The sequence below is a fragment of the Halopseudomonas formosensis genome (genome assembly GCF_900115905.1).
GTDB classification, from domain to species: Bacteria; Pseudomonadota; Gammaproteobacteria; order Pseudomonadales; family Pseudomonadaceae; genus Halopseudomonas; species Halopseudomonas formosensis.
Window position 1 is genome coordinate 1 of the sequence record NZ_FOYD01000016.1, and the last position, 55974, is coordinate 55974.

The 55974-nt window shown below is 63.6% G+C and carries 48 protein-coding genes, 1 tRNA gene and 2 pseudogenes; 19 read left to right on the top strand and 32 right to left on the bottom strand.

Annotated features, from left to right (window positions below; all coding sequences use genetic code 11):
* On the top strand, positions 1–352 hold a 352-nt coding region (locus tag BM046_RS15075), incomplete at its 5' end, for an integrase core domain-containing protein (RefSeq protein ID WP_143084210.1).
* A gap of 204 nt (positions 353–556) precedes the next feature.
* Complete coding sequence (locus tag BM046_RS15080) at positions 557–1024, top strand: AAA family ATPase (RefSeq protein WP_235818662.1); 468 nt, start codon at positions 557–559, stop codon at positions 1022–1024.
* On the opposite strand, the gene BM046_RS15085 is transcribed toward BM046_RS15080, so the two are convergent.
* The 4 genes and pseudogenes from BM046_RS15085 to guaB all read right to left on the bottom strand — a co-directional run bounded on the left by BM046_RS15085 (position 1002) and on the right by guaB (position 8138).
* Entirely contained in the window at positions 1002–4031 is a 3030-nt protein-coding gene (locus BM046_RS15085) for an autotransporter domain-containing protein (RefSeq protein ID WP_235818663.1), read from the bottom strand. The two genes, BM046_RS15080 and BM046_RS15085, sit on opposite strands and share 23 nt — an antisense overlap.
* A 48-nt stretch (positions 4032–4079) precedes the next feature.
* A pseudogene (locus BM046_RS16455) lies at positions 4080–4562 on the bottom strand (tyrosine-type recombinase/integrase); the annotation flags it as partial.
* Between the two features lie 419 nt (positions 4563–4981).
* On the bottom strand, positions 4982–6562 hold the full coding sequence (guaA, locus tag BM046_RS15090) for a glutamine-hydrolyzing GMP synthase (protein ID WP_090540944.1): 1581 nt from the start codon (positions 6560–6562) through the stop codon (positions 4982–4984).
* Positions 6563–6665: 103 nt separating this feature from the next.
* Positions 6666–8138, bottom strand: coding sequence for an IMP dehydrogenase (gene guaB, locus BM046_RS15095; RefSeq protein ID WP_090540946.1), 1473 nt, complete (start codon positions 8136–8138; stop codon positions 6666–6668).
* A gap of 124 nt (positions 8139–8262) precedes the next feature.
* Here guaB and xseA point away from each other — a divergent pair, with 124 nt between their 5' ends.
* The 3 genes from xseA (at position 8263) to leuA (ending at position 12991) form a co-directional block, all read left to right on the top strand.
* Entirely contained in the window at positions 8263–9642 is a 1380-nt protein-coding gene (gene xseA, locus BM046_RS15100; RefSeq protein ID WP_090540947.1) for an exodeoxyribonuclease VII large subunit, read from the top strand.
* 92 nt (positions 9643–9734) lie between these two features.
* Positions 9735–11009: a mechanosensitive ion channel family protein gene (locus BM046_RS15105; protein WP_090540949.1), complete on the top strand. Its 1275-nt coding sequence runs from the start codon at positions 9735–9737 to the stop codon at positions 11007–11009.
* A gap of 311 nt (positions 11010–11320) precedes the next feature.
* Positions 11321–12991: a 2-isopropylmalate synthase gene (gene leuA, locus BM046_RS15110; RefSeq protein ID WP_090540951.1), complete on the top strand. Its 1671-nt coding sequence runs from the start codon at positions 11321–11323 to the stop codon at positions 12989–12991.
* Between the two features lie 40 nt (positions 12992–13031).
* On the opposite strand, the gene BM046_RS15115 is transcribed toward leuA, so the two are convergent.
* Both BM046_RS15115 and BM046_RS15120 read right to left on the bottom strand, forming a co-directional pair.
* The gene (locus tag BM046_RS15115; protein WP_090540953.1) at positions 13032–13676 is read right to left on the bottom strand and encodes a cytochrome c oxidase assembly protein; all 645 of its coding nucleotides are present in this window, start codon (positions 13674–13676) and stop codon (positions 13032–13034) included.
* On the bottom strand, positions 13673–14272 hold the full coding sequence (locus BM046_RS15120; RefSeq protein ID WP_090540955.1) for an SCO family protein: 600 nt from the start codon (positions 14270–14272) through the stop codon (positions 13673–13675). The genes BM046_RS15115 and BM046_RS15120 overlap by 4 nt, the downstream gene beginning before the upstream one ends.
* A 137-nt stretch (positions 14273–14409) precedes the next feature.
* On the opposite strand from BM046_RS15120, the gene BM046_RS15125 reads away from it, so the two are divergent.
* Complete coding sequence (locus tag BM046_RS15125; protein WP_090540957.1) at positions 14410–14946, top strand: PadR family transcriptional regulator; 537 nt, start codon at positions 14410–14412, stop codon at positions 14944–14946.
* Positions 14947–14979: 33 nt separating this feature from the next.
* Here the strand turns inward: BM046_RS15125 and BM046_RS15130 are convergent, their stop codons facing one another.
* The gene (locus BM046_RS15130; protein WP_090540959.1) at positions 14980–15945 is read right to left on the bottom strand and encodes an NAD(P)H-dependent flavin oxidoreductase; all 966 of its coding nucleotides are present in this window, start codon (positions 15943–15945) and stop codon (positions 14980–14982) included.
* 78 nt (positions 15946–16023) lie between these two features.
* Complete coding sequence (locus tag BM046_RS15135) at positions 16024–18744, bottom strand: cation-transporting P-type ATPase (protein ID WP_090540961.1); 2721 nt, start codon at positions 18742–18744, stop codon at positions 16024–16026.
* Positions 18745–19385: 641 nt separating this feature from the next.
* Between BM046_RS15135 and BM046_RS15140 the strand changes: the two genes are divergently transcribed.
* Complete coding sequence (locus BM046_RS15140; RefSeq protein WP_090540963.1) at positions 19386–19835, top strand: bacteriohemerythrin; 450 nt, start codon at positions 19386–19388, stop codon at positions 19833–19835.
* A gap of 54 nt (positions 19836–19889) precedes the next feature.
* Here BM046_RS15140 and der read toward each other — a convergent pair whose 3' ends face one another.
* The 12 genes from der to trmJ all read right to left on the bottom strand — a co-directional run bounded on the left by der (position 19890) and on the right by trmJ (position 31919).
* Entirely contained in the window at positions 19890–21338 is a 1449-nt protein-coding gene (gene der / locus BM046_RS15145) for a ribosome biogenesis GTPase Der (protein WP_090540966.1), read from the bottom strand.
* Positions 21339–21430: 92 nt separating this feature from the next.
* Positions 21431–22570 (bottom strand): outer membrane protein assembly factor BamB, encoded by a 1140-nt coding sequence (bamB, locus tag BM046_RS15150; protein WP_090541051.1) that lies wholly within the window; start codon positions 22568–22570, stop codon positions 21431–21433.
* 2 nt (positions 22571–22572) lie between these two features.
* A complete protein-coding gene (locus BM046_RS15155) occupies positions 22573–23217 on the bottom strand; it encodes a YfgM family protein (RefSeq protein ID WP_177197888.1) in 645 nt (214 codons plus the stop codon).
* Between the two features lie 53 nt (positions 23218–23270).
* The gene (gene hisS, locus BM046_RS15160) at positions 23271–24551 is read right to left on the bottom strand and encodes a histidine--tRNA ligase (protein ID WP_090540969.1); all 1281 of its coding nucleotides are present in this window, start codon (positions 24549–24551) and stop codon (positions 23271–23273) included.
* 24 nt (positions 24552–24575) lie between these two features.
* Positions 24576–25688 (bottom strand): flavodoxin-dependent (E)-4-hydroxy-3-methylbut-2-enyl-diphosphate synthase, encoded by a 1113-nt coding sequence (gene ispG / locus BM046_RS15165; RefSeq protein WP_090540971.1) that lies wholly within the window; start codon positions 25686–25688, stop codon positions 24576–24578.
* A 9-nt stretch (positions 25689–25697) separates the two neighbouring features.
* Positions 25698–26645, bottom strand: a complete 948-nt coding sequence (locus BM046_RS15170; protein WP_090540973.1) for a RodZ domain-containing protein — start codon at positions 26643–26645, stop codon at positions 25698–25700.
* Positions 26645–27403 (bottom strand): type IV pilus biogenesis/stability protein PilW, encoded by a 759-nt coding sequence (gene pilW, locus BM046_RS15175; protein WP_090540975.1) that lies wholly within the window; start codon positions 27401–27403, stop codon positions 26645–26647. The genes BM046_RS15170 and pilW overlap by 1 nt, the downstream gene beginning before the upstream one ends.
* Positions 27404–27426: 23 nt before the next feature.
* Entirely contained in the window at positions 27427–28572 is a 1146-nt protein-coding gene (gene rlmN, locus BM046_RS15180; protein WP_090540978.1) for a dual-specificity RNA methyltransferase RlmN, read from the bottom strand.
* 37 nt (positions 28573–28609) lie between these two features.
* Positions 28610–29038 (bottom strand): nucleoside-diphosphate kinase, encoded by a 429-nt coding sequence (gene ndk, locus BM046_RS15185; protein ID WP_090540980.1) that lies wholly within the window; start codon positions 29036–29038, stop codon positions 28610–28612.
* Positions 29039–29158: 120 nt separating this feature from the next.
* Complete coding sequence (locus BM046_RS15190) at positions 29159–30313, bottom strand: IscS subfamily cysteine desulfurase (protein WP_090540983.1); 1155 nt, start codon at positions 30311–30313, stop codon at positions 29159–29161.
* Positions 30314–30322: 9 nt separating this feature from the next.
* Positions 30323–31147 carry a serine O-acetyltransferase gene (gene cysE / locus BM046_RS15195; protein ID WP_090540986.1) on the bottom strand — a complete coding sequence of 275 codons (825 nt, stop codon included), beginning with the start codon at positions 31145–31147 and terminating at the stop codon, positions 30323–30325.
* 1 nt (position 31148) lies between these two features.
* Complete coding sequence (trmJ, locus tag BM046_RS15200; protein WP_090540989.1) at positions 31149–31919, bottom strand: tRNA (cytosine(32)/uridine(32)-2'-O)-methyltransferase TrmJ; 771 nt, start codon at positions 31917–31919, stop codon at positions 31149–31151.
* 147 nt (positions 31920–32066) lie between these two features.
* On the opposite strand from trmJ, the gene suhB reads away from it, so the two are divergent.
* A complete protein-coding gene (gene suhB / locus BM046_RS15205; RefSeq protein ID WP_090540990.1) occupies positions 32067–32882 on the top strand; it encodes a type III secretion system regulator SuhB in 816 nt (271 codons plus the stop codon).
* Between the two features lie 166 nt (positions 32883–33048).
* Here suhB and secF read toward each other — a convergent pair whose 3' ends face one another.
* Genes secF through queA form a run of 5 tightly spaced genes read right to left on the bottom strand, consistent with a single transcriptional unit; the run spans position 33049 to position 38481 of the window.
* Positions 33049–33960, bottom strand: coding sequence for a protein translocase subunit SecF (gene secF / locus BM046_RS15210; protein WP_090540993.1), 912 nt, complete (start codon positions 33958–33960; stop codon positions 33049–33051).
* Between the two features lie 12 nt (positions 33961–33972).
* Positions 33973–35853 carry a protein translocase subunit SecD gene (gene secD / locus BM046_RS15215; RefSeq protein WP_090540996.1) on the bottom strand — a complete coding sequence of 627 codons (1881 nt, stop codon included), beginning with the start codon at positions 35851–35853 and terminating at the stop codon, positions 33973–33975.
* 56 nt (positions 35854–35909) lie between these two features.
* Positions 35910–36251, bottom strand: coding sequence for a preprotein translocase subunit YajC (gene yajC, locus BM046_RS15220; protein ID WP_090540999.1), 342 nt, complete (start codon positions 36249–36251; stop codon positions 35910–35912).
* A gap of 56 nt (positions 36252–36307) precedes the next feature.
* Positions 36308–37426: a tRNA guanosine(34) transglycosylase Tgt gene (tgt, locus tag BM046_RS15225; RefSeq protein WP_090541055.1), complete on the bottom strand. Its 1119-nt coding sequence runs from the start codon at positions 37424–37426 to the stop codon at positions 36308–36310.
* 5 nt (positions 37427–37431) lie between these two features.
* Positions 37432–38481, bottom strand: a complete 1050-nt coding sequence (gene queA, locus BM046_RS15230) for a tRNA preQ1(34) S-adenosylmethionine ribosyltransferase-isomerase QueA (protein ID WP_090541058.1) — start codon at positions 38479–38481, stop codon at positions 37432–37434.
* A gap of 120 nt (positions 38482–38601) precedes the next feature.
* On the opposite strand from queA, the gene BM046_RS15235 reads away from it, so the two are divergent.
* A tRNA-Leu gene (locus BM046_RS15235) sits at positions 38602–38688 on the top strand.
* Positions 38689–38817: 129 nt separating this feature from the next.
* Here BM046_RS15235 and trxB read toward each other — a convergent pair.
* Entirely contained in the window at positions 38818–39765 is a 948-nt protein-coding gene (gene trxB / locus BM046_RS15240; RefSeq protein ID WP_090541002.1) for a thioredoxin-disulfide reductase, read from the bottom strand.
* 139 nt (positions 39766–39904) lie between these two features.
* Here trxB and cysZ point away from each other — a divergent pair, with 139 nt between their 5' ends.
* On the top strand, positions 39905–40654 hold the full coding sequence (gene cysZ / locus BM046_RS15245) for a sulfate transporter CysZ (RefSeq protein ID WP_090541005.1): 750 nt from the start codon (positions 39905–39907) through the stop codon (positions 40652–40654).
* Between the two features lie 55 nt (positions 40655–40709).
* Here the strand turns inward: cysZ and BM046_RS15250 are convergent, their stop codons facing one another.
* Complete coding sequence (locus tag BM046_RS15250; RefSeq protein ID WP_090541008.1) at positions 40710–41822, bottom strand: NADH:flavin oxidoreductase; 1113 nt, start codon at positions 41820–41822, stop codon at positions 40710–40712.
* Between the two features lie 164 nt (positions 41823–41986).
* Positions 41987–42472 (bottom strand): FKBP-type peptidyl-prolyl cis-trans isomerase, encoded by a 486-nt coding sequence (locus BM046_RS15255; protein WP_090541010.1) that lies wholly within the window; start codon positions 42470–42472, stop codon positions 41987–41989.
* A gap of 170 nt (positions 42473–42642) precedes the next feature.
* On the opposite strand from BM046_RS15255, the gene BM046_RS15260 reads away from it, so the two are divergent.
* The 3 genes from BM046_RS15260 to BM046_RS15270 all read left to right on the top strand — a co-directional run bounded on the left by BM046_RS15260 (position 42643) and on the right by BM046_RS15270 (position 46975).
* Positions 42643–43860: an acetate kinase gene (locus BM046_RS15260; protein WP_090541013.1), complete on the top strand. Its 1218-nt coding sequence runs from the start codon at positions 42643–42645 to the stop codon at positions 43858–43860.
* Positions 43861–43863: 3 nt separating this feature from the next.
* Positions 43864–45996 carry a phosphate acetyltransferase gene (gene pta / locus BM046_RS15265; RefSeq protein ID WP_090541016.1) on the top strand — a complete coding sequence of 711 codons (2133 nt, stop codon included), beginning with the start codon at positions 43864–43866 and terminating at the stop codon, positions 45994–45996.
* Positions 45997–46066: 70 nt separating this feature from the next.
* A complete protein-coding gene (locus tag BM046_RS15270; protein WP_090541019.1) occupies positions 46067–46975 on the top strand; it encodes an acyltransferase in 909 nt (302 codons plus the stop codon).
* Between the two features lie 156 nt (positions 46976–47131).
* Here BM046_RS15270 and BM046_RS15275 read toward each other — a convergent pair whose 3' ends face one another.
* From BM046_RS15275 to selD, 4 genes are all read right to left on the bottom strand, one after another.
* Complete coding sequence (locus tag BM046_RS15275) at positions 47132–47785, bottom strand: YiaD family glycine zipper/OmpA-like lipoprotein (protein WP_090541021.1); 654 nt, start codon at positions 47783–47785, stop codon at positions 47132–47134.
* A gap of 119 nt (positions 47786–47904) precedes the next feature.
* A complete protein-coding gene (locus BM046_RS15280) occupies positions 47905–48543 on the bottom strand; it encodes an MBL fold metallo-hydrolase (protein ID WP_090541024.1) in 639 nt (212 codons plus the stop codon).
* Between the two features lie 83 nt (positions 48544–48626).
* A complete protein-coding gene (gene mnmH, locus BM046_RS15285) occupies positions 48627–49727 on the bottom strand; it encodes a tRNA 2-selenouridine(34) synthase MnmH (RefSeq protein ID WP_090541027.1) in 1101 nt (366 codons plus the stop codon).
* Entirely contained in the window at positions 49727–50761 is a 1035-nt protein-coding gene (selD, locus tag BM046_RS15290; RefSeq protein WP_090541030.1) for a selenide, water dikinase SelD, read from the bottom strand. The genes mnmH and selD overlap by 1 nt, the downstream gene beginning before the upstream one ends.
* Before the next feature lie 160 nt (positions 50762–50921).
* Between selD and BM046_RS15295 the strand changes: the two genes are divergently transcribed.
* The 6 genes and pseudogenes from BM046_RS15295 to BM046_RS15320 form a co-directional block, all read left to right on the top strand.
* Positions 50922–51773: a putative selenate ABC transporter substrate-binding protein gene (locus BM046_RS15295; protein WP_090541037.1), complete on the top strand. Its 852-nt coding sequence runs from the start codon at positions 50922–50924 to the stop codon at positions 51771–51773.
* Positions 51770–52567: a phosphonate ABC transporter ATP-binding protein gene (locus tag BM046_RS15300; protein WP_090541039.1), complete on the top strand. Its 798-nt coding sequence runs from the start codon at positions 51770–51772 to the stop codon at positions 52565–52567. Before BM046_RS15295 ends, BM046_RS15300 begins: the two co-directional genes overlap by 4 nt.
* On the top strand, positions 52561–53388 hold the full coding sequence (locus BM046_RS15305) for a PhnE/PtxC family ABC transporter permease (protein WP_090541042.1): 828 nt from the start codon (positions 52561–52563) through the stop codon (positions 53386–53388). Before BM046_RS15300 ends, BM046_RS15305 begins: the two co-directional genes overlap by 7 nt.
* The gene (gene phnE, locus BM046_RS15310; RefSeq protein WP_090541045.1) at positions 53385–54155 is read left to right on the top strand and encodes a phosphonate ABC transporter, permease protein PhnE; all 771 of its coding nucleotides are present in this window, start codon (positions 53385–53387) and stop codon (positions 54153–54155) included. The genes BM046_RS15305 and phnE overlap by 4 nt, the downstream gene beginning before the upstream one ends.
* Before the next feature lie 115 nt (positions 54156–54270).
* Positions 54271–55650 carry an amino acid permease gene (locus BM046_RS15315; protein WP_090541048.1) on the top strand — a complete coding sequence of 460 codons (1380 nt, stop codon included), beginning with the start codon at positions 54271–54273 and terminating at the stop codon, positions 55648–55650.
* Between the two features lie 126 nt (positions 55651–55776).
* Positions 55777–55974, top strand: a pseudogene (locus tag BM046_RS15320) (IS110 family transposase); the annotation flags it as partial.

The following is a 55974-nucleotide window of genomic DNA, read 5'->3' on the forward strand; positions in this document are numbered from 1 at the left end:
ACTGGAGGAGGCGCTCATTACCCGGTACGGCACGCTGGGCAGGGCTCAGGATCCGATCACGCTGCGTAGTGACAACGGCCTGGTATTTACCTCTCGGCATTACACTCGGACGGTGTACCAATACGGTCTGAAACAGGAGTTCATCCGTCCCCACACCCCGCAGCAGAACGGGATGGTTGAGCGACTGATCCGAACTGTGAAAGAGCAGTGTCTCTGGCTTCATAACTTCCAGACACTGGATGAAGCCAGGCAAACCTTGAGGGCGTGGTTCAAGTACTACAACGAGCAGCGCCCTCATCAGGCGCTGGGGATGAAAACACCCAGTACGATTTACCAACAATTAGCGGCTTGAGTGTGCAAATTCCGCTGGGTCATTACATGCTTGAGGATCGAGACGATCTGGGTCTCGGTGAAACGGGACTTCTTCATGGAACCTCCTGGCTGGGGAAAACATGCCAGAAAGTTCTACTTATGGGGTGTCTGCGGATCGGGGAAGCTTACGATTGCGTCCCGCACCATCGCCAGCATGGAACACGGCTAGAAGAACGGACGCGACATGCTCACCAGCCGTGACGTGCTTGTCATAGATGAGGCGGGCATGGTCGGCACGCGCCAGTTGGAGCGCGTGCTGTCCCATGCCGCCGAGGCTGGCGCAAAGGTGGTGCTGGTCGGCGATCCGCAGCAGTTGCAATCCATCGAAGCAGGTGCGGCGTTCCGCTCAATTCATGACCGGCACGGCGGAGTGGAAATCCATGAAGTGCGCCGCCAGCGCGAGGACTGGCAGCGCGATGCCACCCGCGACCGGATGCGTGAGGCTGGCGATCTGGGCGAGGACATGCGCGTCACCGTTGAACGCGGAGAAAGAAGCTTCGCCGCCGGGGATCGCGTCATGTTCCTGCCAGATGGCACTTCCAGCATAAATCGATCACCGTGCCCGTCTAACCAGCGAAGTGACGAAACCGATTTCCATTTCCCCTTCGACCCGCCGTTAGGTCGTCACTTCAAAACTGCACCCCGAGCTTGACCCCGAACGTGTGATCCTGGCTGTCGCCATCGGTGCCGAAGGCGGTGCGGTAGTCGAAGCCGAGGTTCCAGCTTTCGCCCAACTGGGCATCGAAACCGAGGTCGATTGTCAGGTGGTCGCGCGAGAAGCCGTCCACATTGAGCGTATAGGGCAGCGTACCGAGATCGGCGTAGCCGAGGCTGACGCGGCTCGCCCCCTCGAAATCATGGGTGTATTCGAGCCGCCCACGCGGTGTGAGCACACCCCATTCCATGGGGATCGCGTATTGGAAACGCAAACCAAGCGTGCCAGAGAGTGTGTCGATGGTCTGTTGGCCATAGATGAGGTTCCACATGCCCGCGCCCGTCTCGGTGAAGGCGTCGAGCGTGGAGTGCGAGCCGGAAAGCCGACCATAGGGCGAGATCAGCAGGCCCTCATTGCGGAACTCGTAGCCGGCCGAGAGCGAGGCGAACAGTTGATCGCCGCCGCGGGAGCCGGTGGCGAATTCGCCGGTCGTCGTCACATAGCGCACGCTGTCAAAGGTCATGGTGCTGTAGCCGGCCAGGCCGTCGAGGAAGAAGCCGGGAACAGGACGGTAGCTGCCATAGGCTGCCAGCGAGAAGGCTTCGGCGCGGCTTTCCGTGTCGTTGCTACCAGCCTCCGTGACATCGCGCCCATAGCCGACGCCGAAGCCGGCGGTGAGCTGTGGTGTGAAGCGATAATCGACACCGGCGCTCACGCCGACCAGCGTATGGTCGAGATTGATCGCGCCATCGTCATTGGTGCCGAAACTAACAAAGCCGCCGCTCCAGAAGGCCAGATCGCCGAACAGATTCTCGACCGGGGTGGCTTGGGAAGCGCTACCGCTATCGGCTGCAGAGGATACGACCTGTCCGATGGCGTCAACGGCTGGATCATGCGGCGTGTCCTCATTCGGCGCGTAGGCGTTGGCGTTGTCGGTTGGCTGCTGGAGGGAGAGATTGACGCCGATGGAGTTGTTTCGCCGTTCACCCTCATTGTGAAGCTGTTCGAGCCTCCGGTTGAAATTGGTGATCTGGGTATTGGCGAAGCGTTTTGCCGTCTGCGTCTGCGCCCGCATCAGGCCGATGACTTCCGGATCAAGAGAAGGGTCGGGGCGGGCACTCACGGTGATGGTGACAGTCGCCGGTTCAGACGCGCCATCTGCATTAGACAGGGTGTAGGTAAGGCTGGCAGTTCCGGCAAAAGTGCCCGCAGCGGCAAAATGCAGGATATAGGCTCCGTTCTCGCGTTCGACCCAGGCGTCGCCGGCCTCGCTGGCAGGATGGGTGGCGATGGCAGCGCTGGTAAATGGACCTCCTGCCGCGCCTCGCGTCAGATCGAGCGTACCGCTGGTTCCGGCCATAACCTCAAGCGTGTGGTTTTGGGCGACGGGCAGGTTCTCCGCTTCGACTTTGAGCGTGACCCTGGCGCTACCTTCGAATCCGTAAGCATCCGTCGCCCTGACGGCGAAAGCGAACTCGCCGCCTTCCGCGGGCGTGCCCGACAGGGTTCCATCGGCGGCGAGCGTCATGCCGTCCGGCAGGTCACCCGAGGCCAGATTGAAGGCATAGGGCTCGCTGCCGCCCGAGGCGGACAGCCGCACAGGTTCATATTCCATGTTCACCCTGCCGTCGGGCAGGCTCGGCACGGTGACGACGATTTCGGGGGCATCGACGGTGAGCGTGTATTCCCGTTCGCCAGTGAAGTCGTTGGCGTCAATTGCCGTCACCGTGAAGGTGAAGCTTCCGGCCTCCGTCGGTGTGCCGTACAGTTCGCCGCTCGCGTCGAGCGACAACCCTTCGGGCAGCGCACCGGCTGTCATCGCGAAACTATAGGGCGCTTTCCCGCCCTCGGCGGTGAAGGTCACTTCCTCATAAGGGGTACCAGCCGTGCCGCCTGGCAGGCTCGCAGGTCCCACGGCAATCTCGGGCGCAGCCTCGACCGTCAGAGTATAGGATTTGGTCCGAGAGTGACCGCGTTCGTTTCTGGCTTCCAAGGTGAAGCTGAAATCGCCCGTCTCGGTCGGGGCGCCTGCGAGAGTACCGTTTTCGTGCAGTTCGAGACCACTCGGCAGCGCACCGCTCACTATGGCAAACGCGAAATCCCAAAGCCCGCCTATCGCGGTGATTGTTTCTTCGTAGGATGTGTCCTCGCTCGCATTGGGCAAGGCGTCAGGGGATAAAGTGATTTCCTCAAAGATGAAGGACACCGCGCAGTCTGCCGTGACGGGATCGGTGTACCAGGCACTGCCCACGGGATGGATGCCGCATCCACTGGGTTGGCGATACGTCGCGCCGGGATCGGGAATGGGGTCCCAGAAGGATATTATTCGACCCTCGGAAACTTCCACGGGGCTGCTGATCGCTGTTTCCGGATCGTCATTGAAGGTGACCGATCCAATCTCGCCCCGACCGCTGGATGACCAGGACACCGTGTAGGTTGCGGCTTGGACATTGATTGACGCCGTTGCCGGGGCACTGGTGCCGGCGGCGTTGGTCGCAGTGTAGGTGATCTTGTCCAGGCCTGAAAATCCGGCATCTGGTGTGTAAATGATTCCTGTGCCTGAAGCCGAGATAGTGGCACTGCCGTTGGACGGGCCAGAGACAACCTCCACAAACTGGACCTCGTAACCGTCAATGTCGAGGTTGACGAGATTGTTCGAGCTGTTGGCATCAACGGTCGTGGTCGTGTCGCCGACCGTCGGCGGCTCGGTTACCTTGACCGTGATGTTCAGCGTCGCGGTTGCGCAGGCGGGATCGCTTGTCTCGGCCGTTATGGTCGCGATCCCCGAACGATGGGTTGTCGCATCGCCGCCCACGGTGCTCAAGGAGAATATCTCCACGACGTCGGGATTGCTGCTGGAAATGCTTGTGACCTTAAAGGGAAAAAGCCGCACATAGATGGTCTCGCCTACTGGCCACTCAACACTTCCTCCCGGAAGCGTCGGGCCACCATGCTCTTGAAGAAGGTGCCACTCACAGTCAGGGACCTGAGCCTTTGCCGGCATGGATAAGCCGAGACAGGCAAACAGGCCGAAAACCCCAATAAGCGCCCAAGCCCTGATCGCAGCAAACTGCTCGACGATGGCGTCGGTCAGGGCCCGCAGGTCTTCGTGGGTGATCTCGGTCAGCTTGAGGTTGCCGAACTTAACCTTCAGGTCGCGCTCATAGACCGAGCGCCGCATGTCGCGGGTGGAATCGGCCATCGGGTAGCTTCGAAGCCACTTTTCCGCCCAGGCACCAAACGTCTCGGCGTCGCGCACCCGGGCCTTCTCCCTGGCTTTTTCCCGGGCCGGAGACTTCCCCGCCGCGATCATCTTCTTGGCTTCGGCCAAGCGTTCCCGGGCCTCGGCCAGCGTGATCCCGCCCGGCCCGTACCGGCCGAAGGTGATGGTCTCCTGGCGCCCGTTGAGGGCGTAGTTGTAGCGGAACGAAATGGTCCCGGAGGGTGTGACGGCCACATACAGGCCGTCCCTGTCCGCCACCTTGTACAGCTTGCCCGTCGGCTTGAGGTTCCGCAGCTTGGTATCGGTCAACATGGCACACACGCTCCCTTGCAACACCATGCGTCGTGCGCCCTGCTTGGACGAGAGGGAATCCCCTTATAAGTCAACAACTTACAGAGGCAAACCCATGGCACAGCCATCGTGACGCACACGCTTCACCGGCCATCAATACCATGCCTGGAAAACCCCACTCGGAACGGAAAAAATTCGTTTTACAGCAACTACTTACACGATTCCGATACCATGACCACCCGGAAACGAGGCGCATGGCATCGGCGGCGAGGCATGGCACAGGGCCGGTTTCCTGCCATCGACTATGCCATGAAAAATTCGTGCTTGGCCATACCCCAGGCTGCCAGTCCGTGCCAGGTGGAAAACACAAAAAAGCCCGCAGTGACGCGGGCTTAGGTGTGTCTGGTGCCGGATCCTGCCGGCCGCTGCCGGACGCGGAATCACTCCCACTCGATGGTGGCCGGTGGCTTGCTGGAAATATCGTAGGTGACCCGGGAGACACCGCTGATTTCATTGATGATCCTGTTGGACACCTTCTCCAGGAACTCGTAGGGCAGATGCGCCCAGCGAGCGGTCATGAAGTCGATGGTTTCCACTGCACGCAGGGCGATCACCCATTCGTAGCGACGGGCATCGCCAACCACGCCCACCGACTTGATCGGCAGGAACACGGCAAAGGCCTGACTGGTCTTGTGATACAGGTCGGCCTTGCGCAGCTCCTCGATGAAGATGTGGTCGGCGTGGCGCAGGATGTCGGCGTACTCCTTGCGTACCTCGGCGAGGATGCGCACACCCAGCCCCGGACCCGGGAAGGGGTGACGGTAGACCATGTCATAGGGCAGGCCCAGTTCCAGACCGATCTTGCGTACCTCGTCCTTGAACAGTTCGCGCAGCGGCTCGACCAGTTCGAAGGCCATGTCTTCGGGCAGACCACCGACGTTGTGGTGGGACTTGATCACATGGGCCTTGCCGTTCTTGGTGGCGGCAGACTCGATCACGTCGGGGTAGATGGTGCCCTGGGCAAGGAACTTGATGCCTTCGAGTTTGGTGGCTTCCTCATCGAACACCTCGATGAAGGTGCGGCCGATGATCTTGCGCTTGGCCTCCGGATCGGTCACGCCCAGCAGGCGGGACAGGAACTTGTCCTGGGCATTGGCGCGGATCACCTTGACGCCCATGTTCTCGGCGAACATGGCCATGACCTGGTCCCCTTCGTGCAGACGCAGCAGACCGTTGTCCACGAATACGCAGGTCAGCTGATCACCGATGGCCTTGTGCAGCAGCGCGGCAACCACCGAGGAGTCCACGCCACCGGACAGGCCCAGCAGCACCTTGGCATCGCCCACCTGGGCGCGAACCCGGGCAATGGCGTCCTCGACGATATGCGCCGGCGTCCAGAGTGCCTCGCAGGCGCAGATGTCCAGCAGGAAGCGCGACAGGATGCGCAGGCCCTGCTTGGTGTGGGTCACTTCCGGATGGAACTGCACGCCGTAGAAACGACGGCTCTCGTCGGCCATGGCGGCAATGGCACAGCTCGGCGTGCTGGCGATCACCTTGAAGCCCTCGGGGAGCTCGATCACCTTGTCGCCGTGGCTCATCCATACATCCAGTGTCAGTACGCCGTCATCGGCCACCGCGTCTTCGATGCCATCGAGGAAGGCGCTCTTGCCGACCAGATCCACGCAGGCATAGCCGAATTCACGGACATCGCTGCCCTCGACCCGACCGCCCAGCTGGGTAGCCATGGTCTGCATGCCGTAGCAGATACCCAGCACGGGCACGCCCAGCTCGAACACCAGCTCGGGCGCCCGCGGGCTGCCCTCGGCGGTGACCGACTCGGGGCCGCCGGCGAGAATGATGCCCTTGGGCGCGAAGGCGCGGATGGCCTCGGCCTCCATGTCCCAGGGATGAATCTCGCAGTAGACGCCTATCTCCCGCACCCGCCGGGCAATCAGTTGGGTGTACTGGGAACCGAAATCCAGAATCAGGATGCGGTGTGCGTGAATATCATGTTGAGCCATGGTATGCCTTCAAGAGCTGGATACTGAAAGCCGGAACCGGCAGCCCCCATCCCCTCGGGATGGAAGACTGCCGGTTGCGGCGCCGGTGTTTCGGAGGCCCGGATCAGCCGACCCGATAGTTGGGCGCCTCTTTGGTGATCTGCACGTCATGTACGTGGGACTCGGTCATGCCGGCACCGGTGATGCGGACGAACTCGGGCTTGGTGCGCATCTCCTCGATGGTGGCACAACCGGTGTAACCCATGGCCGCACGCAGGCCGCCCATCAGCTGATGGATGATGGCCGACAGGGCTCCCTTGTAAGGCACACGGCCTTCGATCCCTTCGGGCACCAGCTTCTCGGCACCGCTGGAGGTGTCCTGGAAGTAACGGTCGGCGGAACCCCCGTTGGCATTGGCCATGGCACCCAGCGACCCCATGCCGCGATAAGCCTTGTAGGAGCGGCCCTGGAACAGCTCGATCTCCCCGGGCGACTCTTCGGTCCCGGCAAACATGGAACCCATCATTACCACCGAGGCACCGGCGGCGATGGCCTTGGCCAGGTCACCGGAGAAGCGGATGCCACCATCGGCGATCAGCGGTACACCGGTGTCCTTCAGCGCGGCTGCCACATCGGCGATCGCGGTGATCTGCGGCACACCGACGCCAGCAACGATACGGGTGGTGCAGATGGAGCCCGGGCCGATGCCGACCTTGACCGCATCTGCGCCAGCGGCCACCAGGGCCAGCGCCGCAGCGCCGGTCGCGATATTGCCGCCTACCACCTGAATTTCCGGGAAGGTCTGCTTGACCCAGCGCACCCGGTCCAGCACGCCCTTGGAGTGGCCGTGGGCGGTGTCGACGATGATCACGTCCACGCCGGCCTTGACCAGCGCGGTGACCCGCTCCTCGGTTTCGGCGCCGGTGCCGACAGCGGCACCCACACGCAGCCGGCCGTATTCGTCCTTGCTAGCCAGCGGGTAGGCCTTGGCCTTCTCGATGTCGTTGACAGTCATCATGCCCTTGAGGCGGAAAGCATCATCAACCACCAGCACCCGCTCGATACGGTGCTTGTGCAGCAGCTTGCGCACTTCACTGGTGGAGGAACCTTCCTTGACGGTCACCAGGCGTTCCTTGGGGGTCATGACGTCGCGTACGCGGGCGTCCAGACGGGTTTCGAAGCGGATGTCCCGGGAGGTGACTATGCCTACCAGGTCACCGTTGTAGAGCACCGGCACACCGGAGATGTTGTTCTGGTGGGTCAGCTCGAACAGCTGCGCCACGGTGGCGTCGGCGTCAATGGTGATCGGGTCCTTGACCACACCGGACTCGAACTTCTTGACCTTGCGCACCTCGTTGGCCTGCTGCTCGATGGTCATGTTCTTGTGGATGATGCCGATGCCGCCTTCCTGGGCCATGGCAATGGCCAGGCGGGCTTCGGTAACGGTGTCCATGGCGGCGGACACCAGCGGCATGCTCAGCTCGATCCCGCGAGTCAGATGTGTCTTAAGACACACGTCCTTGGGCAACACCTCGGAATATCCGGGCACCAGGAGAATGTCATCAAAGGTAAGGGCTTCTTGGCGAATACGCAGCATAGCGGGAGCTCCCGAGCGGGAAAAATGGAAGCGCGCCATTATACCCTCGCGGCGCCAGGTACTCAATTGCATTGAGCCGATTTCAGGCATTAAGCTGGCGTCGCCGAACTGCTAACATGCGCGCATGAACAATGATGACGCCATATTCCGCCAACTGGGCACAGAACGCGAGGTGCTGACCGTCAGTCAGCTCAACGCCCGCGCGCGGCGACTGCTTGAAGAAGTCTTCCCCGCGGTCTGGGTCGAGGGCGAACTGTCGAACCTGGCCCGCCCGTCCTCCGGCCACCTGTATTTCACCCTCAAGGACAGCGGCGCCCAGGTGCGCTGTGCCCTGTTCCGGCAGAACGCGGCCCGGGTGCGCATGGACCTGCGTGACGGCCTGCTGGTACGCGCCCGCGGCCGGGTCAGCCTCTATGAGGGGCGCGGCGACTACCAGATGATCCTCGATGCGGTGGAGCCCGCCGGCGACGGCGCACTGCGCCAGGCCTTCGAGGCGCTCAAGGCCCGACTGCAGGCCGAGGGCCTGTTCGCCGCCGAGCGCAAGCGCCCGCTGCCCTCGCACCCGACCCGGATCGGCGTCATCACCTCGCCCAGCGGCGCGGCGGTGCGTGACATCATCAGCGTGTTCGGCAGGCGCGCGCCCTTCATTGAACTGGTGATCAGTCCCACGGCCGTCCAGGGCCGGGAGGCGGCGCCGCAGATAGTGCAGGCGCTGGAGCGGGCCGACCGGGGCGGCTTCGACGCCCTGATCCTGGCCCGGGGCGGTGGTTCGCTGGAGGATCTCTGGCCGTTCAACGAGGAAATGGTCGCCCGGGCCGTGGCCGCCTGCCGCACCCCGGTGATCAGTGCCGTCGGGCACGAGACCGATGTATCCATCAGCGACTTCGTTGCCGACGTACGCGCCCCCACCCCCTCGGCGGCCGCCGAACTGCTCAGCCCCGACACCCGGGCCATGTTGCAGCAACTGCAGCGCAGTCATCGCCAGCTGCAGCAATGCATGAAGGTCCGCCTGGAGCGGGAACGGCTGCGACTGGACGCCTTGCGCCGTCGCCTGCGGCACCCGGGAGAGCGGCTGGCCCAGCAGAGCCAGCGCCTGGATGAGCTGGAACTGCGCCTGCGCCGCGTCTGGCAGCAACGCATGGATCTGCGCCGCCAGCAGCTGGCCAGCCTGCATGGACGATTGCAGCAACAGCATCCCGAGCGGCTGCTGCGTCTGCTGGAGGAAAGACTGGAGCAGATGCGCCAACGTCTGCCCCGTGCCATGCAGCTGCGCCTGGCGCAGCACCGCCAGCAACTGGAGAGCGCCGCCCAGAGTCTGCACCTGATCAGCCCGCTGGCCACCCTCGGGCGCGGCTACAGCATACTGCTCGACTCCCAGGGGCATGCCGTACGCCGCCCCCAGGACACCCAACCCGGGCAGCGCCTGCAGGCTCGCCTGGCCGAGGGCAGTCTGAATCTCAGGGTCGAGGCCGAGGAACCGCACACCCTGCCCCTGCTCGACTGAGTCCCACCATGAAGGCGCAGGCGGCATTTTCTTGCTAGCATGTCCCGCGCCTCGTTTGGGGCACATCCATTCACCAACCATTACGGAAAGTCATGGAAGCCCAATACCACCAAGCCATCGACTGGCTGGAACAGTACCCCCAGCTCTACACCCTGATCAGTCTGACCCTTCTGATTCTGGCCGCCTGGCTGGCCAACTGGGTCGTTAAACGCATCCTGGTACGCGGCCTGGTACGCCTGCTCAAGGCCAGCCCGATAGGTCACGAACAGTCACTGGAAAACGCCAGATTCATCTCCCGGCTGGCCAACATAGTGCCCGCCATAGTGCTGTCGGCCGGTATCGTGCTGATTCCCGGCCTGCCCGAGGCGCTGATCACCGTGGTGCGCAATGTCTGCGGAGCCTTCATCATCCTGACCATCGCCCTGGCCATCACCAACGTGATGACAGTGGTCAACGGCATCTATGAACGCCGTCCACAGGCACGCAGCAAGCCGATCAAGGGCTACATCCAGCTGATCAATATCGTCATCTACTCGATCGCCACCATCCTGATCATTGCCACCCTGATCGATCGCTCGCCGCTGATCCTGTTGTCCGGCCTGGGTGCCATGGCGGCGGTATTGATGTTGATCTTCCAGGACACCCTGCTGTCGCTGGTGGCCAGCGTGCAGATCAATTCCAATGACATAGTGCGTGTGGGCGACTGGATCGAGATGCCTGCCCTGAACGCCGACGGTGACGTGATCGACATCTCCCTGCACACGGTCAAGGTGCAGAACTGGGACAAGACCATCACCACCATTCCTACCAAGCGCCTGATCAGTGATCCCTTCAAGAACTGGCGTGGCATGCAGGAGTCCGGCGGGCGCCGTATCAAGCGCGCCCTCATGCTGGATCAGCAGAGCGTGCATTTCCTGGATGACCGCGAGCGTGCCCACCTGCACCGCTTCCGCCTGCTGGATGAATATCTGAACGCCAAGGAAGCGGAAATCGCGGAGTGGAACCGTCAACTGAAGGAGAGCGGACAAGAGCCGGTCAACACCCGACGCATCACCAACATCGGCACCTTCCGCGCCTACGTGGAGCGCTACCTGCGCAGCCACCCGGGCATCCATCAGAACATGACGCTGATCGTCCGCCAGCTGAGCCCCACGGCCGAAGGCCTGCCCATCGAACTCTACTGTTTCACCAATACCGTGGCCTGGGTCGAGTACGAAGGTATCCAGTCGGACATCTTCGACCATCTGCTGGCCATACTGCCGGAGTTCGGGCTGCGGGTGTATCAGGCTCCCAGCGGCCAGGACATGCGGGAAATGGGTACTGCCGGACGCACCAATCCGGACGCCGGGGTTTCCTCCCTCGGCTGAGTATCGTCGGCGCACCTGCGGGTGCGCCGAATTATGGCGGCAGCGGGGGAAAATCCGCCATCCAGCGCAACGCAACCTCGCCATAGCGATAAAAACAAGCAGTTTATTGCTATTTCCCTCATTCGATTGCCACAAAAACCATCCCGCCCTAGAATTTACGGCATGAAAACGCCAAGCACCCTCATTCTTCTCCGGCAGCATGCCTGCCTCTGTCTGGTCAGCCGCCGACTGCGGGGCTGAGACCATCGACTCGCCCATTCGACCGTCGGCCCTCCGGCCATAGAACACAGTTACCGAACAGGATTTTCGCCATGAGCATGCTCCCTGACCCGTCCAGCAAATACCGCGCCTTCGCGCCCATCAGCCTGCCCGACCGCACCTGGCCGAACAAGGTGCTGGACAAGGCCCCGATCTGGCTGTCCACCGACCTGCGCGACGGCAACCAGTCGCTGATCGAGCCCATGGACGCCGAGAAGAAGATGCGCTTCTTCAAGTGCCTGGTCGCCATCGGCCTGAAGGAGATCGAGGTGGGTTTCCCCTCGGCGTCCCAGACCGATTTCGATTTCGTGCGCGAACTGATCGAGGGCGGGCATATTCCCGATGACGTCACCATCCAGGTGCTGACCCAGGCCCGGGATGACCTGATCGAACGCACCTTCGAATCGCTCAAGGGCGCCAAGCGGGCCATAGTGCATTACTACAATGCCTGCGCGCCGAGCTTCCGCCGCATTGTCTTCAATCAGGACCAGGCCGGGGTGAAAGCCATCGCTGTGGCGGCGGGCAAGACCATCCGCCGTCTGGCCGAGGCGGCGCCGGAAACCCAGTGGAGCTTCGAGTACTCCCCCGAGGTGTTCAGCTCCACCGAAACCGACTTTGCGGTGGAGGTCTGCAACGCGGTCATCGAGGTATTCGATCCGACTCCGCAGAACCCGCTGATTCTCAACCTGCCGGCCACCATCGAATGCTGCATGCCGAACCAGTATGCGGACCAGATAGAGTGGTTCGGTCGCCACATCCAGCGCCGCGACAGCGTGCTGATCAGTGTGCACACCCACAACGACCGAGGCACCGGCGTGGCCGCCTCGGAGATGGCCGTGCTGGCCGGGGCCGACCGGGTCGAGGGTTGTCTGTTCGGCAATGGTGAACGTACCGGCAACGTCTGTCTGGTGACCCTGGCGCTGAACCTCTATACCCAGGGCGTGCATCCGGGTCTGGATTTCTCCGATATCGACGGCGTACGCAAGGTTGTGGAGGAGTGCAACCAGCTGCCGGTGCATCCGCGCCACCCCTACGTCGGAGATCTGGTACATACCGCCTTCTCCGGCTCGCACCAGGATGCGATCCGCAAGGGCTTCGCCCAGCAGGATCCGAACGGTATCTGGGAGGTCCCCTACCTGCCGATCGACCCAGCGGATATCGGTCGCAGCTACGAGGCGGTCATCCGCGTCAACAGCCAGTCCGGCAAGGGCGGCATCACCTACCTGCTGGAGCAGGAGTACGGCATCAGCCTGCCGCGGCGCATGCAGATCGAGTTCAGCCAGGTGGTTCAGGGCGAAACCGACCGGCTGGGTCTGGAGATGACCGCCCAGCAGATCCATGACCTGCTCGAGCGCGAATACCTGCAGGCCAGCGAGCCCTACAGCCTGATCCGCCACCGTCTGCAGGAGGAGAACGGCACCAGTGCAGTGGATGTCGAGGTCCAGGAACAGGGCCGGAATCACCACTGGCGCGGCACCGGCAAGGGCCCGCTGGAGGCGCTGGTCAATGCGCTGCCGGTGAAGGTCGAGATCATGGATTACAACGAGCACGCCATCGGCTCGGGGACCAACGCCAGAGCCGCGGCCTATATCGAGATCCGCATGGATAATGGCCGCTCGCTGCACGGCATCGGTATTGACGAGAATCTGACCACGGCCAGCTTCCGGGCCCTGTTCAGCGCAGTGAACCGCGCCCAGCGCCAGAGCCGCGCCAAGGCCGCCTGAGCCGCTGCCTGCCCATGTGCCCCAGGGGCCATGGGCAGGCTCATTCGGTGGGCTCTGCTGCGCGGCCCGGCGAGATCAGCCGCCATCCCAGCGCCAGCCCGCCCAGAAGATAGGCCGCTCCTCCCCAGGCCGCCATCAGCCCCCCACCCAGCCGCTGATCGTCCAGCTCGGTGAAACCGAACAACCCCATGCACAGCTCCGCCGGATAAAGCAGCCGCGGCGCCAGCAGCAACAGCACCCCAAGCATGGTCATGTGCATCAGGGTCAGGGCAAAGCCGAGCAGGGTCACCACCAGCTCGCTGCGCCGCCGGACCGATAATGCCAGCCACCAGACCGCCGCCCCGACCACCACGAAGCTCAACTGCTGCAGCACGAAGATGCCCACCTGCCGCGCCGCGGCCTCGTGCAATGCGGGCAGATGCCAGCCCCAGACCACCAGCATCTCGAGGGAGAAGATCAGCACCGCTGCGGTGGCGAAGCGCTCTCCGGTGCGCAGACGACGCCCGCTACGCACCAGCCCCAGCGCCAACACCGGAGCAGCCAGTGCCACCACCCCCAGGTGCAGCAACATGTGCGCGGAGAAGGCGGTGCGGCTCAGCGCCGGCAATGGGCCGAGCCAGAGCAATGCCAGTATCAGGATACCGGCCCATACCCAGCGATTGACCCTGTCCGCAGCCACTGTCACCCCCCGTCCATCAGCAGCCGGATCCGACGGGCCAGCTCGGCTGCCTCCAGTTGACCGGACAGTACCCCGAGCAACTCGCCCCGGTTATCCAGCAGAAACAGCGCCGTGGTGTGATCGAGCAGGTATGTGTTATCGAAGTCGACCCTGTGTGCATACAGACCCCAGGTTTCCACAACCTGGCCAACCTGCTGCGAGGTGCCGGTCAGCCCCCGGATACGGGGATCGAAGAATCCCAGATAGGCCTCGAGCCGATCCATGGTATCGCGTTCCGGGTCCAGGGTGATGAAGGTCGGCGTCGGTTGCCTGCCACTGTCCTCCAGCTGGTTCAGGGCATCACGCACCCGGATCAGCGTCGTGGGACAGATGTCGGCGCAGTGGGTGAAACCGAAGAACACCAGAGCCCCATTCTCGGTTGGCCAATTCTCGGCCACCGGGGCGCCCTGGTGATCCCGCAGGACACGGACACTCTCGATCGCCGTGGCCGAGAGGCTCGCAGGCGGGGGCGTTGGTGCCGGCCAGGCCAGGTAGGCGACTGGCAGCCCCACCACCAGCAGCAGGACCGCCGCGATGAATACCGGCGGCAGGGGAAGTTTCATGGCTTGCCCGTGATCAGTTACCTTCCAGTTATGGCAAGGCGAAAAGCCCAACGGTTCCCCGGTCGGGTCATTTTGTCTTTGCAACGGGTTTGATAAGGTCGGGGGCAGACACTGCAACCGGCGCACCACAGAGAACCATGTCCATTCAACACGCCCTGCTTACCTCCCTGCTGGAAAGACCCTCCTCCGGCTACGGGCTGGCCAACCGCTTCGATCATTCCATGGGGTACTTCTGGCACGCGAGTCATCAGCAGATCTACCGTGAACTCGGACGCATGGCGCAGCATGGCTGGCTGGCTGTGGAGGAGCAGGAAAGCGGCGGGGGGAGGCGCAGGAAGATCTACCGGGTACTGGAGGCCGGAAGACAGGAACTGTTGCGCTGGGTGGCCGAACCCGGTGGCAGCGGCAATGCCGACCAGGCGCTGCTGATCCGCCTGCGTGCCGAAGCCGTGCTGGGCACCCGGGTCGCCGGCCGGGAGTTGCAACGCCTGATCGACCAGCATCGGACGCGGCTGGAACTCTACAGGGAAATAGAACAGCGGGACTTTTCAGCCGCCGATCTGACCCACGCCCAGCGCCTGCAGCATGCGGTGCTGCGGCGCGGGATTCTGGCCGAGGAGAGCTGGCTGCGGTGGGCCAGGGAAACCCAGCTGCTGCTGGTTGAGCAGGGCTGAGCGCATCGCTCAACCCCTCCCACCGGCCGCCGTCTAGAGCGCGGCCACCCGCGCCCGGGCCGCTTCGTACTCGGCCTTCAGACGTTCGATCAGCGCCGCCGCAGGCACCACCTGCTTGACTGCGCCGACGCCCTGCCCGGCACCCCAGATGTCCCGCCAGGCCTTGGCCTTGCTGCTGCCACCGGAGCCGAAGTTCATCTTTGACGGGTCGGATTCGGGCAGCGCCTCCGGGTCCAGACCGCTGTTGACGATGCTCTGGCGCAGATAGTTGCCGTGCACGCCGGTGAACAGGTTCGAATAGACGATATCCGAGGCAGTACTTTCGACGATCATGTCCTTGTAGGCCTGCGCGGCGTTGGCTTCCTCGGTGGCAATGAAGGCCGAGCCGATATAGGCCAGATCGGCGCCGGCAGCCTGGGCGGCCAGAATCGCGTTGCCATTGGAGATGGCGCCGGACAGCAGCAGTGGGCCATCGAACCACTCACGGATCTCATGGATCAGGGCAAAGGGCGACAGCGTCCCGGCATGACCACCGGCACCGGCCGCCACGGCGATGAGGCCATCCGCGCCCTTCTCGATCGCCTTTCTGGCGTAGAAATTGTTGATCACATCATGCAGCACTATGCCGCCATAGGAATGCACCGCCTCGTTGACATCCTCCCGGGCGCCCAGGGAGGTAATGACGATGGGCACCTTGTATTTGACGCACAACTCCAGGTCCTGCTGCAGCCGGTCGTTGGACTTGTGCACGATCTGGTTGACCGCAAACGGCGCTGCCGGCTTGTCCGGATTGGCCTGATTGTATTCATCCAGCTCGCGGGTAATGCGCTGCAGCCACTGCTCGAACACTTCCACCGGACGGGCGTTGAGCGAGGGGAAGGAGCCGACCACACCGGCCTTGCACTGTGCCAGCACCAGATCGGGATTGGAAATGATGAACAGCGGCGAGCCGACCACGGGAATGGACAGGCGTCCCTTGAGCAGATCAGGCAGAGACATGCGTACTCCAGAATCAGAAGGGGGAACAGGATATGCAATCAGTTGCATAAACTAGCAAACACGGCGGTTTGATTGCAATCAGGCGCCCTGCCCTGCACGGCACCCCGATCGACGAAGCCCGCGCATGACCGCCTTCTCCAGTTCCGCAGCGACGAATATCAGTAATCCGGCCCCCAGTATCCGCAGCCATTGGGCCCCGGTCAGTGCCGCCGAACCGAACAGGGTCTGCAATGCGGGCAGGTAGGTGTAGAGCAGTTGCAGCAGGACACAAGCCGTCACCGCCAGCAGCACATGGGGATTGCCCAGCAGGCCTTCGCGGCCGAGCACCGGGCCGAGGACATGCCGGCTGTTGAACAGGTAGAACATCTCCGCCACCACCACCATGTTGACCGCCACCGTACGGGCCGTGGCGACATCCACCCCCTGCTCCAGCTCCCAGAGAAACAGCCCCAGGGCGCCCGCCATCATCAGCACCGAGATGAACAATACCCGCCAGATGAAGAAGGGGCTGAGCAGCGCCTGACCCGGTGGTCGCGGCAGCCGTCGCATGATGCCCGGCTCCGCCGGCTCGAAGGCCAGTGCCAGCCCCAGAGCACCGGCGGTGACCATGTTGATCCACAGCACCTGCGCCGGCGTCATCGGCAGGGTCAGGCCAAAGAGGATGGCCGCCAGCACCACCAGGGACTCGCCGCCGTTGGTCGGCAGCATGAACAGGATGAATTTCCTCAGGTTGTCGTAAACCCCACGCCCCTCGCGCACGGCCCGGGCTATGGTCGAGAAGTTGTCATCGGTGAGCACCATGTCCGCCGCCTCACGGGCAACCTCCGTGCCCTTGCGACCCATGGCGATGCCGACATCGGCTCGTTTGAGCGCCGGGGCGTCGTTGACGCCGTCCCCGGTCATCGCCACTACCTCGCCCAGTTCCTGCAGGGCCTGGACCAGACGCAGTTTCTGTTCCGGGCTGGCCCGGGCGAAGACGTCCACTTCCCGCACCACCCGGCGCAGCTCGGTCTCGTCCATCAGCGCCAGTTCGGCGCCGGTCACGGCCGGCTTGCCGACCCCGATATTCAGCAACGCCCCCACTGCCCGCGCCGTCTCGGCATGGTCGCCGGTGATCATCTTCACGTGGATGCCGGCGCCCTGACAGTCGGCCACGGCCTGGATCGCCTCCTCCCGGGGCGGATCCATGATGCCGACCAAGGCCAGCATGGCGAAGCCGCCCTGCACATCAGCCAAACCCAGTTGCCCACCCGCGGGTTCGCCCTGCCTGCCGGCCATCGCCAGCAGGCGCAGGCCACGGGCAGCCAGATCGTTGGACATGCGCCGCCAGTAATCCGGATCCAGCGGTTGCCTGCCGTCGGCCGCCAGCTGCGCGTCACACATCTCCAGAATGCGCTCGGGTGCGCCCTTGACGAAGATCCAGGGCGAACCGTCGGGATCGCGATGCCAGGTTGCCATGAACCTGTGCTGCGACTCGAACGGAATGCAGCCCAGCCGCGGCCATTGCTGCTGCAGCTGCTGATGCTCGTACCCGGCCTTGGCGCCCAGCGCCAGCAGGGCTCCCTCGGTGGGGTCACCCTCGATCTGCCAGCTGTCCTGCTGCTGAAACAGACGGGCATCATTGCACAGCACCGCCGCCCGCAGCGCCATCACCAGCTCCGGGCGCGCGGCGGGCTCCAGTGTCTGTCCATCCATCCTGAACCCACCATGGGGTTGGTAGCCCGAGCCATCGACCTCGATCACCTGATCACTGCATATCACCCGCTGGACCGTCATCTCGTTGCGGGTCAGGGTACCGGTCTTGTCGGAGCAGATCACGGTCACCGAGCCCAGGGTCTCGACCGCAGGCAGATGTCGCACTATGGCATGGCGCCGGGCCATGCGCTGCACGCCCAGCGCCAGGGTTACTGTGAGAATCGCCGGGAGTCCCTCGGGGATGGCGGAGGCGGCCAGGGCGACCACCATCATGAACATGTCGGCGGCGGCATAACCACGCATCAGGGTGCCGAACAGGAAGGTCACCAGGCAGAAACCGAGAATCGCCAGTGCCAGCATACGGGCGAAATGATCGACCTGGCGCATCAGCGGGGTACGCAGCTGGTCGATACCGGACAGCATGCGATTGATTCGGCCCAGTTCAGTGGTCGCCCCTGTGGCCACCACCCAGCCCCGGGCCTGCCCATACACCACCAGGGTGCCGGAATAGGCCATACCGAATCGGTCGCCCAATGGCGCATCCCGGCCTACCGTCTCAGCGGACTTGTCCACCGGCACCGACTCCCCGGTCAACGCCGCTTCATCCACCCTGAGGTCGTTGACCTGGAACAACCGCAGATCCGCCGGCACCCGGTCTCCGGAGGTCAGCAGTACCACATCCCCGGGCACCAGTTCGGCGGCATCCAGCTCCTGCCGCCGACCATCGCGCAGTACCGTGGCCCGGCTGGACAGCAGGGAGCGGATGGAATCCAGCGCCGATTCGGCACGACCTTCCTGAATGAAGCCGATGATCCCGTTGATCAGTACGGCGGCCAGCAGAACCGCCGTGTCCAGCCAGTGCCCGAGCACCGCGGTGATGAGTGCAGCGGCCAGCATCACGTAGATCAGCAGATTATGGAACTGCAGGGCGAACCGCAGCAGCGGGCCGCGGCGCCGCGGCGGGGCCAGACGGTTCGGCCCGTACCTTTCCAGGCGCCGGGCGGCCTCTTCACTGCTCAGTCCGCTGCTGTCGGAGGCCAGCTGCTGCCCGACCACCTCCGGGGTGGAGGCATGCCATGAAGCCTGTTGCTTGGTATCGGACATATCTGCGTCCCTGGCTGGTGGAGTACAAGTAGAGGATATCCCATCGCTCGGAACAATTCGCACCCGGGGCGGGTGCTCCTACCGAGGACGCGGCGGCACGTTCAATGTAGGAGCACCGCCCCCCGGTGCGAAGGCCCGAGCACGAAATGCCCCCATGCGGGCAACCCTACCAAAGCGGCGACAACCCCATTCGACGTAGGCACCCGCCCCGGGTGCGAAGGACCGGGCACGACATTACCCCCGTAGGAGCAACCCTACCAACGTGGCGGCACCGTTCAATGTAGGAGCACCGTCCCGGTGCGAAAGGCCGGGGCACGACATGACCCTCGTAGGAGCAATCCCCAATGAGGCAGCACCCCGTTCAATGTACGAGCACCGCCCCCGGTGCGAAGGACCGCACGACATTACCGCCGAACGGGCAACCCTACCAAAGAGGCAGCCCCCCATTCGATGTAGGAGCACCCGCCCCGGGTGCGAAGGGGTCCGGCACCAAATCCCCCCAGCGGCGTCCAATATCCCTGCCCGATTGACCTGGATCAATTCCATTCAATTTGTATGGTTATATAACCCTAGCACAAGCCATAACAAGAACGTAACCCCGGGACAGGGTTACGCCAGGACAGGGATATCAGGAGCCTCTCATGACACTTTCATTGGTCTGGTCTCCGGAGTTCGAGACCGGGATAGACATCATCGATTCGCAGCACCGCCAGCTGTTCGATTATCTGGAGCAGGTGGAGGAAGCCATACAGGCCGAGGATCCCTCCCGGGTCGAGGAGGTGGCCCGGGGGCTGGTTCATTACGCCATATCCCACAACACCTTCGAGGAATCACTGATGGCCAAGGCCGGCTACCCGATGCTCGAGGCCCATTCCCAGATACACGAATCCTTCAAGGAGAGGGCCCACAGCTATCTCAAGCAGATTGATGACGGCGCCGACCCCATGCGGGTAGCTCGGGAGATGCGGGTTTATCTCGGACTGTGGCTGATCAATCACATCAAGCGGGAGGACAGGCACTACGTTCCCTATGTGAAGAAAAGCCTGGATCGAGGCTTTGCCGCGAGAATGATCAGCAAGCTGTTCGGCTGAGCCCCGTGCCCCGGTGGCGCACGCACCGGGGCTGTGGCTGCCGGGTGATGCGGGTCAGCGCTTCTTGTCGCGACGCTTCTTCTCGGCCTTCTTGTGGTGGCTCATCAGCCGCCGTTTCTTGTTCACCTGACGCTCCGACAGCTTGTTCTTCTTCTCCGCATAAGGGTTGTCACTGCCCTTGTATTCAACCCGCACCGGCGTACCGGCCAGCTTGAACACCTTGCGATAGACGTTCTCCAGATAACGGGTATAGGAGCGCGGTACCGAATCGACCTGATTGCCGTGGATGATGATGATCGGCGGATTGGAGCCCCCCAGGTGCGCGTAGCGCAGCTTGATGCGACGGCCGTTGACCAGGGGCGGCTGGTGTTCGGCCACCGCCGCTTCCAGCACCTCGGTCATGCGCTTGGTGGGGATCTTCATCATGGCGCTTTCATAGGCCTTGTCCACCGACTTGTAGAGCAGGCCCACACCACTGCCATGCAGCGCGGAGATGAAGTGCTGGTCGGCAAACTGGGTGAAGCTCAGGCGCCGCTCCAGCTCGGTCTTGACGTATTCCTTCTCGCCCGGCTCCATGCCATCCCACTTGTTGATGGCAATGACCAGTGCACGGCCGGCGTCCAGCACGAAGCCCAGCAGATGCAGATCCTGCTCGACTATGCCTTCCCGGGCGTCAACCACGAAGATCACCACGTTGGCGTCCTGAATCGCCTGCAGGGTCTTGATCACCGAGAACTTCTCGATGGCCTCGAACACCTTGCCGCGGCGGCGCACCCCGGCGGTGTCGATCAGGGTATAGGGCTTGCCGTGGCGTTCGTAGGGAATGTAGATGCTGTCCCGGGTGGTGCCCGCCTGATCGAATACCACCACCCGCTCCTCGCCGAGCATGCGGTTGACCAGGGTCGACTTGCCCACGTTCGGCCGGCCGATGACCGCGATCTTGGTGCCGATCGGCGTAACCGGCAGGCGCTCGACGGGATTGCCCTCCTCATCCAGCTCGGGCTGAGCCTGTATATCCCCCTCGACCAGCACAGCTTCGAGCATGGGGTTGATATTGCGCCCGTGGGCGGCGGCAATGCCGATGGGTGCGCCCAGCCCCAGGGGGGCGAACTCGCCGATGATGGAGTCCGGATCAGCCCCGTCAATCTTGTTGGCGATCAGAAACGTATGCTTGTCACGCTTGCGCAGGTGTTCGGCGATCATCTCGTCACCGGCGGTGCGACCGGCACGGGCATCCACCAGAAACAGCACGGCATCCGCCTCCTCGATGGCCTGCAGCGACTGACCGGCCATCAGGGTGTCGATACCGTTCTCGTCACCGGTCAGACCGCCGGTATCCACCACGATAAAGGGCCTGCCCTGCCAGACGGCTTCGCCGTACTGACGGTCCCGGGTCAATCCGGGCATGTCGGCCACAATCGCGTCCCGACTTCTGGTCAGACGGTTGAAGAGTGTGGACTTGCCGACGTTCGGCCGCCCCACCAGGGCAATAACAGGAACCATGCTTACTCCGCGCACCACGGGTGCGTAACAAAAACAAAAAGGCCGCTGCTCCTGGATTGAACAGCGGCCGCAAATTATAACCTGTTTCGGGCTCAGCGCAGCTGGTAGGCCGCCAGATCGCCGCTATTCCCGTAAACATACAGGGTACCGCTGCGGGAGATCGGTGTCGCCCGCACGCCCTTGCTGTCCACCCGCACCCGGCCGACCAGTCGTCCATCGGTCTGCGCCAGCAGGTGCAGATACCCCTCGAAGTCAGCCACGGCGACATAGCTGCTGAACACCACAGGCGCGGTCAGTTGACGACGCAGCAGCTGCTCGTTGGTCCACAGCGGGGTAGCACGATTCTGATCGTAGGCCTGGACACCGCCGTCGGCGCGGCTCAGATAGACACTGCCGAAGCCGACCGCCGGGCCGCCATGGCTGGAGGCCGGACGCTGCCAGCGGATGCCACCGGACTCCGCGTCGATCGCCACCAGACTGCCCTGGTAGGTAGCGGCGTAGAGGGTATCGTCATCCAGCAGCAGCTGACCATCGATGTCCACCATGCGCTCGAGTTCAGAGCGGCCCTGGGGCTGCGCGATCCGCTGCTCCCATACCGGCAGGCCGTTGCGCGCATCCAGCGCCACCACCCGACCGCTGGCCAGACCGGCGTAGACCCGGTGCAGAGTGACCACCGGAGTGCTGTGACCGCGCACTGTCAGCACCGGCAGGCTGGACTCGTAGATCCAGCGCTGCTCTCCGGTACCGATATCCAGGGCCACCAGCTTGTCATCCTGGCTCTGCACCACGACGATATCGCCGTTGGTCTGCGGCGGTGCCAGCACCTCACTGGAGACCTGGGTACGCCACAGCTCACTGCCGTCATTCTCATCCAGGGTGATCATGGCGCCGTTGAGGGTACCGACCATGACCCGGCCGCCACCAGCACCTACCGCGCCGGACAGGGGCTCCTTGAGTTTGACCTGCCAGTTGACCTTGCCGGTATCCCGATCCATGGACACGACCCGCCCATTGGCATCGGCGGCGTAGAGCGTCAGGCCATCCAGTGCCGGCTGCAGGTTGGTATACAGCTCGCCCTGACCGACTCCGATATTGCGTTTCCAGACCCGCTCCAGTTCCACTTCGGCGGTGATCTTTTCCAGTTCGGCCGGCGGCAGCTCCTTCTTCGAGGAGCCCCCGCATCCGACCAGCAGCAGCGCGGCCAGGCCGACGGCGAAGGTTTGGGTAATCAGCTTCAAGAGGCTTCCTCCGCCAGATCATCAAGTTTGAGCTGCAGCTGCGGGCGATTGCGGCGGTCACCGGTCGCCTCCAGGGCTGCCTGGTAGGCCTGCCGCGCATCCGCGGTGCGCCCCAGACTCTGCAGCAGGTCGCCACGTACTTCCTCGCGACCGGCCAGCAGTTCACCGGATACGCTGCCGGAGAACAGCTCGAGCGCCTCCTCGGCACGATCCAGCTGCCCCAGGACCCGGGCCAGACGCTGACGGGCGATTTCCTGCAGTGCCTTGTCATCGGCCTGCTCGACCACTTCGCGCAAGAGCGACTCGGCGGCGGCGAAATCCTCCGCCTCGACCGCCAGGCGCGCCTGCATCAGTGCAGCAAAGGCTGCGTAGGTAGTACCGGCGTAATCGTTGCGCAGTTGCTCTGCCAGTTCGGCGCCGCGGGCGCGGTTGGCCTCGCTGTCATCCTGCAGCACGCTTTCGAGCATGCTCTGGTAGATGGCGGAGGCATTCAGGGCCTTGTTCTCCTGGTGGTTGTTCCAGGCATTCCAACCGAACACCCCGGCCAGTGCCAGCACCACACCGGTCAATACCGGCGCACCATGGCGCTGCCAGACGTCCTTGATGCGTTCAATCTGTTCTTCTTCCGTCTGGTAACTCACCCTGCTCTCCTTTCTACCGCGTTCTTGGCGCGTCAGCTGTTGTTCGTTGTCATTTATAACAGGTTGGCCAGGTGCTGCGGCACCTCGGACCAGGCCAGATTCAGTTGCTCGCCATCCTCACGCAGCGGCTTGAGCCCCACCTGACCGGCGGCGGCTTCGGCTTCGCCGAGGATCAGCGCATACAGGGCGCCCGACTTGTCGGCCTTCTTGAACTGGCTCTTGAAACTGCCGCCGCCACAATGCACTACCAGACGCAGGTCAGGCAAGGCATCACGCAACTGTTCCGCCAGCCGGAGCGCGGCCTGCTGGGTACCCTCGCCCAGGGTGACCAGATAGACATCCACCTGGCGGGCCAGTTCGGCGGGCACCTTGCCAAGGGTCTCGATCAGCAGCAGCAGACGCTCCATGCCCATGGCGAAACCCACCGCGGGCGCAGGCTTGCCGCCCAGTTGCTGGACCAGCCCATCATAGCGGCCGCCGGCGCAGACGGTACCCTGGGCGCCGAGACGATCGGTAACCCATTCGAAAACCGTCAGGCCGTAGTAGTCCAGCCCGCGCACCAGACGCGGGTTGATCACGTAGGGAACACCGGCAGCATCCAGCAGGGCGCGCAGGCCCTCGAAGTGGGTGCGGGCATCGTCGCTCAGGTAATCGGCCAGTTTAGGCGCATCCACCAGCAGCGCCTGGGTATCCGGGTTCTTGCTGTCGAGTACCCGCAACGGATTGGTTTCCAGTCGGCGCTGGCTGTCCTCGTCGAGCTGGTCGAAGCGGGCCCGCAGATAGGCCACCAGCTCCTCGCGGTAGCGTGCACGATCCTCGCTGGTGCCCAGACTGTTCAGCTCCAGAGTCACCGCCTCGGCCAGGCCCAGACGCTGCCACAGACGCCAGCTGAGCACGATGAGCTCGGCGTCGATGTCCGGCCCGGTCAGGTTGAAGGCTTCCACCCCGATCTGGTGGAACTGGCGGTAACGCCCCTTCTGCGGACGCTCATGGCGGAACATCGGCCCGGTGTACCAGACCTTGTGGCTGACGCCACCGCCGAGCAGGCCGTGCTCGAGCATGGCCCGCACGCAACCGGCGGTGCCCTCGGGGCGCAGGGTCAGCGAATCGCCATTGCGATCGGCAAAGGTGTACATCTCCTTCTCGACGATATCCGTCACCTCACCGATGGAACGCTTGAACAGCTCGGTGGGCTCGACGATCGGCAGACGGATCTGCTGGTAGCCATAGCCGGCCAGCAGGTGCGCCACGGTGGACTCCAGGTACTGCCACAGTGCGCTGTCGCCCGGCAGGATATCGTTCATGCCGCGCACGGCTTGCAGGTTCTTCAAAATTGCACTTCCTTCGAATTCAGGCTGTCAGCCCCGGGCTATGGTGTTGTCGTCCAGGGCCTTCTTCGCGGCAACCTTGTCGCGGATCAGCCGCTCGAGCCGATCCACCAGATTGTCATTGGTCACTTTCTCGCTGGGCGCACCATCCACATAGACCAGATTGTTCGGCGAGCCGCCGGCCAGACCGATATCGGCTTCCTTGGCTTCGCCCGGTCCGTTGACCACGCAGCCGATGACGGCCACGTCCATGGGTACCAGTACGTCCTCCAGGCGCGACTCCAGCTCGTTCATGGTCTTGACCACATCGAAGTTCTGCCGGGAGCAACTGGGACAGGCGATGAAGTTGATGCCGCGCGAGCGCAGACGCAGGGACTTGAGAATGTCGAAGCCGACGCGGATCTCTTCCACCGGGTCCGCCGCCAGGGAGATGCGGATGGTGTCACCGATGCCCTCGGCCAGCAGCATGCCCAGGCCCACCGCGGATTTGACTGTACCGGACCGCAGGCCGCCGGCTTCGGTGATGCCCAGGTGCAGGGGCTGCTCGATCTGCTGGGCCAGCAGGCGGTAGGCGCCGACGGCCATGAACACGTCGGAGGCCTTGACGCTGACCTTGAAGTCCTGGAAATCGAGCCGGTCGAAATGCTCGACATGGCGCAGGGCCGATTCCAGCAGGGCCTCGGGGGTCGGCTCGCCGTATTTCTTCTGCAGGTCCTTTTCCAGGGAGCCGGCGTTGACGCCGATGCGGATCGGGATCCCGTGATGCCGCGCCGCATCCACCACCTGACGGATCCGGTCCTCGCGACCTATGTTGCCGGGATTGATACGCAGGCAGTCGACACCCAGGTCGGCGACGCGCAGGGCAATCTTGTAGTCGAAGTGGATATCGGCCACCAGCGGGATCTTCACCTGCTGACGGATCTGGCCGAAGGCTTCGGCAGCCTCCATGGTCGGCACCGATACCCGCACGATATCCGCTCCCACCGCCTCCAGCTGACGAATCTGCCCCACGGTGGCGGCGACGTCACAGGTGTCGGTGTTAGTCATGCTCTGCACCGAGATGGGCGCATCGCCGCCAACCAGAACCGAGCCGACGCGGATCTGGCGGGATTTTCTTCGTTTCACCGGGGATTCGTGATGCATGTATACCTCTTACTGGCCCAGGCGCAGGCGTGCCACACCCGATTGACGGTTGGCATTGAGCTGCACCGGCTGGCCCTTGTATTCAATGGTCGATACCGCATCCGCTGCGCCTATGACCAGATCCAGCGGACCGGACTGATCGATGTTGAGAGTCTGCCCGGGACCCATCTGCCCGCTGTGCAGGATGCGGCCGCCGGGGACGCTGACCTGGACCCAGCAGTTGGCCGAGAAAGTGATGACCAGGCCGTTGCCCGATGCTGCGGCCGATTGCTCCGCCGGCTGAGGAGCCGCGGCGGATGTCTCAGGCTCAGCGGTGACGGGCTCGGCCGGCACGCCGGCTGGCGCGGCTGCGGCCACCGGCTCGGCGGCAGTCTGGTCCGCTGACTGCTCCTGCTCGGTGATCTGCGCCGGAGCATCCTCGGACTGCAGCTGGCTGCTGTCGTCGGCTTCATTGTCAACCTGCTCCCTGAAGCTCTCCGGCAGCACCATGGAGTCTACCTGCACATCTTCGAGCAGGTCCTGCACTGTGTTCGAGTCTGCGGGCAGTGACGCCTCACGGCTGTCGCTCCACCACCACAGCCCCAAGGCCAGCATGCCGGCTACGATGACCAGGGTGCTGACACCCATGATCAGCCGGCCGGTACGCCGCGGGGTTTCGATTCGGTTGATACTGGTAACCCGGGTATCGCGCCCTTCGCTACCGGTGTAGCGGTCGTAGTGTCGGGCCAGAGTGCCGGGATCCAGCTTCAGCAGCCTGGCATAGGACCGTATGTAGCCGCGGGTAAAGGTGTCCCCTGGCAGACGATCGAAACGGCCGGCTTCCAGGTAACCCAGAGTGGTTTTTGACAGATGCAGGTGGGCGGCGACTTCTTCGGCAGTGAAGCCGACCCGCTCACGCTCGCGTCGCAGCAATTCTCCGGGGTTGCTGATCCCCTGTTCCAGCTCTTCCACGGTCATCAGGAAGACTCCGACTCGGCCAGCGCCCGCGCTTCCGGCGTTGCCGGGTACAGGCGCCGCAGCTGAAGCGCGTAGCTGGCCGCACGATTGTGATCATTGAAACGCCGGGCCAGCTGCACGCCCAGCCACAGGCTGGAGGCATTCTGTGCCGACAACTGGGTGAAGCTAAGGTAGTAATTCCAGGCAGGCACGTAGTTCTCGCTCTCGAATTCGATGCGAGCCATCTCGAGCAGGGCCAGGGGCTGACGGCTGTTCAGGCGCAGGGCCCGCTCGAAGCTCGCGCGCGCCTCCTCCGGCCGGTCCAGTTTCTGATAGGTCAGACCCAGGTTCTCGAACACCCGAGAGCGCTCGCCATAGAAGGTGTCTTCCGACGCCTTGGTAAAATAGGTCAGCGCCTCGCTGTAACGCTGCTGTTCCAGGAGGAAGGCGCCGTAGTTGTTCAGGATCCGCGCATTATTCGGCGCGACGGCCAGAGCGGAGCGGAAGTGCTGCTCGGCGGACTTGATCTCCCCTTCCTGCTGAAAGACCAGCGCCAGCGCGACGTGGGCAGCCTCGGAGCGGGAGTCCAGTTTCAGGGCTTCGCGCAGGGGCGCCTTGGCCCGTTCGGTTTCGCCCTTCTGCAGATAGCCCAGGCCCAGCTGTATATAGGCATCCCTTGCTTCAACAGGATCAGCCTGGCGGCGCGGCTGGTCGGTGGTGGTCACACAGCCGACCAGCAACAGGCTGAGTAGTCCAATGGCGACAAAATGCTTTCTCATCACGCTCGTTCCTCGATTGGATGTCAATTGCGACTTGTCGGCTGCACCACCCCAGGCTGCTCGTCAGCAAGCTGGCGTACTGCGATGTAGCGTTCACTGCGCCGGGTTCTGTCCATAACCTGGCCGACCAGCTGTCCGCAGGCTGCATCGATATCATCCCCCCGGGTGGTACGCACGGTCACGTTGTAGCCGGCGTTATGCAGCATGTCCTGGAAGCGGCGGATGGCATTGTTGCTTGGCCGCTCGTACCCGGAATAGGGGAAGGGATTGAAGGGTATCAGGTTGATCTTGCAGGGTGTTTCGCGCAGCAGCTCGATCAGCTGCTGTGCATGTTCCGGCTGGTCGTTCACATCCTTGAGCAGGGTGTACTCGATGGTCAGGTAGCGCTTTTCGCCCAGCCCGGCGATGTATCTGTTGCACGCCGGCAGCAGCACGGCGAGCGGGTATTTCTTGTTCAGCGGCACCAGCTGATTGCGCAGCTCGTCGTTGGGCGCGTGCAGCGACAGGGCCAGGGCCACGTCGGTCACCTCACCCAGCTTCTCGATCATGGGGACCACACCCGAGGTCGAGAGCGTCACCTTGCGCTTGGAAATGCCATAGCCCAGATCGTCCATCATCAGCGTCATGGCATCGACCACGTTGTCGAAGTTGAGCAGGGGCTCGCCCATGCCCATCATCACCACGTTGGTGATCGCCCGGTCGATCTTGGCCGGTACGGTGCCGAAGGATTTGTTGGCGATCCACACCTGGCCGATGATCTCGGCGGCGGTCAGGTCGCTGTTGAAGCCCTGCTTGCCGGTGGAGCAGAAACTGCAGTCCAGCGCGCAGCCGGCCTGGGAGGATACACAGAGGGTGCCCCGCCCGTTCTGCGGAATATACACGGTTTCCACGCAGCTGCCGGACGCGACACGCACCACCCACTTGCGGGTGCCGTCCTTGGAAATGTCCTCACTGACCACCTCGGGACCGCGAATCTCGGCACGGGCCTTGAGCTTTTCCCTCAGTGCCTTGCCGAGATTGGTCATGTCGTCGAAGTTGTCGACACCGAAGTGATGTATCCACTTCATGACCTGTCCGGCACGGAAACGCTTTTCTCCGAGCTCCTCGAAGAACGCTTCCAGCTTGGCCTGGGTCAGGCCGAGCAGATTTACCTTTGCAGCATCAGTCATTGCGATACATCACTCATCTGGTGTCTGTGGCCGGGCCTCAGGCGCGGGGGCACAGCTCGGTTTCGGCGAAGAAGTAGCCGATTTCACGGGCAGCCGAAGTGGTGGAGTCGGAACCGTGGACGGCGTTGGCGTCGATGGACTCGGCGAAGTCGGCACGGATGGTACCGGCAGCAGCTTCCTTGGGGTTGGTGGCGCCCATCAGCTCGCGGTTCTTCAGTACGGCACCTTCACCTTCCAGAACCTGGACCACAACCGGACCGGAAGTCATGAAGCTGACCAGATCCTTGAAGAAGGGGCGTTCCTTGTGCTCGGCGTAGAAGCCTTCGGCGTCGGCCTGGGACAGTTGAACCATCTTGGCAGCGACGATGCGCAGACCGGCCTGCTCGAAACGGGTCAGGATCTGGCCGATCACGTTCTTGGCAACGGCGTCGGGCTTGATGATGGACAGGGTGCGTTCTACGGCCATGAAACTCTCCAGAGTTTGAAAAAATGGATGGACAGATAACAGGAATTGTTAACCCGCAGATTATACGCAGGTTGACCCCAAATGCGTAACAGGCCCGGCCATCGAGTTTGCTACGCGGTCTTACCGGCTCTGGCGCAGCCGTTCCACGGCGGTGCACAGCACCTCGGCGGCATGCTGCACCTCCTCGGCGGTGGTGAAACGCCCGAGTGACAGGCGGATGGAGCTGTGCGCCAGTGCATCGGGCAGACCTATGCCCCGCAGCACATAGGACGGCTCCACCGAGGCAGAGGTACAGGCCGACCCGGTGGACAGCGCCAGGTCGCGCAGGGCCAGCAGCAGCAGCTCGCCATCCACCCCGTCAAAGGCCAGGTTCAGGTTGTGCGGGACCCGATGTTCGGCCGACCCGTTCAGCGAGACACCCTCGAGACCACTGAGCCCGTCCAGCAGTTGCCAGTGCAGCCCGGCGATGCGCTGGGTCTCGGCCTTCATCTCTGCCCCGGCCAGGGCAAAGGCCTCGCCCATCCCCACCAGCTGATGGGTAGCCAGGGTTCCCGAGCGCATGCCCCGCTCGTGCCCGCCACCGTGAATCTGCGCCTCGATACGCACATCCGGAGCGCGCCGCACGTAGAGCGCGCCGACCCCCTTGGGTCCGTAGCTCTTGTGGGCGCTGAAGGACATGAGATCCACCGGCAGCTGCTTGAGATTGATCGGCAGCTTGCCGGTGGACTGGGCCGCATCCACGTGAAACAGGATGCCCCGCTCCCGCGCCACCGCGCCCAGGGCCGCGATATCGTTGATCACGCCGATCTCGTTGTTGACGTGCATGAGCGACACCAGGATGGTGTCCTCGCGCAGCGCTTCGGCCAGCTGCTGCGGGGTAATCCGCCCATCCGGTCCGGGCTTGAGCCAGGTGACTTCAAAACCCTCGCGCTCCAGCTGATGGCAGGGGTCTATCACCGCCTTGTGCTCGATCATGGAGGTGACGATATGTCGTCCGCGTTCGGCCCGGGCATGGGCTGCGCCCTTTATCGCCAGGTTGTCGGACTCGGTCGCGCCGGAGGTCCAGACGATCTCTCTGGGATCGGCCCCGACCAGATCGGCCACCTGACGGCGCGCCAGCTCGACCGCCTCCTCCGCCTGCCAGCCATACTGGTGTGAGCGGGACGCAGGATTGGCGAAGATGCCATCCATGGTCAGGCAGCCGCACATCTTCTGCGCCACCCGCGGATCAACCGGGGTGGTCGCGGCATAGTCCAGGTAGACGGGCAGTTTCATCATCACTCCTCAGGGCCGACCGGCCGCTTCGTCACCCTGCTCCGGCGCAGGCTGCTGCGGTTCCTCGATCAGCGCTTCAAATTGTTCACTATCCAGTTTGGGCAGATCCCGGGCGCAATAGTCGCTGCCCAGGTCGTTCAGCGCCTTGCACATGCCCTCGATGCGGCTGTCGACCGCGTGCATGTGATCCAGCATCTGACCGATGGCACGGGCCACCGGGTCCGGCATGTCCCGCGTCACGCCATAAGCGTCGAAGCCGATCTTCTCCGCCATGGCCTGGCGCTGACTGTGGATCGGATCCTGCTCGTCGACTCCGCTCTCGTCGCGGACGATGATGCGCCCCGGGATACCTACCACGGTCGCCCCCGCCGGCACGGCCTTGGTCACCACGGCGTTGGAGCCCACCTTGGCGCCCTTGCCTACGGTAAAGGGTCCGAGTACCTTGGCGCCGGCGCCGACCACCACTCCGTCCTCCAGGGTCGGATGGCGCTTGCCCTTGTTCCAGCTGGTACCACCCAGGGTAACCCCCTGATAGAGCGTGACGTCATCGCCGATTTCGGCCGTCTCGCCGATCACCACACCCATGCCATGGTCGATGAAGAAGCGGCGACCGACCCGGGCGCCGGGATGGATCTCGATTCCCGTCAGCCAGCGACCCAGGTTGGATACCATGCGCGCCAGCAGGCGCGCATCGCGCAGCCACAGCCAGTGGGCGATGCGGTGCAGCCACACCGCGTGCAGTCCGGGATAGCAGAGCAGCACTTCCCACCGGCTGCGCGCCGCAGGATCCCGATGGAATACGCTGGCAATATCTTCCTTCACACCTTCGAACATATCAGCCTCTCCGCGCACCGGCCGCCTTGACGCCGATGGCCTTCTGGGTTTCTGTCAGTATGCCGCGCAGGATGTTCATCTCCACCTGATTGGGCTGGCCGCGCTCGTATAGCCGGCGCAGACGCGACATCAGCTTCTTCGGCTGCTGGGGATCAAGGAAGCCGATCTCCACCATCACCTGCTGCAGATGCTGGTAGAACAGCTCCATCTGTTCGGCGGTTACCGGGGGTTCCTCCTCGGCCGCCGGCTTGGCAAAGGTGGTCGACAGCCCCTGGCGCCCGAGACTCTGCATGCGCAGCTCGTAGCTCAGCACCTGCACCGCCGCCGCCAGATTCAGCGAACTGAAGTCGGGGTCGGACGGGATATGCACATGGTAGCGGCAACGCTGCAGCTCCTCACTGGTAAGCCCGGAGTGCTCGCGGCCGAATACCAGCGCGACCGGGCCGCCGGCCGGCGACTCCAGCTGATCCAGCACCTTGTCCGCCGCCTCCCGCGGATCCACCACTGGCCAGGGGATGCGGCGATCCCGGGCACTGGTGCCCAGAACCAGCAGGCAATCGGCCAGCGCCTCCTCCAGCGTCGCGACCACCCGGGCATTGGCCAGAATGTCGTCGGCACCCGAGGCGCGGGAGCTGGCTTCAGCGTCAGGGAAGCGCTCGGGGTCGACCAGCACCAGCTGGCTCAACCCCATGTTTTTCATCGCCCTGGCAGCGCCACCAATGTTGCCGGGATGGCTGGTGTTCACCAGGACCACGCGAATATCATCGAACAAGGGACACTCCAGAGCTGCAGCGAGGCAAAGGGAAAGGCAGACATCTTACTAAAATCTGCCGATGACTGACTACGATGCATTTGTGCAACTGAGCCGGCAACTCTGCTATAATTTCCGGCTTTTCGTACCCTACCAGAGATACCCCCTATGCAGCCCATGTTGAACATCGCCCTGCGCGCCGCCCGCAGTGCCGGAGAATTGATCTATCGCTCCATGGAGAGGCTGGACATCCTGACCGTCAACGAGAAGGAAGCGAACGACTACGTCAGCGAAATCGACCGGGCTGCAGAACAGACCATCATCAATCATCTGCGCAAGACCTACCCGGATCACGGCTTTCACGCCGAAGAGTCCGGCTTCCAGCCCGGCCAGGGTGAAGGCGCGGATATCGTCTGGATCATCGACCCGCTGGATGGCACCACCAACTTCCTGCGCGGCGTACCGCACTTTGCCGTGAGCATCGCCTGCCGCATCAAGGGTCGCATCGAGCATGCGGTCATTCTCGATCCGGTACGCCAGGAAGAATTCACCGCCAGCCGCGGTCGGGGTGCAGCACTCAACGGCAAGCGCCTGCGGGTAAGCAACCGCAAGAGCCTGGACGGCGCCCTGCTGGGTACCGGCTTCCCGTTCAAGCAGGACCAGATCGATGACCTGGACAACTATCTGGGCATGTTCCGAAGCCTGGTCGGCCAGACCGCTGGCATCCGCCGTTGCGGCGCCGCCAGCCTGGATCTGGCCTACGTCGCCGCCGGGCGCTATGACGCCTTCTGGGAATTCGGTCTGGCCGAATGGGACATGGCCGCCGGTGGCCTGCTCATTCAGGAAGCGGGCGGCCTGATCAGCGACTTCACCGGTGGCCACCAGTTCCTGGAAAAGGGCCAGGTCGTTGCCGGCAATCCGAAGTGCTTCAAGGCCGTGCTGACCGCCATCCAGCCGCACCTGACACCGGCGATGAAGCGCTGAGGCAGAGGCGGAGGCAAGCTTCAAGCGGTAAGCGGTAAGCGGTAAGCCACAAGCCACAAGCCACAAGCCACAAGCCACAAGCCACAAGTGTGACAAGCAAGAAAAACCCCGGTACAGCATTGCTGTCCGGGGTTTTTGCTTACTGCCTCAGCTCGACGTGCTGCCCTCAGGGGCGGTCGTCGACCTCTTCCAGCTGTTTGGGAATCAGATCCTCGCGGGTCAGATTCTGGGTCATCAGCAGACCGTTCGCCACGTAGATGGACGAGTAGGTGCCGATGATCACACCGACGATCAGCGTCAGGGCAAAACCGTACAGTGACTCGCCGCCGACCAGTAGCAGTGACATCAGCACCACGATAGTGGACACCGAGGTTGCCAGGGTACGGGCCAGGGTCTGGGTGGTGGAGACGTTGATCACTTCGGCCAGATCGGAGTTGCGCATCAGTCGCATGTTCTCCCGCACCCGGTCGAATACCACGATAGTGTCGTTCAGCGAGTAGCCCACCCCGGCCAGCAGTGCCGCAAGCACCGTCAGGTCGAAGGGAATGTTGAAGAACGACAGGATACCCAGGGTGAAGATGGCGTCGTGCAGCAGCGCCACCACCGCAGCGGTGGAGAACTTGAGCTGGAAGCGCATGGCCACGTACAGCAGGATGCCGCCAAGGGCCAGCAGCAGACCGATACCGCCCTGGTCACGCAGCTCCTCACCGACCTGCGGGCCGATGAACTCCACCCGCTTGACGGTAACTTCCTGGTCCGCGTTGTCGGCACGGATCAGCTGGGCAATCCGGCTGCCCACGTTGGGGTCATCACTGGCCAGACGGATCATGACGTCCGATGTGGAACCGAAGTTCTGCACTATGGCATCGCCAAGTCCGGCCGCCTGCAGCGTCTGGCGCACAGCCGCCAGATCTACCGGCTCGCTGTAGCTCAGCTCGACCTGAGCCCCCCCGGTGAAGTCCAGACTGAAGTTCAGCCCCTTGACGACCAGGCTGGCGATGGAGGCCAGACAGAATACCAGTGCGATGACGTAGAACGGCTTGCGCCAGCGCATGAAGTTGATGGTTTTATTAAGCATCTGTTCGGCTCCTCACAGCCAGATTCTGCTGAGTGTTCTGCCGGTACGCCCGCCGAGGATCAGGTTGATCATGGCGCGGGTTACCAGGATGGCACTGAACAGCGAGGTGACAATACCCAGCGACAGCGTGACGGCGAAGCCCTTGATCGGGCCGGAGGCCATGGCGAACAGGATGGCGCCGACCAGCAGCGTGGTCAGGTTACTGTCGAGAATGGCGGTAAAGGCCTTGTCGAAGCCCTCGTGAATGGCCCGCTGCGCCGAGGCGCCGTTCTTCAACTCCTCGCGTATTCGCGCGAAGATCAGCACGTTGGCGTCAATGGCCATACCCAGAGTCAATACGATACCGGCGATGCCAGGCAGGGTCAGGGTGGCGCCCAGCAGCGACATCAGCGCCAGCAGCAGTACCAGGTTGAAGCTCAGGGCGATACTGGCCAGCACACCGAAGCCGCGGTAGACCACCACCATGAACAGCATGGCGAGGACGAAACCGAGCTGGGTCGCCGCGATACCGTTGGCGATGTTCTCAGCCCCCAGGCTCGGCCCGATGGTGCGTTCCTCGGCAAAGTGCATGGGCGCCGCCAGACCACCGGCGCGCAGCAGCAGCGCCAGCTCGGAGGCTTCGGCAGGCGAACCCAGACCGGTGATGCGGAACTGGTTGCCCAGGGTGCTCTGGATGGTGGCCAGGCTGATGATGGACTTCTCCTCAACGAAGCTGGGCACCGTCACTTCCTGCATCACCCCATCCACTTCCTGCATCACGGTACGGGGTACTTCGCGCTGCTCGATGAAGAGTACCGCCATGCCCCGGCCGACGTTGTTGCGGGTGGCGCGGGACATCAGCTCGCCGCCATGGCCGTCCAGGCGGATATTGACCTGGGGCTGACCGTTCTCGTCGAAGTTGGACTGGGCGTCGGTGACCTGGTCACCGGTGAGGATAATGCTGCGCTCGACATCCGCCGGCGGGCGACCCATGCCATCCCGGAACTCGAAGGTCTCCACGGTGGCACGAGGCGCATTGGGCTCGGCGGCCAGACGGAACTCGAGGTTGGCGGTCTTGCCCAGGATCCGCTTGGCTTCGGCAGTATCCTGCACGCCCGGCAGCTCGACGATGATGCGGTTGGCACCCTGGCGCTGAACCAGCGGTTCGGCCACACCCAGTTCGTTCACCCGGTTGCGCACCGTGGTCAGGTTCTGACTCACCGCGTAGTTGCGAATCTCGCTCTGCTTGGCGTCGGTCAGCGCCAGACGCAGTACATCCATGTTGTCACGACGGGTAGTGGTGATCTGGAATTCGTTGTACTTGCTGTTGATCAGGCGCTGGGCGGCACTGAGCTGGTCACTTTCGGTGAAGCCGAACTGCAGGACATTGCCCTGCTTGGGCAGACTGCGATAGCGCACGCGCTCGGTTCTGAACAGGCTGCGCAGCTCGCTGTCGTAGACATTCATGCGCGCCTCGATGGCCTTCTCCATGTCCACTTCCAGCAGGAAGTGCACACCGCCGGCCAGGTCCAGGCCCAGCTTCATGGGACCGGCGCCGATGTTGAGCAGCCATTGCGGCGTGGTGGGAGCCAGATTCTGGGCTACCACGAACTCGTTGCCCAGGGTACGGCGCACTATGTCCTGGGCCGGCAGCTGATCATCCCGCTCGACCAGGCGCACCAGTCCCGAGCCGGCGTTGTCGCTCAGCTCGATGCCCTTGGTCTGGATTCCGGCCTCGTTCAGGGCACGCTCGATGCGTTCGAGATCGCTCTGTTCGATGGTCTGGGTTGAGCTGATGCCGGAAATCTGGATAGCCGGATCGTCGGGGTAGAGGTTGGGGGTGGCATATACAAGGCCGAGCAGCAGCACGACCACGATAAGCAGGTATTTCCACAGCGGATAACGGTTGAGCATGTCAGGGCCCGATACGAACCGGGCGCATCATGCGCCCGGATAAACTGTCTAAGAAATCAGATGGCTTTCAGGGTGCCCTTTGGCAGTGCCGCAACCACGGCTCCCTTCTGGAACTTCAGCTCCTGACCTTCGCTCACTTCCAGAACGATGAACTCGTCAGTGACCTTCTTCACCTTGCCGAGGATACCGCCGTTGGTGACCACTTCGTCGCCGGTGCTCAGGCTGCTGATCAGATTCTTGTGTTCCTTGGCACGCTTGGCCTGGGGACGCCAGATCATCAGATAGAAGATGACCACGAAGCCGACCAGGAAGATCAGGCTCATGGCATCAAAGCCTGCCGGCGGTGCACCCGCACCTTCTGCTGTCTGGGCCATGGCGCTGGAGATGAAGAAACTCATGTAACACTCCTGTTTTATGTAATCGCAAGAAGATAATGGGGCTTCCTGACCGCTGTTCAAGTCTCCAGGGGCGGGACCGGCCGGCCGAGCCTGGCGTAGAAGTTATCCACAAAGTCGGTCAATGTACCCTGTTGAATGGCACCGCGCAAACCATCCATCAACCGCTGATAATGTCTCAGGTTGTGAATGGTGTTGAGCATGCTGCCGAGCATTTCCCCGCACTTGTCCAGATGATGCAGGTAGGATCGGGTGAAATGCCGGCAGGTATAGCAATCGCAGGCCGGATCCAGCGGCGAGTCATCGTGGCGGTGCACCGCGTTGCGGATTTTTACCACGCCGGTGTCGGTGAATAAATGACCATTTCGGGCGTTGCGGGTAGGCATGACGCAGTCGAACATGTCGACGCCGCGGCGCACGCCCTCGACCAGATCCTCCGGCTTGCCCACGCCCATCAGGTACCGGGGCTTTTCCGGTGGCATCAGCGGCGGCAGGAAGTCCAGAATTCGGATCATGTCCTCCTTCGGCTCGCCGACCGACAGACCGCCGATGGCCAGGCCGTCGAAGCCGATCTCGCACAGCCCGTCCAGCGAACGGGCCCGCAGGTCCTCGTGCATGCCGCCCTGGACGATGCCGAACAGGGCCGAGGGGTTGCCCTCGTGGGCATTCTTCGAGCGCTGAGCCCAGCGCAGCGACAGCTCCATGGAGCGGCGAGCGGTATCGTGGTCGGCGGGGTACGGGGTGCACTCGTCGAAGATCATCACGATGTCCGACCCCAGCTCGCGCTGCACCTGCATGGACTCCTCGGGTCCCATGAACACCTTGGCACCATCCACCGGGGAGGAAAAGTACACCCCCTCCTCCCTGATCTTGCGCATGGCGCCCAGGCTGAACACCTGGAACCCACCGGAGTCGGTGAGGATCGGTCCCTGCCACTGCATGAAATCGTGCAGGTCGCCGTGCTTGCGGATGACCTCGGTGCCCGGGCGCAGCCACAGGTGGAAGGTATTACCCAGAATGATCTGCGCGCCTATATCCTTGATATCCCGGGGTAGCATGCCCTTGACCGTGCCGTAGGTACCCACCGGCATGAAGGCCGGGGTTTCCACCACACCGCGGGGAAAGGTCAGGCGCCCCCGACGGGCCTTGCCGTCGGTGGCGAACACTTCAAACTGCATATGACTCATTGTTCATCCTCGGGCCCACGGGCATCCGGATTGCGGGTGATGAACATCGCATCACCGTAACTGAAGAAACGGTATCCATTTTCCACCGCCGCCCGGTAGGCGGCCATGGTTTCGCGGTAACCGGCAAAGGCCGACACCAGCATCAGCAGGGTCGACTCCGGCAGGTGGAAGTTGGTGACCAGCGCATCGACCACATGGAAGGGTCGACCGGGGTAGAGGAAGATATCGGTATCACCGCTGTAGGGCGCAATCTCTCCGGACTGCGCGGCGGTTTCCAGCGAGCGCACGCTGGTGGTACCCACCGCGATGACGCGCCCACCCCGGGCCTTGCAGGCCTGCACCGCCGCCACCACGTCCGGGCCAACCTCCAGCCACTCGCTGTGCATGTGGTGGTCTTCGATCCGCTCCACTCTTACCGGCTGGAAGGTACCGGCACCCACGTGCAGGGTGACTTCGGCCGTTTCCACGCCGAGGTCGCGGATCGCCGCCAGCAGCTCGCTGTCGAAATGCAGCCCCGCCGTGGGCGCCGCCACCGCACCGGCGCGCTGCGCATAGACCGTCTGATACCGTTCCCGGTCGGCACTCTCGTCCGGCCGATCGATATAGGGCGGCAGCGGCATATGGCCGATGCGATCAAGCAGCGGCAGCACCGGCTCGGCAAAGCCCAGCTCGAACAGGGCATCGTGGCGCGCCAGCATGCTGACCTGGCTGTCATCCGCAAGGAGGATGCGACTGCCCGGCTTGGGCGACTTGCTGGCCCGCACATGGGCCAGCACCCGGTGCTCATCCAGCACCCGTTCCACCAGAATTTCCAGCTGCCCGCCGGTTTCCTTGCGCCCGAACAGACGCGCCGGTATGACCCGGGTATTGTTGAATACCATCAGGTCGCCCGGCCGCAGGTACTCCAGCAGCTCGGCGAACCGCCGGTGCTCCAGGGTACCGCTGGGGCCATCGAGACACAGCAGCCGACTGGCTCGGCGTTGGGCCAGCGGATGACGGGCGATGAGGCTGTCAGGCAGGTCGAAATGGAAATCGCTGACGCGCATGAAAGGCATACCGGCATTGCAGAAAAGGGCGCTAATGGTAGCGGAAAACCGCCTTCCCGGCCATGGAAACCATTGACCGGCGCGGCAAAGCCTCCGTATACTCCGCGCGGCTTGTCCGACGCCTCGGTGGCGGAATTGGTAGACGCGGCGGATTCAAAATCCGCTTCTGGTGACAGAGTGGGAGTTCGATTCTCCCCCGGGGCACCATTTCCCAGGGCACTTCCCAGGGAATGGCCCTCAACAGCTCAGACAAGCATGAAAAACCGGCCCGGAGCCGGTTTTTTTGTGGGCGATTACTGCCCTCCCCTGCCCTGAAGGCAGAGGAGGAAACAGGCCTTACTGCTGATCCAGGTACTTTTCCGCATCCAGCGCCGCCATGCAACCGGCACCAGCCGAGGTAATGGCCTGGCGGTAGACATGATCGGCCACGTCACCGGCGGCGAACACGCCCGGGATATTGGTCGCGGTGGCGTTACCTTCGGTGCCGCTGTTGATCTTCAGATAGCCATCCTTCATCTCCAGCTGACCTTCGAACAGGCTGGTGTTGGGGGTATGACCGATGGCGATGAAGACGCCGGCCAGGGCGATGTCTTCCTTGCGGCCGTCGTTGAATGCCAGGCGCATGCCGGTGACGCCGCTGTCATCGCCCAGCACCTCATCCAGATTGGCGTTGAGTTTCAGCTCGATCTTGCCCTCGGCAACCTTGGCCATCAGCTTGTCGACCAGAATCTTCTCGGCGCGGAAGGTATCGCGGCGGTGTACCAGGGTGACCTTCTTCGCGATATTGGCCAGGTACAGGGCCTCTTCCACAGCGGTATTACCGCCACCGATCACGGCCACATCCTGGTTGCGGTAGAAGAAACCGTCACAGGTGGCGCAGGCCGACACACCCTTGCCCATGAAGGCCTCTTCCGAGGGCAGCCCCAGGTAGCGGGCGGAGGCACCGGTGGCGATGATCAGGGCGTCGCAGCTGTACTCGCCCTGGTCGCCGGTCAGCACGAAGGGGCGCTGCTGCAGGTCCACCTTGTTGATGTGATCGAAGACGATTTCGGTCTCGAAGCGCTCGGCGTGCTTGCGCATGCGCTCCATCAGATCCGGACCCTGGAGACCTTCAACGTCGCCCGGCCAGTTGTCCACCTCGGTGGTGGTGGTCAGCTGACCACCCATCTGCATGCCAGTGATCAGCAGCGGCTTGAGGTTGGCCCGTGCGGCGTAGACTGCGGCGCTGTAACCAGCCGGGCCGGAGCCCAGAATGATCAGACGGGAGTGGCGTGCTTCAGACATTGATTCCTCCAGATCACCGCCGCAGCGGTATGATTGAAATTCACCGCCTGCATGGTAGAGCACTGAGCAGGCGAAGAATACTGCTGTCACTATATCAGGCGCATAGTGTATCCCTATTGCCGCTGACAAAGGACTACTGATGACCCAAGCCATTGCTCCCCTGCGTGGTTCAGGCTACCTGCGCGAAGGCTGGCAGCGCATCCGCCAGCCCGGCCTGCGCCGCTTTCTGGTGATTCCGCTGCTGCTCAACCTGGCGCTGTTTCTGGCGCTGATAGGCTGGGGCGCACGCCAGTTCAACTACTGGATGGATCGCCTCATGCCCCACCTGCCCGACTGGGCCGCCTTCGTTGAATGGCTGCTGTGGCCGCTGTTCGCGCTGGTGGTACTGCTGGTGCTGTTTTTCGGCTTCAGCATGCTGGCCAACCTGATTGCCTCGCCCTTCTACGGCTTTCTGGCCGAGAAGGTCGCCGAGCAGGAACGCGGGCTGGTCAGTCCACCGACCGGCTGGCGGGAGATCGTCATGGTGGTGCCCCGCAGCCTGGGCCGTGAATGCCGCAAGATCGTCTATTACCTGCCCAGACTCATCGGGCTTTTGCTGCTGACGCTGATTCCCGTGGTCAACCTGGTGGCGTCACCCCTGCTGCTGGTGTTCGGGGTATGGATGATGGCGGTGCAGTACATCGACTACCAGGCGGATAACGATCAGGTGGGATTCATCGACATGCTGCGCTGGATGCGCGGGCATCGGGGAGTGTCACTGGGCTTCGGTCTGCCGGTGTACGTCGGCATGCTGATTCCGCTGGTGAACCTGCTGGTGATGCCGTCGGCGGTGGCCGGCTCTACCCTGCTGTGGGTACGGGAAGGCCCCGGCCCCCGCTCGGCGGCCTGACCGGTTCAAGCGTACTGCTGTTCCGGCCCGGCCACCGGAACAGCAGTCGAACAGATCAGTTCAGCGCCTTCAGAGCCTCGCGGCTGAAGGGCAGGATCTCGTCAATCCGGCCTTCACGCAGCTTGGTTGCCCACTCCGGATCGGAGATCAGCACCCGGCCCACCGCGACCAGATCGAACTCCTGATTGTCCAGACGCTGCAGCAGATCGTCGATGTTGGCGTCGGTCTTGGCGACCTTGTCGGTCTTGACCATGTACTCGAGGAACTCGCTGTCCAGGCCCACGCTGCCCACGGTGATGCAGGGCTTGCCGGTAATCTTGCGGGTCCAGCCGGCCAGGTTCAGGGAAGACCCTTCGAACTCCGGCTCCCAGTAGCGGCGCTGGGAGCAGTGGAAGATGTCCACACCCGCTTCAGCCAGCGGCTTGAGGAACTGTTCCAGCAGCTCCGGCGTGGGCGCCAGACGTGCGGTGTAGTCCTGCTGCTTCCACTGGGAGAAACGGAAAATGATCGGGAAATCGGGGCCAACCGCTTCACGCACCGCGCGGATGATCTCCACCGCGAAGCGACCACGGTTTTCCATGCTGCCGCCGTACTCGTCGTCACGCTGGTTGGTACCTTCCCAGAAGAACTGGTCGATCAGGTAGCCATGGGCACCGTGCAGCTCGACCGCATCGCAACCGATTGCCTTGGCATCCTTCGCCGCCTGGGCAAAGGCCCGGACCACATCCTGAATATCCTCATGGGTCATGCCATGAACGATCAGCTTGTCGTCCTTGTATTTGGCCATGGGACCGAAGCCCGGCACGCTCGGGTCGGGCTCGGTGCCCAGACGACGCACGTTGCCGACGTGCCACAGCTGCGGGGCAAACTTGCCGCCGGCCGCGTGCACGGCATCTACCACCTTCTTCCAGCCAGCCAGTGCTTCTTCACCGTGGAACTGCGGCACGTTCGGATAGCCGTTGGCGGCGCAGTGCGGCACAGTGGTGCCTTCGCTGATGATCAGGCCGACACCGGCAGCGGCGCGACGGCGGTAGTATTCCACCACCTGATCAGTGGGCACACCCTTGGGCGAGAAGTTGCGCGTCATGGGCGCCATCACCAGGCGCGTGGGCAGCTTCAGGGAGCCCAGCTCCACTGGCTTGAACAACAGACTGGCTTGTGCGGACATCGGGCAAACACTCCTGCAAATTGGACTGGAGGGCCACTATAAGGTCAGTTCGACCTTTTTAAACTTGAATTGATGTCAATGATGGCGGGACAGAAATACCTGTCATCCGGATGCGGCGGGGGAACTGCGGGGAAAGCCGGCCCGCAGGCCGGCTCCGGGCACTATCAGTGGTGCACGCCACCGTCGCCATGGATGTGACCATGGGCGATTTCGTCTTCGGTCGCGTCACGTACCGCCGCTACCTTGACTTCGAAGGTCAGGCGCTGACCTGCCAGCGGGTGGTTGCCATCGACAGTGACCTCATCACCGTCCAGGGCAGTGATGGTGACGATCTGCATGCCGCCATCCGGAGCGGAGGCATGGAACTGCATGCCCACTTCCAGCTCGTCAACGCCTTCGAACATGTTGCGACCCAGCACGGCCACCAGATCCGCGGAGAATTCGCCGTAGGCGTCTTCCGGCTCGATGGTCACCTTCAGTTCATCGCCGACCTGCTTGCCATCCAGCTCACGCTCCAGCCCGGGAATGATGTTGCCTGCGCCGTGCAGGTATACCAGCGGCTCGCCGCCTGCGGAGGTGTCCAGTACTTCGCCGGCATCGTTGGTCAGGGTGTAGTCAATCGATACGGCTTTGTTGGCAGCAATCTGCATAAAAAAATCCTGTGAATTGAGGCTTTGAAGCTGTCAGTTTACGCATAAATGCGCGGAAACGCACGGGCGGTTCCCCTGCTGCTGCGCCTGGGGTATAACGGGAGAATTCCAGCTGCGGCGCGGGATGCGCCAAAACAGCCCTCGACTCAACAGCTTAGTAATGGAGCACCATGACCGATCGACTGGTACTTGTCATAAATTGTGGCAGTTCATCCCTGAAATTCGCACTGCTCGGCGAAGCCGATCGCACCCCGGTACTCAGCGGTCTGGCCGAGCGGCTGGGCACGGCCGAGGGGGTGTTGAACTGGAAGGCAGGAGATATCCGCGAGCAGGTGCTCATTGCCGATGGCACCCACCGCTCCGCCATGGCCGAATTGCTGCCGCTGATCAAGCGCTTTGCCCATCAGCCGCTGGCCGCCGTCGGCCATCGTATCGTGCATGGCGGCGAGCATTTCACCGGCGCCAGCGTCATCGACGATAGGGTCATCCAGGCGATCACGGACAGTTCGACCCTTGCGCCGCTGCATAATCCGGCGCAGTTGACCGGTATCAATGAAGCCATGCGAGTGTTCGAGGATATTCCGCACATCGCCATCTTCGATACCGCCTTTCACCAGAGCATGCCGCCCCACGCCTACCGTTACGCCCTGCCCGAGTACCTGTATACCGAACACAGCGTGCGCCGCTATGGCTTTCATGGCACCAGCCATCGCTATGTGTCCCGCCAGGCCAGCCTGCTGATGGGCATGGAGCCCGGCCACGGCGCCTGGCTGACCGCGCACCTGGGCAATGGCTGCTCCACCTGCGCCGTGCTCGATGGCAGAAGTCTGGATACCAGCATGGGGCTGACCCCGCTGGAAGGCCTGGTGATGGGCACCCGCAGCGGCGACGTGGACCCCAACCTGCATTCGCATCTGGCCCGCAACCTGGGCTGGGATCTGGAACGCATCGACAACATGCTCAACCGCGAGAGCGGCCTGCTGGGGCTGTCCGGCCTGTCCAACGACATGCGCACCCTGGTTGCCGCCCGGGCCGACGGCCACGCCGGCGCGAGCCTGGCCATCGACGTGTTCTGCTACCGCCTGGCCCGTTCACTGGCCGGGCTGGCCGTGGCGCTGCCACGTCTGGACGGACTGATCTTCACCGGCGGCATCGGCGAGAACTCGCCCCTGGTGCGCGAGCTCACGGTACGCCATCTGGCTCTGTTCGGACTGGCCATCGACCCCACCGCCAATGCGACACCGCCGGGCAACCCCGCGCGGCAGATCCAGGCCGAGCATTCGCCCGCCATTCTGGTCATACCTACTGACGAGGAGCGGCAGATCGCCGAGGAATGCCTGGCGCTGCTCGATTTCACTGCCACCCAGTCAGCGGAACAGGAAGCCTGATTCATGCATACCTTTTTTCTCGCCCCGACGGGCTTTGGTGTGGGCCTGACGTCGGTCAGCCTGGGGCTGATCCGCGCGCTGGAGCGCAGCGGCCTGCGCGTGCACTTTCTCAAACCCATTGCCCAGCCGCACCCGGGCGACAGCGGACCGGAGCGTTCCACCGCACTGATCAGCCGGACCATGGGATTGCAGCCTCCAGCCCCGCTGGACCTGCATGAGGTCGAACGGCGGTTGGGCAACGGTGAACTCGACGAAGTCATGGAGGATATTGTCAGCCGCTATCGCGAAGCAGCCAGAGACGCGGACGTGGTGGTGGTCGAAGGCATGGTCCCGACCCGCCAGGCGGCCTATGCCGCGCGCATCAACCAGCATATCGCTACCAGCCTGGACGCCGACGTGATCCTGGTCAGCGCCCCGGACGACGACAATCTGGCCAGTCTGGCCCACCGCATCGAGCTGCATGCCCAGGGCTTCGGCGGGCCGAACGATCCCAAGGTGCTGGGGGTAATCATCAACAAGGTGCGGGACCTGGAGCTGGAGGGGGACGTGCCCAGCGACCGCGGTGAGCTCAAGCGCACCCTCAAGGATTACGCGCTGGCACTCAAGCAGGAATCCCGGGTACTGGATACCGAAGGCTTCCGTCTGATCGGCTGCATTCCGTGGCAGGGTGAGCTCAGCGCCCCGCGCACCTCGGATGTAGCCAGCCTGCTCAACGCCCGCATCCTGCATCCCGGCGAGATGCATCAGCGCCGCGTGCGCGACATCATTCTCTGTGCCCGCACCGTACCCAACACCCTGCACCTGTTCCGTCCGGGCACCCTGCTGGTGGTACCGGGGGACAGGGACGACATCATCATCGCCAGCAGCCTGGCGTCGCTGTCCGGTACGCCGCTGGCGGGCCTGCTGTTGACCGGCAACATCGTGCCCGATGAACGCGTCATGCAGCTGTGCCAGCCGGCAGTGGATAACGGTCTGCCGATAGTGCTGGTGGAAACCGGCAGCTTTGCCACCGCCTCCCAGCTCGATCGCATGAACCGGGAAATCCCCGTCGACGACACCGAGCGCACTACCCTGGTGACCGACTTTGTCGCCTCCTATATCGACCATGCCTGGCTGCAGCGCCGCTGCGGGGAAACCACCGAACGCCGCATGTCGCCCCCGGCCTTCCGCTACGACCTGGTGACCCGGGCCCAGCAGGCCGGCAAGCGCATCGTGCTGCCCGAGGGAGACGAGCCGCGTACCGTGCAGGCCGCGGCCATCTGCCAGCGCCGGGGCATAGCCCAGTGCGTGCTGCTGGCCAAGCCCGAGTCGGTGGAAGCGGTAGCCCGCGCCCATCACATCACCCTGCCCGAGGGCTTGCAGATCATCGACCCGGACGAGGTGCGCGAGCGTTATGTGGCCCCCATGGTCGAGCTGCGCAAGGATCGCGGCCTGACCGCGCCGGTGGCGCTGCAGCAGCTGGAGGACAACGTGGTGCTGGGCACCATGATGCTGGCTCTGGACGAGGTCGACGGCCTGGTATCCGGTGCCATCCATACCACCGCCAACACCATCCGCCCGGCCTTCCAGCTGATCAAGACCGCGCCGGGATACAACCTGGTGTCCTCGGTGTTCTTCATGCTGCTGCCCGATCAGGTACTGGTGTACGGCGACTGCGCAGTGAACCCGGACCCCGATGCCGAGGAGCTGGCGGAAATCGCCATCCAGAGTGCGCGTTCGGCCGAGGCCTTCGGCATCCCGCCGCGGGTGGCGATGATCAGCTACTCCACCGGCAGCTCAGGCACCGGCGAGGATGTGGAGAAGGTACGCAAGGCCACCCAGCTGGCGCGCGAGCGCGAGCCGGGACTGTTGATCGACGGGCCTCTCCAGTATGATGCCGCCGCGATTGCCAGCGTCGGCCAGCAGAAGGCACCGGACAGTCTGGTCGCGGGCAAGGCCACGGTCTTCATCTTCCCCGACCTGAACACCGGCAACACCACCTACAAGGCGGTACAGCGCAGCGCCAACGTGATCAGCGTGGGCCCCATGCTGCAGGGCCTGCGCAAGCCGGTGAACGACCTGTCCCGGGGTGCCCTGGTGGACGACATCGTGTTTACAATCGCACTGACTGCCATACAGGCCGATACCCAGAACTGACCGTGACAGGGGCGGCGGCCTGAAAGTGACAACAACCAGGCCGCCGCGCCCTCAAGTGAGTTGCCAGACGATGCTGTTCTTCCTGCCTGCACCCGTTCGCGGGGTTATTTCGCTGCTGCTGCTGATCCTCAACACCCTGTTCTGGTTCAGCCTGCTGCTGCCCTGTTCGCTGCTCAAGGCACTGCTGCCCATCCCGGCCTGGCAGCGTTTTCTGACCCGGGTAATGATCCGCATTGCCGAGAGCTGGATGGCATTCAACAGTGGCTGGATGCGCCTGGCCGGCCGTACCGAGTGGGTCGTCCAGGGTCGCGACCAGCTGGACCATGACGGCTGGTATCTGGTCACCAGCAACCACCAGAGCTGGGTCGACATCCTTGCCCTGCAGCACAACCTCAACCGGCGCATGCCCATGCTCAAGTTCTTCCTCAAGCAGGAGCTGATCTGGGTGCCGGTAATCGGCATCTGCTGGTGGGCGCTGGATTTCCCCTTCATGAAGCGCTACAGCAAGGCCTACCTGGCCAAACACCCGGAAAAGGCCGGTCAGGATCGGCTCGCCACCCAGCGCGCCTGCGAGAAGTTCAAAGCGACCCCGGTGGCGGTATTCAACTTTCTCGAAGGCACCCGCCTGACACCTGAAAAGCATGCACAGCAGCAGTCTCCCTATCGCTACCTGCTCAGACCCAAAGCCGGCGGTATCGCTTTCGTGCTGGATGCCATGGGCGAGCAGCTGCGTTCGCTGGTGGATATCACCATCCACTACCCCGATGGCGCGCCGACCTTCTGGGATCTGCTCAGCGGCCGCATCCGCAAGGTGGTGATGCGCTGCCAGACCCGTACCATTCCGGCGGAGTTTCTCGGCCAGGATTACGACAACGATCCGGAATTCCGCGCCCGCTTCCAGGCCTGGGTCAGCTCGCTGTGGGAGGAGAAGGATGCCCTGCTGGCAGAGCTGCATCGGGAGTATCCGCCGGGAAGGTAGTTACAGGGCGATCACGCTGGACGAGCTGGTGCTCGTCCCTCCCAGGAGCAGTACCTGCTCGTCGACAGGGACGCTGGGGGCGCTAGCCCAAACGAAACCACATGAACAAGAACGGGGCCCGCAGGCCCCGTTCTCGTTGCTCACATCAACCAGGCATCACAGCGGACGCAGGTTGATCTCCACGCGGCGGTTCTGCGCGCGACCTTCGGGAGTGTTGTTGCTGGCGATCGGCTGGCTGGGGCCAACGCCACGGCTGCTGATGCGCGCACCGGATACGCCCTGGTTGGTCAGGTAGGAGGCCACGCTGGAAGCGCGGTCCTGGGACAGGCGCATGTTCAGTTCCAGCGAACCTGTGCTGTCGGTGTGGCCGACGATGTCGATGCCATTCTGGTCGAATTCCTTGAACACCTTGACCAGGGAATTCAGGGTCGGATAGAAGCTGCTGGAAATATCCGCCGAGCTGCTGGCAAAGGTGATGTTGCCCGGCATGACCAGCTGCAGGTTGTCACCGTTACGCACTACCTGCACACCGGTACCGGTCAGCTCCTGACGCAGACGCTGCTCCTGGCGGTCCACATAGTAGCCGTACCCGCCACCCGCGGCGCCGCCAACAGCAGCACCGATCAGGGCGCCCTTGGCACGGTCCTTCTTGCTGGAGGTGGCGGCTCCGATTACCGCGCCGGCCACGGCGCCGGTCCCACCGTAGACGCCGGCCTTGCCTGCCTGACGCTCACCGGTATAGGGGTTGTTGGTACAGCCAGCCAGCAGCGCCACGCAGGCGGAAGCGGCAATCAGTGCTTTGATCTTCATACGCTTTTCCTTGATTCACAAATCATCGTCACCGCAGCGCCCGGAAGGCGGGACGCACTACGGCAGGGGTTGGACCGCACGAATCGGTATTTTATCCCGTTGCTGCAATTATGCTTGATTCATCCGCGAATAAAAGGATTCTCGCGGATCTCGTCACCAATGCGGGTATCCGGACCATGCCCGGTCACCACCACGGCATCCTCGTCCAGGGTGTACAGCCGCTGGCGGATCGAACGCTCGATCTGCGCGTAATCGCCGCCCCACAGGTCGGTACGGCCAATGCCACGGCGGAACAGGGTGTCGCCGGCAATCAGCAACCTGGCTTCGGGGAACCAGAAGCTCATCGAACCGGGGGTATGCCCCGGGGTATGCATGGCCACCCCACACCCGCAGGCCAGCTCCTCGTCGTCCTGCAGCCACTGGTCCGGCGCCGGCACCGGCTTGTACGGCACACCGAACATCCGGCACTGCATCTCCAGGTTGTCCCAGAGGAACTGGTCATCCTTGTGCAGGTGCAGGGTCGCCCCTGTGGCCTTCTTCATTTCGCCCGACGCCAGGAAGTGGTCCAGATGGGCATGGGTATGGATGATGCTGACCAACTTCAGCCCCAGCTGGTTGATCCGATCGAGGATCAGCTGATGATCACCGCCCGGGTCCACCACGATGGCCTTTTTTGTGACGGGATCACCGATGATGGTGCAGTTGCACTGCAGCGGGCCGACCGGGAAGGTTTCACGGATCAGGGTGGGGGTCTGCATGGGTAATCCTTGTGTTACAGCCAGTGAGTTGCCGATATGACCCTAACGGCCGGGGATTTTCAAGCCGGCAGGCCGAGCACGGCTCAGCGCCGGCTGCGCTCGGCCAGATAGGCACGGATTGCCCCGGCGTCCCCGGCAAACTCCACACGCTCGGCCTTGCTCTCGCGCTGATAGACGTACATGGGATCGTAGTATTCGCCCAGCAGCCCCTCAATCCATCCGCGGTGCAGTTCCACCTCGCCGCTGCGGGCCTGCTCTTCCAGCGCCTGCTCCATCAGCAGCCGCAGCCGTGCGTGGCGTTCGCCACCCAGCCGCTTGCGGATATTGTCCAGACTCTGCAGCAGCCGCTGGGAAAACAGCGCGAAGCCCTGCTCGGCGCCGTGCACGCTGTCGAACTCGGCGGCCAGGTCGATCACGTAGTCGCGCAGGATGCGCTGGACACGGTTGCCGAAGCTGTCTTCCAGCCAGACGATGGGAAAGCGCTGCATGCCCTGGGTCAGGGACAGCGGCAGGGAACAGGCACCGATCAGCCGGCTCTCGTCCTCCAGCACGAACTGGCTCTGGCCGCGGGCACGCCGTTTGAGCAGGTCGATGGCCAGGCGGTTCTCGAAGTCGATCTGCCCGGGCTGGCCGGTGGCCCGCTTGCCGAAGCTGGAGCCACGATGGTTGGCATGGCCTTCCAGATCGATGCTGTTGTCCAGTGCGGCAATCACCTCGGTCTTGCCGGTGCCTGTCATGCCACCGACGATGACGAAATCGCATTCGGCCACGGCCCTGTCCGTGGTCTCGATCAGGAAGGTCCGCATGGCCTTGTAGCCACCCACCACCCGGGGGTACTCGATGCCCGCTTCCTGCTTCAGCCACTGCTGCACTATCTGCGAGCGCAACCCGCCGCGGAAGCAGTACAGATAACCCTGGGGATTGGCCCTGGCAAAGGCGGCCCAGGCCTCGATCCGCTGCTCCCTGGTCGCACCGGAGACCAGCTGGTGCCCCAGCTCGATGGCCGCCTGCTGGCCCCGGTTCTTGTAGCAGGTGCCGACCTTCTGCCGTTCGATGTCGGTCATCAGGGGCAGACTCACCGCAGTGGGAAAGGCGCCCCGGGCAAATTCCACCGGCGCGCGCATGTCCATCATGGGCACGTCATCGAGAAACAGCTGGTGATAGTCCTGGGTATCCGGGCGCATCAAAGCACCTCGACGGCGTGGTCGCGACGCTCGACCAGTCGGCCGATGGGCGCCAGCTGCAGGCCCAGCTCAGTGGCCACCGCGAGAAATTCCTGCTCGCCCTCCGGCGCCACCGCCACCAGCAGCCCGCCACTGGTCTGCGGGTCGCACAGCAGGTTGCGCTGCTCGTCGGAGATGGGCGCGACCCGGTCGCCGTAGCTGTCGAAGTTGCGCAGCGTGCCACCGGGGATGCAGCCTTCGGCCAGGTAGTAATCCACACCGGGCAGGCGCGGCACGGCGGCAAAGTCCAGTTGCGCCGTCAGCTGCGCACCCTCGGCCATCTCCACCAGGTGGCCGAGCAGGCCGAAACCGGTGACATCGGTCATGGCGCGAACGCCGGTCAGCTTGCCGAAGCGTGAACCGGGTCGGTTCAGGGTGCACATCCAGTCCCGGGCCAGGCCCGCATCCTGCTCGCGCAGTTTCGCCTTCTTCTCGGCGGTGGTGAGGATGCCGATGCCCAAGGGCTTGGTCAGATACAGCCGGCATCCGGCGGTGCCGGTGTCGTTGCGCTTGAGATACTGTTTTTCCACCACGCCGGTCACCGCCAGTCCGAAGATGGGCTCGGGAGCGTCGATGGAGTGACCGCCGGCCAGGGGAATGCCGGCGGCGTCGCAGACCGCCCTGCCGCCGCGCATGACCTCCCGGGCCACTTCCGGCGGCAGCACGTTGACCGGCCAGCCGAGGATGGCGATGGCCATCAGCGGATCGCCGCCCATGGCGTAGATGTCACTGATGGCATTGGTGGCGGCAATGCGGCCGAAGTCGAAGGGGTCGTCGACAATCGGCATGAAGAAGTCGGTAGTGGATACCACGCCCCGTTCTTCATCCAGGGCATAAACCGCCGCATCGTCGCGGGAGGCGTTGCCTACCCACAGCCGCGGATCGAGGTTCTGCGCCCCACTGCCCGCGAGGATGGTTTCCAGTACCCTGGGGGAAATCTTGCAGCCACAGCCGGCTCCATGGCTGTACTGGGTCAGGCGGATCGGCTCGCTCATCGGCACTCTCGGCAGAAAAAAGTCAGGCCGCAGATATTAGCAAAGCTGCGCTTTGCCCTCACCCTCCGTATAATTGCCGCGCTCTTTCACCAATCAGCAGCGGCGGTCGTCCGGCCACCCACTACTGAATTTTTTCCGCCATTGAACCGGAGAACTTTCCATGCTCAAACGTACCCTCGCACTGACCAGCGCCCTGGTCCTGTCGCTGACCGCCCTGGCCAGCCAGGCGGCCGATGTCCTCAGGGTCAGCGCCATCCCCGACGAAGCACCGACCGAACTGCTGCGCAAGTTCCAGCCGCTGGGCGCCTACCTGGAACAGGAACTGGGCATGAAGGTGGAATTCGTACCTGTGGCCGACTACCCGGCGGTGGTCGAGGCGCTGGCCACCGACCGGCTGGACATGGCCTGGCTCGGCGGCTTCACCTTCGTCCAGGTGTACCTGAAGACCGGCAATGCCATTCCGCTGGTTCAGCGCGAACAGGACGCCGAGTTCATCAGCAACTTCATCACCGCCAACCCCGAGGTGAATTCCCTGGCTGACCTCAAGGGCAAGACCTTTGCCTTCGGCTCGATCTCCTCGACCTCCGGCAGTCTGATGCCGCGCTACTTCATGCTGCAGGACGGCATCCAGCCGGAGAGCTTCTTCAGCCGCATCGGCTACTCCGGCGCCCATGACGCCACCGCCGCCTGGGTTCAGGCCGGCCGGGTAGATGCCGGCGTGCTCAATGCCAGCGTCTGGGACAAACTGGTCGCCAACGACAAGGTGGATACCAGCAAGGTACGGGTATTTGCCACCACCCCCACCTACTACGATTACAACTGGACAGTGCGCGGCACCCTGGATCCGGCTCTGGCAGGGAAGATCAAGCAGGCCTTCCTCGCTCTGGATCCGGCCAACCCGGCACACAAGGAAATCCTCGACCTGCAGGCGGCCAGCCGCTTCATCGAGACCGAGCCGGCCAACTACAAGGGCATCGAAGAGGCTGCCCGCGCCGCTGACCTGCTGAAATGAGCCTGCGCCTGTCCGGCGCCGGTCTGCAGCACGGTAATGGGGTCCACGCCCTGCGGGGGGTGGATCTGCATATCGCCGCAGGCGAACGGGTCGCCATCATAGGACCATCCGGGGCCGGCAAGTCCAGCCTGTTGGGGATCATGGCCAGCGCACTGCGCCCGACCAGCGGCGATCTGCAGCTGCTGGAGGAGGATCCCTGGCGGCTGTCGTCCCGGGCACGGCAACGCCTGCGCTCACGTATCGGCCTGATCCATCAGGCGCCACCCCTGCCACCGCGCCAGCGGGTAGTCACCGCGGTGCTGGCTGGGCGGCTCGGTCAGTGGGGTCTGGGCCGCAGCATGGTCAACCTGCTGCATCCGCTGGACATTCCCGGCGCCCGGGCGGTACTTGCCCAACTGGATCTGGCTGACCGGCTGTTCGCCCAGTGCCAGCAGCTGTCGGGCGGGCAGCTGCAGCGGGTTGGCATTGCCCGCGCCCTCTATCAGGACCCGAGCCTGCTGCTGGCGGATGAGCCGGTCTCGGCCATGGACCCGGTGCTGGCCGACCATACCCTGCGCGTACTCTGCCGCCATGCCGAAAGCCGGGGCGTGACTCTGGTCGCCAGCCTGCATGCGGTGGAACTGGCGCTGGCGCACTTTCCCCGGATCATCGGCGTGCGCGCCGGGCAGATCGCCTTCGACCGGCCCGCGGGCGAGGTCGACCCCGAGCTGCTGGATGCCCTCTATGCCAATGAGCAGCTGGTATCCCCGCCCCTGCCCACGGCCAGCATGGAGCTGCAGATACCCCGATGCTGACCCGCGACAGCCGAGATCCCGCCGCCCTGCCGCGGCTGCTGCTGACCGCTGTGGCCCTGGCCCTGCTGTGGCCGGGCATCCAGCTCGCCGAGCTGGATCTGGGCGTGCTGCTGGCTGCCGACAGCCAGAGCGAGATGGGCCGCTTCGTCGCCGCTTTCTGGCCACCGGCGCACGCCCCCGATTTCCTGCGACTGCTGCTTGATGCCACCTTGCAGACCCTGGCGATCGCTACCGCCGGCATGGCCCTGGCGCTGGTGGTGGCGATTCCCACCGGGCTGCTGGCCAGCCGGGCCCTGTCCCTGTCCGCTGCCTCCCGGGGCGGTCGCCCCGGCGTGCTGGGCCAGGCGCTGCGCTGGCCGGTGCGCGCGCTGCTGATTTTCCTGCGCAGCGTCCCGGAAATCGTCTGGGCCCTGCTGTTTGTCCGCGCCGTGGGCCTGGGCCCCACCGCCGGCGTACTGGCGATTGCCATCACCTATGCCGGCATGCTCGGCAAGGTCTATGCGGAGATCTTCGAGTCGGTGGACCGCCGGCCGATGCATGCCCTGCTGCAGGCCGGCGCCGGGCGTCTGAGCGCCTTCTGCTACGGCATACTGCCCAACGCCGCCGCCGAGCTGACCTCCTACACGGTGTACCGCTGGGAATGCGCCATCCGCGCCTCGGTGGTCATGGGCTTTGTCGGAGCCGGTGGCCTGGGCCAGCAGATCGACCTGTCCCTGCGCATGTTCGCCGGTGACGAGGTTGCCAGCATGCTGCTGACCTTCCTGCTGCTGGTACTGCTGGCCGACGGCCTGAGCCGGGTGCTGCGCGGGAGGCTGGCATGAGGCGGACGGTCAACCTGCTGTTGCTGCTGGCCACGCTGGTCGCCGTGGTGGCCTCCTTTGTCTATCTGGGTCTGGACCTGCTGTTCCTCGGTCAGGCCGACAACCTGCGCCAGATGGGTGCCTACGCCGCGCGCTTCCTGCAGCCGGATCTGAGCCAGACACAGCTGCTGGCGGTGGGTCGCGGTGCGCTGGAGACCTTGGCCATGTCCGCCCTGGGCACCCTGCTGGCCGCCCTGCTCGGCCTGGCATTGGCGCTGCCCGCCGCCGGCCGTTTCGGCTGGCCGGCCCGGGCCCTGGTGCGGCTGGTGCTCAATGCCCTGCGGGCCATACCCGAGCTGGTATGGGCGGCGCTGATGGTACTGGCCGCCGGACTGGGCCCCAACGCCGGCACCCTGGCGCTGGCCCTGCATACCGCCGGAGTGCTCGGGCGGCTGTTTGCCGAAGCCCTGGAGAACACCCCCACCGCCCCGGCCGAGGCCATCCGCCTGCAGGGTGGCGGGCAGATCACGGCCTTTTTCTACGGCACCCTGCCCAACCTCTGGCCGCAACTGCTGGCCTATACCCTGTACCGCTGGGAGAACAACATCCGCATGGCCAGCGTGCTGGGCTTTGTCGGTGCCGGCGGTCTGGGCCAGATGCTGTATATCAGCCTGAGCCTGTTCCAGGAGGCCCAGGCCAGCACCGTGATCATCGCCATGTTGCTGCTGGTGCTGGCAGTGGATGCCCTCAGTGGCTGGAGCCGCCAGCAGTGGGTGCGTGGCGCCTGAGGCGGGGACGGGGGAAAGATCGGGCCATTAGCTGACTGGCGGCCTGCGGAAGCGGGCCGATCCATGTACAATTGGCCGTTTTTTGGCCAGAACCGGCCGCTACGGATCCCTTCCCATGACTGCACCCGCTGAACAAGGCCAGCTCAAACGCGGCCTGTCCAACCGCCACATCCAGTTGATCGCCCTGGGCGGCGCCATAGGTACCGGCCTGTTCCTCGGCTCGGCGGGCGTCATGAGCAGCGCCGGCCCATCGATGCTGCTGGGTTACGCCATCGGCGGGTTCATCGCCTTCCTGATCATGCGCCAGCTCGGCGAGATGATCGTCGAGGAGCCGGTGGCCGGCTCCTTCAGTCATTTCGCCCACCGCTACTGGGGACCCTTTGCCGGCTTCCTGTCGGGCTGGAACTACTGGGTGCTCTATATCCTGGTCGGCATGGCCGAACTGACGGCGGTGGGCAAGTACGTGCAGTACTGGTACCCGGAGATTCCCACCTGGGCCACGGCGCTGGCCTTCTTCGTGCTGATCAACCTGATCAACCTGACCCACGTGAAGGCCTTCGGCGAGGCGGAATTCTGGTTTGCCATCGTCAAGGTCGGTGCCATTGTCGGCATGATACTGCTGGGGCTGTATCTGCTGGTCTCCGGCGCCGGCGGCGAACAGGCCAGCGTCAGCAACCTGTGGACCCACGGCGGCTTTTTTCCCAACGGCATCGGCGGACTGGTGGCGGTGATGGCTGTGCTCATGTTCTCCTTCGGCGGTCTGGAGCTGGTGGGCATTACCGCGGCCGAGGCGGAGAACCCGCGCAAGTCCATTCCCAAGGCCATCAACCAGGTGGTGTACCGCATCCTGCTGTTCTATATCCTGGCGCTCGGCGTGCTGCTATCGCTGTACCCCTGGGACAGCCTGGTGCAGACCCTCACCTCGGGCGACGATGCCTACGCCCGCAGCCCCTTCGTGCAGATCTTCTCGCTGATCGGTAGCGATACCGCAGCCCATGTGCTCAATTTCGTGGTGCTGACCGCAGCGCTGTCGGTGTACAACAGCGGCGTCTACTGCAACAGCCGGATGCTCTATGGTCTGGCTGAACAGGGTGACGCCCCGCGCCTGTTCCTGCGCCTCAACCGCCGCGGCGTGCCGGTGATGGGTATTCTGATATCGGGGCTGATCACCCTGCTGTGCGTGGCGCTGAACTATGTACTGCCCGAGGGTGCACTCATCATCCTGATGTCGCTGGTGGTGGCGGCGCTGGTACTGAACTGGGCGATGATCTCCCTGACGCACCTGATGTTCCGTCGCAGCATGCAGCAGCAGGGCGTGACCCCGACCTTCCGCGCGCTCTGGTCGCCCTTCGGTAACTGGCTGTGCCTGGCCTTTGTCGGCTTCATCCTGGTGGTCCTGCTGCTGGACAGCAGCACGCGGCTGTCGGTCTTTGCCCTGCCGGTGTGGGTAGCGGTGATAGGCATCTGCTATCTGCTCAAGCGCCGCGCGGCCTGAACCACCGCGGACGAGCTGGTGCTCGATGAGATGGTCTCCTCCCTCTCCCTCATACGGCGTCGTGATGCGCCAGAGGAAATAGATGCTAAACATCTATTGAGAAACGAGAAGAGACAGGAGGAGACCATGAACAAATCTACGACAATCGGTATCGATCTGGCAAAGACTGTGTTCTTCGTTGTGGTATTGGACCAACGGGGCAAACAGGCTCGACGCAAGAAGCTCCGTCGCAGCGAGCTTCTGCCGTTTCTGGCGAACTATCCCGAAGCGATGATTGCCATGGAGGCCTGCTCGGGTGCCCATTATTGGGCCAGGGAGATGGAG

Coding starts and splice junctions, on each gene's coding strand:
- BM046_RS15080 (WP_235818662.1), top strand. CDS start 557: ATGCTCACCAGCCGTGACGTGCTTGTCATAGATGAGGCGGGCATGGTC.
- BM046_RS15085 (WP_235818663.1), bottom strand. CDS start 4,031: ATGCCGGCAAAGGCTCAGGTCCCTGACTGTGAGTGGCACCTTCTTCAA.
- guaA (WP_090540944.1), bottom strand. CDS start 6,562: ATGGCTCAACATGATATTCACGCACACCGCATCCTGATTCTGGATTTC.
- guaB (WP_090540946.1), bottom strand. CDS start 8,138: ATGCTGCGTATTCGCCAAGAAGCCCTTACCTTTGATGACATTCTCCTG.
- xseA (WP_090540947.1), top strand. CDS start 8,263: ATGAACAATGATGACGCCATATTCCGCCAACTGGGCACAGAACGCGAG.
- BM046_RS15105 (WP_090540949.1), top strand. CDS start 9,735: ATGGAAGCCCAATACCACCAAGCCATCGACTGGCTGGAACAGTACCCC.
- leuA (WP_090540951.1), top strand. CDS start 11,321: ATGAGCATGCTCCCTGACCCGTCCAGCAAATACCGCGCCTTCGCGCCC.
- BM046_RS15120 (WP_090540955.1), bottom strand. CDS start 14,272: ATGAAACTTCCCCTGCCGCCGGTATTCATCGCGGCGGTCCTGCTGCTG.
- BM046_RS15125 (WP_090540957.1), top strand. CDS start 14,410: ATGTCCATTCAACACGCCCTGCTTACCTCCCTGCTGGAAAGACCCTCC.
- BM046_RS15130 (WP_090540959.1), bottom strand. CDS start 15,945: ATGTCTCTGCCTGATCTGCTCAAGGGACGCCTGTCCATTCCCGTGGTC.
- BM046_RS15135 (WP_090540961.1), bottom strand. CDS start 18,744: ATGTCCGATACCAAGCAACAGGCTTCATGGCATGCCTCCACCCCGGAG.
- BM046_RS15140 (WP_090540963.1), top strand. CDS start 19,386: ATGACACTTTCATTGGTCTGGTCTCCGGAGTTCGAGACCGGGATAGAC.
- der (WP_090540966.1), bottom strand. CDS start 21,338: ATGGTTCCTGTTATTGCCCTGGTGGGGCGGCCGAACGTCGGCAAGTCC.
- ispG (WP_090540971.1), bottom strand. CDS start 25,688: ATGCATCACGAATCCCCGGTGAAACGAAGAAAATCCCGCCAGATCCGC.
- BM046_RS15170 (WP_090540973.1), bottom strand. CDS start 26,645: ATGACCGTGGAAGAGCTGGAACAGGGGATCAGCAACCCCGGAGAATTG.
- pilW (WP_090540975.1), bottom strand. CDS start 27,403: ATGAGAAAGCATTTTGTCGCCATTGGACTACTCAGCCTGTTGCTGGTC.
- rlmN (WP_090540978.1), bottom strand. CDS start 28,572: ATGACTGATGCTGCAAAGGTAAATCTGCTCGGCCTGACCCAGGCCAAG.
- ndk (WP_090540980.1), bottom strand. CDS start 29,038: ATGGCCGTAGAACGCACCCTGTCCATCATCAAGCCCGACGCCGTTGCC.
- BM046_RS15190 (WP_090540983.1), bottom strand. CDS start 30,313: ATGAAACTGCCCGTCTACCTGGACTATGCCGCGACCACCCCGGTTGAT.
- cysE (WP_090540986.1), bottom strand. CDS start 31,147: ATGTTCGAAGGTGTGAAGGAAGATATTGCCAGCGTATTCCATCGGGAT.
- suhB (WP_090540990.1), top strand. CDS start 32,067: ATGCAGCCCATGTTGAACATCGCCCTGCGCGCCGCCCGCAGTGCCGGA.
- secF (WP_090540993.1), bottom strand. CDS start 33,960: ATGCTTAATAAAACCATCAACTTCATGCGCTGGCGCAAGCCGTTCTAC.
- secD (WP_090540996.1), bottom strand. CDS start 35,853: ATGCTCAACCGTTATCCGCTGTGGAAATACCTGCTTATCGTGGTCGTG.
- yajC (WP_090540999.1), bottom strand. CDS start 36,251: ATGAGTTTCTTCATCTCCAGCGCCATGGCCCAGACAGCAGAAGGTGCG.
- tgt (WP_090541055.1), bottom strand. CDS start 37,426: ATGCAGTTTGAAGTGTTCGCCACCGACGGCAAGGCCCGTCGGGGGCGC.
- queA (WP_090541058.1), bottom strand. CDS start 38,481: ATGCGCGTCAGCGATTTCCATTTCGACCTGCCTGACAGCCTCATCGCC.
- trxB (WP_090541002.1), bottom strand. CDS start 39,765: ATGTCTGAAGCACGCCACTCCCGTCTGATCATTCTGGGCTCCGGCCCG.
- cysZ (WP_090541005.1), top strand. CDS start 39,905: ATGACCCAAGCCATTGCTCCCCTGCGTGGTTCAGGCTACCTGCGCGAA.
- BM046_RS15250 (WP_090541008.1), bottom strand. CDS start 41,822: ATGTCCGCACAAGCCAGTCTGTTGTTCAAGCCAGTGGAGCTGGGCTCC.
- BM046_RS15255 (WP_090541010.1), bottom strand. CDS start 42,472: ATGCAGATTGCTGCCAACAAAGCCGTATCGATTGACTACACCCTGACC.
- BM046_RS15260 (WP_090541013.1), top strand. CDS start 42,643: ATGACCGATCGACTGGTACTTGTCATAAATTGTGGCAGTTCATCCCTG.
- pta (WP_090541016.1), top strand. CDS start 43,864: ATGCATACCTTTTTTCTCGCCCCGACGGGCTTTGGTGTGGGCCTGACG.
- BM046_RS15270 (WP_090541019.1), top strand. CDS start 46,067: ATGCTGTTCTTCCTGCCTGCACCCGTTCGCGGGGTTATTTCGCTGCTG.
- BM046_RS15275 (WP_090541021.1), bottom strand. CDS start 47,785: ATGAAGATCAAAGCACTGATTGCCGCTTCCGCCTGCGTGGCGCTGCTG.
- BM046_RS15280 (WP_090541024.1), bottom strand. CDS start 48,543: ATGCAGACCCCCACCCTGATCCGTGAAACCTTCCCGGTCGGCCCGCTG.
- mnmH (WP_090541027.1), bottom strand. CDS start 49,727: ATGCGCCCGGATACCCAGGACTATCACCAGCTGTTTCTCGATGACGTG.
- selD (WP_090541030.1), bottom strand. CDS start 50,761: ATGAGCGAGCCGATCCGCCTGACCCAGTACAGCCATGGAGCCGGCTGT.
- BM046_RS15295 (WP_090541037.1), top strand. CDS start 50,922: ATGCTCAAACGTACCCTCGCACTGACCAGCGCCCTGGTCCTGTCGCTG.
- BM046_RS15300 (WP_090541039.1), top strand. CDS start 51,770: ATGAGCCTGCGCCTGTCCGGCGCCGGTCTGCAGCACGGTAATGGGGTC.
- BM046_RS15305 (WP_090541042.1), top strand. CDS start 52,561: ATGCTGACCCGCGACAGCCGAGATCCCGCCGCCCTGCCGCGGCTGCTG.
- phnE (WP_090541045.1), top strand. CDS start 53,385: ATGAGGCGGACGGTCAACCTGCTGTTGCTGCTGGCCACGCTGGTCGCC.
- BM046_RS15315 (WP_090541048.1), top strand. CDS start 54,271: ATGACTGCACCCGCTGAACAAGGCCAGCTCAAACGCGGCCTGTCCAAC.